Annotated in this window: 60 protein-coding genes and 3 pseudogenes (1 of these 63 cut by a window edge); 35 read left to right on the forward strand and 28 right to left on the reverse strand. The window is 43.0% G+C overall.

Features of this window, described 5'->3' with window-relative positions:
- Positions 1–138: 138 nt before the first annotated feature.
- Positions 139–486 (forward strand): annotated as a pseudogene (locus tag F6K46_RS04085) (PD-(D/E)XK nuclease family transposase); the annotation flags it as partial.
- A 181-nt stretch (positions 487–667) separates the two neighbouring features.
- Here the strand turns inward: F6K46_RS04085 and F6K46_RS04090 are convergent.
- Entirely contained in the window at positions 668–901 is a 234-nt protein-coding gene (locus F6K46_RS04090) for a DUF4926 domain-containing protein (RefSeq protein WP_293057070.1), read from the reverse strand.
- Positions 901–1,236, reverse strand: coding sequence for a DUF6883 domain-containing protein (locus F6K46_RS04095; RefSeq protein ID WP_293057073.1), 336 nt, complete (start codon positions 1,234–1,236; stop codon positions 901–903). Before F6K46_RS04095 ends, F6K46_RS04090 begins: the two co-directional genes overlap by 1 nt.
- Positions 1,237–1,418: 182 nt before the next feature.
- Between F6K46_RS04095 and F6K46_RS04100 the strand changes: the two genes are divergently transcribed.
- The gene (locus F6K46_RS04100; protein ID WP_293057076.1) at positions 1,419–2,159 is read left to right on the forward strand and encodes a class I SAM-dependent methyltransferase; all 741 of its coding nucleotides are present in this window, start codon (positions 1,419–1,421) and stop codon (positions 2,157–2,159) included.
- 253 nt (positions 2,160–2,412) lie between these two features.
- Here the strand turns inward: F6K46_RS04100 and F6K46_RS04105 are convergent, their stop codons facing one another.
- Positions 2,413–3,837 carry a hypothetical protein gene (locus F6K46_RS04105; protein WP_293057079.1) on the reverse strand — a complete coding sequence of 475 codons (1,425 nt, stop codon included), beginning with the start codon at positions 3,835–3,837 and terminating at the stop codon, positions 2,413–2,415.
- A 136-nt stretch (positions 3,838–3,973) separates the two neighbouring features.
- On the opposite strand from F6K46_RS04105, the gene F6K46_RS04110 reads away from it, so the two are divergent.
- Positions 3,974–4,279, forward strand: coding sequence for a DUF4090 family protein (locus F6K46_RS04110; protein WP_075905885.1), 306 nt, complete (start codon positions 3,974–3,976; stop codon positions 4,277–4,279).
- 306 nt (positions 4,280–4,585) lie between these two features.
- On the opposite strand, the gene F6K46_RS04115 is transcribed toward F6K46_RS04110, so the two are convergent.
- The 3 genes from F6K46_RS04115 to F6K46_RS04125 form a co-directional block, all read right to left on the reverse strand.
- Complete coding sequence (locus F6K46_RS04115; RefSeq protein WP_293057083.1) at positions 4,586–5,584, reverse strand: heme o synthase; 999 nt, start codon at positions 5,582–5,584, stop codon at positions 4,586–4,588.
- 107 nt (positions 5,585–5,691) lie between these two features.
- Positions 5,692–6,969, reverse strand: coding sequence for an RNA-guided endonuclease IscB (gene iscB / locus F6K46_RS04120; RefSeq protein ID WP_293057086.1), 1,278 nt, complete (start codon positions 6,967–6,969; stop codon positions 5,692–5,694).
- A 348-nt stretch (positions 6,970–7,317) separates the two neighbouring features.
- Positions 7,318–8,280 (reverse strand): heme A synthase, encoded by a 963-nt coding sequence (locus F6K46_RS04125; RefSeq protein ID WP_293057089.1) that lies wholly within the window; start codon positions 8,278–8,280, stop codon positions 7,318–7,320.
- Between the two features lie 604 nt (positions 8,281–8,884).
- On the opposite strand from F6K46_RS04125, the gene F6K46_RS04130 reads away from it, so the two are divergent.
- The 5 genes from F6K46_RS04130 (at position 8,885) to F6K46_RS04150 (ending at position 13,444) form a co-directional block, all read left to right on the forward strand.
- Positions 8,885–9,898, forward strand: a complete 1,014-nt coding sequence (locus tag F6K46_RS04130; protein ID WP_293043158.1) for a cytochrome c oxidase subunit II — start codon at positions 8,885–8,887, stop codon at positions 9,896–9,898.
- A 239-nt stretch (positions 9,899–10,137) separates the two neighbouring features.
- Positions 10,138–11,820: a cytochrome c oxidase subunit I gene (gene ctaD, locus F6K46_RS04135; RefSeq protein WP_293043157.1), complete on the forward strand. Its 1,683-nt coding sequence runs from the start codon at positions 10,138–10,140 to the stop codon at positions 11,818–11,820.
- Positions 11,821–12,102: 282 nt separating this feature from the next.
- Positions 12,103–12,231 (forward strand): hypothetical protein, encoded by a 129-nt coding sequence (locus tag F6K46_RS04140; protein WP_293057092.1) that lies wholly within the window; start codon positions 12,103–12,105, stop codon positions 12,229–12,231.
- A gap of 132 nt (positions 12,232–12,363) precedes the next feature.
- Positions 12,364–12,990 (forward strand): heme-copper oxidase subunit III, encoded by a 627-nt coding sequence (locus F6K46_RS04145; RefSeq protein WP_293057095.1) that lies wholly within the window; start codon positions 12,364–12,366, stop codon positions 12,988–12,990.
- A gap of 256 nt (positions 12,991–13,246) precedes the next feature.
- On the forward strand, positions 13,247–13,444 hold the full coding sequence (locus F6K46_RS04150) for a hypothetical protein (protein ID WP_293057098.1): 198 nt from the start codon (positions 13,247–13,249) through the stop codon (positions 13,442–13,444).
- 47 nt (positions 13,445–13,491) lie between these two features.
- Here F6K46_RS04150 and F6K46_RS04155 read toward each other — a convergent pair whose 3' ends face one another.
- Entirely contained in the window at positions 13,492–14,538 is a 1,047-nt protein-coding gene (locus F6K46_RS04155; RefSeq protein ID WP_293057101.1) for a CPBP family intramembrane glutamic endopeptidase, read from the reverse strand.
- Between the two features lie 597 nt (positions 14,539–15,135).
- Here F6K46_RS04155 and F6K46_RS04160 point away from each other — a divergent pair.
- The 9 genes from F6K46_RS04160 (at position 15,136) to F6K46_RS04200 (ending at position 21,685) form a co-directional block, all read left to right on the forward strand.
- Positions 15,136–15,333, forward strand: coding sequence for a hypothetical protein (locus F6K46_RS04160; protein ID WP_293057104.1), 198 nt, complete (start codon positions 15,136–15,138; stop codon positions 15,331–15,333).
- Positions 15,293–17,044 carry a hypothetical protein gene (locus tag F6K46_RS04165; RefSeq protein WP_293057107.1) on the forward strand — a complete coding sequence of 584 codons (1,752 nt, stop codon included), beginning with the start codon at positions 15,293–15,295 and terminating at the stop codon, positions 17,042–17,044. The genes F6K46_RS04160 and F6K46_RS04165 overlap by 41 nt, the downstream gene beginning before the upstream one ends.
- 340 nt (positions 17,045–17,384) lie before the next feature.
- On the forward strand, positions 17,385–17,795 hold the full coding sequence (locus tag F6K46_RS04170) for a hypothetical protein (protein ID WP_293057110.1): 411 nt from the start codon (positions 17,385–17,387) through the stop codon (positions 17,793–17,795).
- A gap of 111 nt (positions 17,796–17,906) precedes the next feature.
- A complete protein-coding gene (locus F6K46_RS04175; protein ID WP_293057113.1) occupies positions 17,907–18,254 on the forward strand; it encodes a DUF433 domain-containing protein in 348 nt (115 codons plus the stop codon).
- Positions 18,244–18,606 (forward strand): DUF5615 family PIN-like protein, encoded by a 363-nt coding sequence (locus F6K46_RS04180; protein ID WP_070397009.1) that lies wholly within the window; start codon positions 18,244–18,246, stop codon positions 18,604–18,606. Before F6K46_RS04175 ends, F6K46_RS04180 begins: the two co-directional genes overlap by 11 nt.
- A 186-nt stretch (positions 18,607–18,792) precedes the next feature.
- The gene (locus tag F6K46_RS04185; protein WP_293057116.1) at positions 18,793–19,059 is read left to right on the forward strand and encodes a hypothetical protein; all 267 of its coding nucleotides are present in this window, start codon (positions 18,793–18,795) and stop codon (positions 19,057–19,059) included.
- 48 nt (positions 19,060–19,107) lie between these two features.
- Positions 19,108–20,334 carry an Eco57I restriction-modification methylase domain-containing protein gene (locus F6K46_RS04190; RefSeq protein ID WP_293057119.1) on the forward strand — a complete coding sequence of 409 codons (1,227 nt, stop codon included), beginning with the start codon at positions 19,108–19,110 and terminating at the stop codon, positions 20,332–20,334.
- A gap of 867 nt (positions 20,335–21,201) precedes the next feature.
- Entirely contained in the window at positions 21,202–21,417 is a 216-nt protein-coding gene (locus F6K46_RS04195; protein ID WP_293026548.1) for a hypothetical protein, read from the forward strand.
- Positions 21,418–21,508: 91 nt separating this feature from the next.
- A complete protein-coding gene (locus tag F6K46_RS04200) occupies positions 21,509–21,685 on the forward strand; it encodes a hypothetical protein (RefSeq protein WP_293057128.1) in 177 nt (58 codons plus the stop codon).
- 71 nt (positions 21,686–21,756) lie between these two features.
- Here the strand turns inward: F6K46_RS04200 and F6K46_RS04205 are convergent, their stop codons facing one another.
- Positions 21,757–22,236, reverse strand: a complete 480-nt coding sequence (locus F6K46_RS04205) for an aldo/keto reductase (protein ID WP_366510701.1) — start codon at positions 22,234–22,236, stop codon at positions 21,757–21,759.
- Positions 22,237–22,342: 106 nt separating this feature from the next.
- Here F6K46_RS04205 and F6K46_RS04210 point away from each other — a divergent pair, with 106 nt between their 5' ends.
- A complete protein-coding gene (locus F6K46_RS04210; RefSeq protein ID WP_293057137.1) occupies positions 22,343–23,914 on the forward strand; it encodes a zinc ribbon domain-containing protein in 1,572 nt (523 codons plus the stop codon).
- 3 nt (positions 23,915–23,917) lie between these two features.
- Here F6K46_RS04210 and F6K46_RS04215 read toward each other — a convergent pair.
- A pseudogene (locus F6K46_RS04215) lies at positions 23,918–24,424 on the reverse strand (aldo/keto reductase); the annotation flags it as partial.
- Between the two features lie 417 nt (positions 24,425–24,841).
- Here F6K46_RS04215 and cutA point away from each other — a divergent pair.
- Both cutA and F6K46_RS04225 read left to right on the forward strand, forming a co-directional pair.
- On the forward strand, positions 24,842–25,162 hold the full coding sequence (cutA, locus tag F6K46_RS04220; RefSeq protein ID WP_293026556.1) for a divalent-cation tolerance protein CutA: 321 nt from the start codon (positions 24,842–24,844) through the stop codon (positions 25,160–25,162).
- Between the two features lie 104 nt (positions 25,163–25,266).
- Positions 25,267–25,443, forward strand: a complete 177-nt coding sequence (locus tag F6K46_RS04225; RefSeq protein WP_293047998.1) for a hypothetical protein — start codon at positions 25,267–25,269, stop codon at positions 25,441–25,443.
- Here the strand turns inward: F6K46_RS04225 and F6K46_RS04230 are convergent.
- From F6K46_RS04230 to F6K46_RS40015, 4 genes and pseudogenes are all read right to left on the reverse strand, one after another.
- Positions 25,415–26,329 (reverse strand): Uma2 family endonuclease, encoded by a 915-nt coding sequence (locus tag F6K46_RS04230; RefSeq protein WP_293057140.1) that lies wholly within the window; start codon positions 26,327–26,329, stop codon positions 25,415–25,417. The genes F6K46_RS04225 and F6K46_RS04230 overlap by 29 nt on opposite strands.
- The gene (locus F6K46_RS04235) at positions 26,326–26,520 is read right to left on the reverse strand and encodes a hypothetical protein (RefSeq protein WP_293057143.1); all 195 of its coding nucleotides are present in this window, start codon (positions 26,518–26,520) and stop codon (positions 26,326–26,328) included. The genes F6K46_RS04230 and F6K46_RS04235 overlap by 4 nt, the downstream gene beginning before the upstream one ends.
- Before the next feature lie 126 nt (positions 26,521–26,646).
- Positions 26,647–27,009 (reverse strand): annotated as a pseudogene (locus F6K46_RS40010) (Uma2 family endonuclease); the annotation flags it as partial.
- A gap of 24 nt (positions 27,010–27,033) precedes the next feature.
- A complete protein-coding gene (locus tag F6K46_RS40015) occupies positions 27,034–27,294 on the reverse strand; it encodes a Uma2 family endonuclease (RefSeq protein WP_366510702.1) in 261 nt (86 codons plus the stop codon).
- Positions 27,295–27,517: 223 nt separating this feature from the next.
- On the opposite strand from F6K46_RS40015, the gene F6K46_RS04245 reads away from it, so the two are divergent.
- The 4 genes from F6K46_RS04245 (at position 27,518) to F6K46_RS04260 (ending at position 30,813) form a co-directional block, all read left to right on the forward strand.
- Positions 27,518–27,649 carry a hypothetical protein gene (locus tag F6K46_RS04245; RefSeq protein WP_293057147.1) on the forward strand — a complete coding sequence of 44 codons (132 nt, stop codon included), beginning with the start codon at positions 27,518–27,520 and terminating at the stop codon, positions 27,647–27,649.
- A 118-nt stretch (positions 27,650–27,767) separates the two neighbouring features.
- Positions 27,768–28,703, forward strand: coding sequence for a phosphorylase (locus F6K46_RS04250; RefSeq protein ID WP_293057151.1), 936 nt, complete (start codon positions 27,768–27,770; stop codon positions 28,701–28,703).
- 275 nt (positions 28,704–28,978) lie between these two features.
- Complete coding sequence (locus F6K46_RS04255; protein WP_293025493.1) at positions 28,979–29,119, forward strand: hypothetical protein; 141 nt, start codon at positions 28,979–28,981, stop codon at positions 29,117–29,119.
- 14 nt (positions 29,120–29,133) lie between these two features.
- On the forward strand, positions 29,134–30,813 hold the full coding sequence (locus F6K46_RS04260; RefSeq protein WP_293057154.1) for a glycosyltransferase family 39 protein: 1,680 nt from the start codon (positions 29,134–29,136) through the stop codon (positions 30,811–30,813).
- Between the two features lie 40 nt (positions 30,814–30,853).
- On the opposite strand, the gene F6K46_RS04265 is transcribed toward F6K46_RS04260, so the two are convergent.
- A complete protein-coding gene (locus F6K46_RS04265; protein WP_293025491.1) occupies positions 30,854–31,204 on the reverse strand; it encodes a hypothetical protein in 351 nt (116 codons plus the stop codon).
- Between F6K46_RS04265 and F6K46_RS04270 the strand changes: the two genes are divergently transcribed.
- Entirely contained in the window at positions 31,203–37,121 is a 5,919-nt protein-coding gene (locus F6K46_RS04270; protein WP_293116796.1) for a translocation/assembly module TamB domain-containing protein, read from the forward strand. The two genes, F6K46_RS04265 and F6K46_RS04270, sit on opposite strands and share 2 nt — an antisense overlap.
- A 27-nt stretch (positions 37,122–37,148) precedes the next feature.
- On the opposite strand, the gene F6K46_RS04275 is transcribed toward F6K46_RS04270, so the two are convergent.
- From F6K46_RS04275 to F6K46_RS04285, 3 genes are all read right to left on the reverse strand, one after another.
- Positions 37,149–37,286: a hypothetical protein gene (locus F6K46_RS04275; protein WP_293057164.1), complete on the reverse strand. Its 138-nt coding sequence runs from the start codon at positions 37,284–37,286 to the stop codon at positions 37,149–37,151.
- Positions 37,283–37,420 (reverse strand): hypothetical protein, encoded by a 138-nt coding sequence (locus F6K46_RS04280; protein WP_293057166.1) that lies wholly within the window; start codon positions 37,418–37,420, stop codon positions 37,283–37,285. Before F6K46_RS04280 ends, F6K46_RS04275 begins: the two co-directional genes overlap by 4 nt.
- A gap of 197 nt (positions 37,421–37,617) precedes the next feature.
- On the reverse strand, positions 37,618–37,935 hold the full coding sequence (locus tag F6K46_RS04285) for a DUF3067 family protein (RefSeq protein WP_293057168.1): 318 nt from the start codon (positions 37,933–37,935) through the stop codon (positions 37,618–37,620).
- A 239-nt stretch (positions 37,936–38,174) separates the two neighbouring features.
- Here F6K46_RS04285 and petC point away from each other — a divergent pair, with 239 nt between their 5' ends.
- A complete protein-coding gene (gene petC / locus F6K46_RS04290; RefSeq protein WP_293057170.1) occupies positions 38,175–38,717 on the forward strand; it encodes a cytochrome b6-f complex iron-sulfur subunit in 543 nt (180 codons plus the stop codon).
- A 114-nt stretch (positions 38,718–38,831) separates the two neighbouring features.
- The gene (petA, locus tag F6K46_RS04295; protein ID WP_293057310.1) at positions 38,832–39,821 is read left to right on the forward strand and encodes a cytochrome f; all 990 of its coding nucleotides are present in this window, start codon (positions 38,832–38,834) and stop codon (positions 39,819–39,821) included.
- A 78-nt stretch (positions 39,822–39,899) separates the two neighbouring features.
- Here the strand turns inward: petA and F6K46_RS04300 are convergent, their stop codons facing one another.
- Positions 39,900–40,109: a hypothetical protein gene (locus tag F6K46_RS04300; RefSeq protein WP_293116799.1), complete on the reverse strand. Its 210-nt coding sequence runs from the start codon at positions 40,107–40,109 to the stop codon at positions 39,900–39,902.
- A gap of 27 nt (positions 40,110–40,136) precedes the next feature.
- Between F6K46_RS04300 and F6K46_RS04305 the strand changes: the two genes are divergently transcribed.
- The 4 genes from F6K46_RS04305 (at position 40,137) to F6K46_RS04320 (ending at position 44,230) form a co-directional block, all read left to right on the forward strand.
- Positions 40,137–40,562, forward strand: a complete 426-nt coding sequence (locus F6K46_RS04305) for a hypothetical protein (RefSeq protein WP_293057175.1) — start codon at positions 40,137–40,139, stop codon at positions 40,560–40,562.
- A gap of 80 nt (positions 40,563–40,642) precedes the next feature.
- Positions 40,643–43,003, forward strand: coding sequence for a pentapeptide repeat-containing protein (locus tag F6K46_RS04310; RefSeq protein ID WP_293057178.1), 2,361 nt, complete (start codon positions 40,643–40,645; stop codon positions 43,001–43,003).
- Positions 43,004–43,416: 413 nt separating this feature from the next.
- Positions 43,417–43,836 carry a DUF29 domain-containing protein gene (locus F6K46_RS04315; protein ID WP_293057181.1) on the forward strand — a complete coding sequence of 140 codons (420 nt, stop codon included), beginning with the start codon at positions 43,417–43,419 and terminating at the stop codon, positions 43,834–43,836.
- A 145-nt stretch (positions 43,837–43,981) separates the two neighbouring features.
- The gene (locus tag F6K46_RS04320; RefSeq protein WP_293057185.1) at positions 43,982–44,230 is read left to right on the forward strand and encodes a hypothetical protein; all 249 of its coding nucleotides are present in this window, start codon (positions 43,982–43,984) and stop codon (positions 44,228–44,230) included.
- Positions 44,231–44,234: 4 nt separating this feature from the next.
- Here the strand turns inward: F6K46_RS04320 and F6K46_RS04325 are convergent, their stop codons facing one another.
- The 7 genes from F6K46_RS04325 to F6K46_RS04355 all read right to left on the reverse strand — a co-directional run bounded on the left by F6K46_RS04325 (position 44,235) and on the right by F6K46_RS04355 (position 52,859).
- On the reverse strand, positions 44,235–44,459 hold the full coding sequence (locus F6K46_RS04325) for a hypothetical protein (protein WP_293025473.1): 225 nt from the start codon (positions 44,457–44,459) through the stop codon (positions 44,235–44,237).
- A gap of 179 nt (positions 44,460–44,638) precedes the next feature.
- Positions 44,639–44,830, reverse strand: a complete 192-nt coding sequence (locus F6K46_RS04330; RefSeq protein ID WP_293057188.1) for a hypothetical protein — start codon at positions 44,828–44,830, stop codon at positions 44,639–44,641.
- Positions 44,830–45,408, reverse strand: coding sequence for a Uma2 family endonuclease (locus F6K46_RS04335; RefSeq protein ID WP_293057192.1), 579 nt, complete (start codon positions 45,406–45,408; stop codon positions 44,830–44,832). Before F6K46_RS04335 ends, F6K46_RS04330 begins: the two co-directional genes overlap by 1 nt.
- Before the next feature lie 329 nt (positions 45,409–45,737).
- Positions 45,738–47,387 (reverse strand): tetratricopeptide repeat protein, encoded by a 1,650-nt coding sequence (locus tag F6K46_RS04340; protein ID WP_293057195.1) that lies wholly within the window; start codon positions 47,385–47,387, stop codon positions 45,738–45,740.
- Between the two features lie 8 nt (positions 47,388–47,395).
- Positions 47,396–48,853, reverse strand: coding sequence for a tetratricopeptide repeat protein (locus F6K46_RS04345; RefSeq protein ID WP_293057198.1), 1,458 nt, complete (start codon positions 48,851–48,853; stop codon positions 47,396–47,398).
- Positions 48,854–49,265: 412 nt separating this feature from the next.
- Positions 49,266–49,790 (reverse strand): calcium-binding protein, encoded by a 525-nt coding sequence (locus F6K46_RS04350; protein ID WP_075904876.1) that lies wholly within the window; start codon positions 49,788–49,790, stop codon positions 49,266–49,268.
- Between the two features lie 132 nt (positions 49,791–49,922).
- Positions 49,923–52,859: a tetratricopeptide repeat protein gene (locus tag F6K46_RS04355; RefSeq protein WP_293057203.1), complete on the reverse strand. Its 2,937-nt coding sequence runs from the start codon at positions 52,857–52,859 to the stop codon at positions 49,923–49,925.
- A gap of 582 nt (positions 52,860–53,441) precedes the next feature.
- Between F6K46_RS04355 and F6K46_RS04360 the strand changes: the two genes are divergently transcribed.
- Complete coding sequence (locus tag F6K46_RS04360; RefSeq protein ID WP_293057206.1) at positions 53,442–53,564, forward strand: hypothetical protein; 123 nt, start codon at positions 53,442–53,444, stop codon at positions 53,562–53,564.
- Positions 53,565–53,604: 40 nt separating this feature from the next.
- Positions 53,605–54,612, forward strand: a complete 1,008-nt coding sequence (locus tag F6K46_RS04365) for a glycosyltransferase (RefSeq protein WP_293057212.1) — start codon at positions 53,605–53,607, stop codon at positions 54,610–54,612.
- 6 nt (positions 54,613–54,618) lie between these two features.
- Here F6K46_RS04365 and F6K46_RS04370 read toward each other — a convergent pair whose 3' ends face one another.
- Together F6K46_RS04370 and F6K46_RS04375 are read right to left on the reverse strand one after the other, a co-directional pair.
- Positions 54,619–54,930, reverse strand: coding sequence for an element excision factor XisI family protein (locus F6K46_RS04370; RefSeq protein ID WP_075904884.1), 312 nt, complete (start codon positions 54,928–54,930; stop codon positions 54,619–54,621).
- Entirely contained in the window at positions 54,915–55,196 is a 282-nt protein-coding gene (locus F6K46_RS04375; RefSeq protein ID WP_330359480.1) for an element excision factor XisH family protein, read from the reverse strand. Before F6K46_RS04375 ends, F6K46_RS04370 begins: the two co-directional genes overlap by 16 nt.
- 446 nt (positions 55,197–55,642) lie before the next feature.
- Between F6K46_RS04375 and F6K46_RS04380 the strand changes: the two genes are divergently transcribed.
- The gene (locus F6K46_RS04380; RefSeq protein ID WP_081431401.1) at positions 55,643–55,990 is read left to right on the forward strand and encodes a hypothetical protein; all 348 of its coding nucleotides are present in this window, start codon (positions 55,643–55,645) and stop codon (positions 55,988–55,990) included.
- 37 nt (positions 55,991–56,027) lie between these two features.
- Positions 56,028–56,300 (forward strand): hypothetical protein, encoded by a 273-nt coding sequence (locus tag F6K46_RS04385; RefSeq protein ID WP_293057218.1) that lies wholly within the window; start codon positions 56,028–56,030, stop codon positions 56,298–56,300.
- On the opposite strand, the gene F6K46_RS04390 is transcribed toward F6K46_RS04385, so the two are convergent.
- On the reverse strand, positions 56,224–57,052 hold the 3' portion of the coding sequence (locus F6K46_RS04390; protein ID WP_293057221.1) for an adenosylhomocysteinase. 239 nt of this gene lie beyond the right edge of the window; only the last 829 of its 1,068 coding nucleotides appear in the window; its start codon lies beyond the right edge, outside the window — the gene reads right to left on this strand; its stop codon occupies positions 56,224–56,226. The genes F6K46_RS04385 and F6K46_RS04390 overlap by 77 nt on opposite strands.

Genomic DNA, 57,052 nt, shown 5'->3' on the forward strand with positions numbered 1-57,052 from the left:
GGTAGAATACAGGTAACATTGTCAATAGGTAGGTCTTGTTGAACAAAAGAGACCTATCTTTTTTTTAGCACAAAATGGTGAAAGCTTTACATTTAAAGCTTTTCAGGCTATTTCGTCACCCCTTCAGTTGAACTACCCAAATTTACTAAGTCTGTTGATCAACTAGAAACCCATTTTGACAAGTGGTTATTTGTACTCAAACACCTAGCCCAGTTGAATGAACCCCCATTACCGTTGCAAGAGGATGTATTTGCCCAGCTATTTGAGGTTGCCGAGATTGCCAATTTTTCATCTGCGGAGCAATTCCGTTACCAAGATAGCCTGAAGGTCTATCGGGATATGAATAGTGTTGCCGAAACCTTGATTCAGGAAGGTAGACAACAAGAAAAACAGCAGATTGCTAAACAGATGAAGGCCGCAGGGTTACCCCTGAAGGATATTGCCCAATATACGGGGTTGAGTGTTGATCAGATAGATGGGTTGTAGGTTCAAACTGCTTCATCCAATATTCGGTAAGCATTCAGCTATCAGCTATCAGCTATCAGCTATCAGCATTCAGCTATCAGCTATCAGCTTATGCGCTATCGGCACGCTACTTTACGAAAAGCTTTTGAATACAATAAGCTGACCACTAACGGCTGACGGCTGACAGCTGACGGCTGAATGCTTACAATATTCGGATATGCAGAACCTCATTTTTCATTAATCGTTCAATTTGTGACTCTGAAACCACTAAAACGGCAATCGTTTCCCCGATCCCATTGAAAACTTCCAGACTATAACCATCCTCTCCGTCTTGTACTGGATGGTGATCAACAATCGTTGCAATATCCCCTTGCTGCAACTTATGCTTGGGAAAATCTTCCCGCAGAGCCACCCGTGAGAATAACTCAAATGCCATTATCTAGCCTCCTTATCTGGGTACAGGGTAATAAACTTTGTCTGTTGAGTTTCATGCTCCACCATCCAAATTGTCTTGATGTCTAGTTCAACTCCATTTGGTCCTACTAAAATGCCCCGAATGGTATAAACATCGCCAAATCGGTTGGGTTCATCGCTCAACGTCGCATTCAATGGTAAAATCTGGGAACGCAAATCTATTTCTAACTGTTGCCAGTTCTCTTGACTATAGCCTGCCTGAGCTAAAAATTTTGACTTATCATCGTTATCACGCCAAACCAACAAATATCTGGTAAGTTTGGCCGTTGCAATTATGGCATCCTTTGGAAGTTTCATAACCCTATTTTGCGATCGCACTCCTGTATGAGGATATCCCACTAGACCGGTGAACTATCTTAGACTAAAGTTTGGTGGTGCGATCGCCCAAGCAATGATGAATAGATTTGCTCTAGCATAGAATCTTACCAGAAAAGGTTCGTGTATATTAATAATCATAAATAACAATAGCAATTAAAGCCATGAGTAGCTCGAGTCAAAAACACTATAAAAGAATCGGGAGTATCTATGATGATTTGTGGAGTTACTCAGAAGACTACATTAGATTTATGGGGTTAAAAATTATTGAATATTTACGCTTAACATCAATAGATAGTCTTGTGGATTTAGGCTGCGGTACAGGACTTTTAACCCAAGCAATTCCTAAGGAAATACAGTTATATAATCCGATTATATGCGTCGATCCTTCTGAAGAGATGCTCTCACAAATACCCTTAAGCCCGCAATACCAAATTAGGGCAGTAGATGCGATTACTTTTGTCTCTGAAACCTCAGGTTATAATAAAGTATATATGAAGGAAGCAATTCATCATGTAGACAATAAAGAATTACTATTTAGTAGTTTGTTTGAAAAGCTAACTACTGGAGGAATTTTCTTGCTGATTCTTCTGCCTCCAACTATTGAGTATCCTTTATTCAAGGCAGCTTTAGAGCGATATGAAAGAAGGCAGCCCAACTATAACGATCTCACTAGTTTACTTGAAAAAGTCGGCTTCAACGTCTCAGTTGATTTTGTTGAATATCTTCAGTCAATTCCTAAAGAACAATACTTGAAAATGGTATCAAATCGCTATATGTCCTTACTGTCATTCTTTGATGACCAACAGTTAGAGGAAGGTCTAGCAGAAATCTCAGAAAAATATGCTCAACAATCTATCCTTGAATTTCCTGACCGTTTTGTTTTTATTACAGCAACTAAGTAGTTAAGCTATCAGCTATCAGTTATCAGCTATCAGCTATACCAAAGGGAACAGGGAACAGGGAACAGGGAACAGGGAGTAGGGAGTAGGGAGTAGGGAAAAGGGAACAAAAATTCTCGCAATTCCTACACGGATTGGTATATCAGTTATCAGTTATCACCTATCAGCTAAAGGCCTTTGGCCACGCTACGCGAACAGCTTATGCGCTACGCGCTGCATCCCTATTCCCTATTCCCTGTTCCCTATTCCCTGTTCCCTATTCCCTGTTCCCTGTTCCCTTTGCTGTAGTTGCGATCGCATCAGCTCTAGCATTCAATCGCTTCAGTAAGGTTGTATGGGAGAGATTGGGATCATCCTCAAGATTGACCAGACCAAAACTAATCGGGGGTGTATGACCGGGCAAATCTACCCAACGATACCAGGTATAACCGACAAGAGCGGGATGAGTCAAAGCCCTGGCTAAGGACTTAGCGCCATTACGCATCATCCGTGACCTTTCGGAAAACCCGTCTTCTGGTTCATCGGGTAAGGCTCGTTGAGTAAACCTGGTGTGTCCCCAACTAAACTCAGTGTTGAGCACTGGCAATTTTGTAGCTTGGTAGTATAGGTCTATCCGCTCATACATGTTGTAGCGATAATTGTTAGCAGATACCACATCTACCCAAGGTCTTTTGATAGCGGAAAATACTGCATCAGAAGGAGGTGCCCCAAACCGACATCCCAGGATTAAATGGTTGTGGTCATAGCGGTGAATTGCTGTTGCAGTTTCCTGAAAATAGCGTCGAGCAAATTCTGCTTGAAACCCATTCTGATCCACTAAGTAGCCTTTAGAAACAATCCCTTGTTTTGTCTTAGTCCATGCTTTAATCGTGTCTCTAGATTCAATCGGGACCTGCCAATCTTTGGCTAACTGCTCTAAACTATTACCATGGCGCTTTAACACAAAATCCCAGGCAGCACTATAGGCGGGTTTTTCTGGATTGAGGCTAAGGCAAAATTGTAGTAAAGATGCCTTAGCGTTATTGGTGAGCAACAACTCTGAGTTAACCTTTCGGTCTGGTGTTTCGGCGTGTGCCCAATTGAGTTCATTGTCAGTAAAATATCCCACTAGCAGCTTACTACTTGCCACCGGTGCTACGATTTCCTTAGCTTTAGCATCAATCCCTTCAATCCATTTCGGATCAAACACATCGGGTAACTTTAGCTTCCTGTCATCAAGCCTAAGTTCGCTGTCTGGAGTAGCTTTGACGAAATTTAGGATAACCGTGTAGGGCATACCCTGATCCCACAATTGAGGTGGTGTCCATGCTCCTAGGGCATTAAAATTCCAGCTCCGCAGCCGCTCAAAGGTAGCTTCCCGAAATGCAGCGGGGTCTTGACCATATTTATCCTCGACAACCGGAACATAGGGAGCAGGATAGCCAAAGTTGACGGAGGTGACACCCCGGTAAAGGAAGGGTTTGCCATCGGGGTCAATCAACCACCAACGACCTTTGTGGGATTTGCCAACTCGGAAAAAATCCTGCTGACCTACTACGGTTTCGGTCTTGATGCGTACTTGGGCAAGAGGACTAGCAGCTTGAGAGGCAAGAAGACTATTGGGTAGGGCAGAGCTCAGCAGTACGATTACTGCTGAGAGGATGAACAGAATAAATCGGGATAATACTTTCCAATGTCGCATTTCAGTTTTGTTAATGCCTGATTGAGATCCCCCTAAATCCCCCTTAATAAGGGGGACTTTTGAATCTAATTCCACCCTTTGTTAAGGAAACCGACACCTTGTAAAATACTCACGTATCTATTACTATCAGCTTACCATGTCTACCGAAACTAATTCCCAGACTAAGAACACTACAGGTGCTGATGCGGTTGATGACGCGATCGCAAAGGGAATTGATTTAGATGGCTCCCCAATCCCCAAAGCTAAGTTAGACCTTTACACTCAAGTGATGGGGTTGGAAGCTCAACGGCAACGGAGCGGTGTCAGCAATACCATGAGATCCAGAATTGTGCGGATTGGAGCGAAGCACATTTCTCAAGCAGAACTCAATCAAATGCTGCTCGATGCTGATTTTACGCCTCTTAAAGACAAAGAGATTGCTTTTTACTACGGACCTAAGTAGGGAGTAGGGAGTAGGGAGTAGGGAGTAGGGAGTAGGGAGTAGGGAGTAGGGAGTAGGGAGTAGGGAAATTCGGATCAAAAATTATCACACTTGATTTAGGATCCCTAGAGTATAAATATCAATAGGGTTGGCGAATTGTTACAGCTCTGAGCTAATTCACCAACCCTATTGTAAGTAACATTAAACGTAAGTATTAAGCTATCAGCCCTTCCCTTAGCGGTGGAACAGGCTTCTAGCCTGTAAGGTAGCCATTAGCTGATCGCTGATAGCTGATAGCTGATCGCTGATAGCTTACCAGCCAAAACCCTAAACTAAGTTAATACTTACCTGCTCCAATACTGTGGAAATTGCTTGAATCAAAACTAGGGAATTTTCTGCCACAGTTGCAGTAATTTCCCTGGTCATCGGTAAGCTATCTACTACGATACCGGTACACAATAACATCATATAGAGAATTGAGTACTTAAACATAGACCGGGCAAGTTGATTGTCTGTAGGTTCCTTAAGCAGCAACCATGCTTTTTTGATAAAAATACTGCCCAAAAGAATAGCAATTATTCCATAAACCACCCCCGATTCTCCTAAAGGATAGATCAACAATAGGGAAGTGGGGACGACTAATAAGGTGTAATACCAGATTTGACGAACAGTAACCTCTTCACCGGCTACTACCGGTAACATCGGTATCCCAACTTTGGCGTAATCCTCGTGAATCATTAAGGCTAACGCCCAGAAGTGAGGGGGTGTCCACAAGAAGACGATGATAAATAGTAACCAAGCAGCCCAACTCAATTCTCCTGTCACCGCAGCCCAACCCACTAGCGCTGGAATTGCTCCTGCTGCACCACCAATGACGATGTTTTGGGCAGTGTGGCGCTTCAGGATATGAGTGTATATGAGCATATAGAAGATAATGCCAGATAGCGCTAGTAAGGCACTAAGGAGGTTAGCGAAGACTGTTAGCAGGGTGAACGACAAGATTGCTAATGCGATCGCAAACAGCAAAGCATCACGAGGCTGCACTTTCCCAGAGGGAATGGGACGGTGGCGAGTGCGCAACATTTCATAGTCGATATCACGGTCATAGATGCAGTTAAGCACTTGGGCAGATGCTGCGGCCAAAGTACCACCGACCAAGGTAACTAGCAATAATATAGGATCGACTTGTCCATCGGATGCCAACCACATCCCTGCTGCTGTGGTAATTAATAGTAGTGGAATGATTCGAGGCTTTGTTAGTTGATAGTAACTTTGAATAACCTCTCTTATGTTTTCATGTTGACGAGTTAAACTAGTCCCAAGCATTCAATTCACCGAAAATTGTTAGCAAGGGGAGAGCTGGAAGCCCCTGTCGATTCACGCATGGGGAGGAAAGCTCTCCCCTTACATGACAGCAGCGCGACAGCGCATCCTTAGAATACGTAGGCATAGCCATCCCTCCCGTGTATAGTGCTGCAATACTTGTGATTGATTCCAGTGACTCGGCCAGATTTAGTCTGGATGTCGAAGCTACCGGACTTCCGACACAGAACCCGACCTACATGGGTTCCCGCTTTCTTGCCTTTGGGTACAACCGCCCTGACGATATCGCCACTTCTGAAACCGAAATGAACTTGCTGACGAGTACGGTGGCGGTATGGGAAGCCATACTTATCAACACCAGCCATCTGTCGGTTTCCATGTCCTGATGCTGTGATGGTTAAACATTGCTTAGTCTCAAGGGTGAGATGGACAACAACTCCTACACAGGCAGCATCAAGCCAGTGAGTTTTAGGAAGATCTAATCGGCAACGGTTATACTTAGTTTGTCCACCTGTGCCAAACTCAATAGGTAAACCTGTAGCAATCAACTCCTCAGCAATCTTGTTCCGAGTTGAGTTGACCGCTGCCGCATCTAATAACGGTTGCTTAACTTGGCTGAGAATTCGATTGAGTAGGTCAGACTTACCACAGAGGAAGTCTCTGATATCTTGGTTTCCTTTAGCCTGGTTACAGTCATGGCAAGCAAGGGTCAGGTTAGATACTCGGTCAGATCCCCCTTTGGATTTGGGGTGAATATGATCGACTTCCAAACGGGTGTCTGTGGCTTGGCAGTATGCACATTGCCGATTCCATTTCTCTAACAGGTACTCTCTGACTTCATACCCCTGTAGTTCACCCTGGTGGTAGTCAACACCTGAAACTTCAGGGTTGATCATTTTCTGCGTGTCAAATCTAACTCGCTCTAATGAGATTCCTGTAACGGGAACAAACTTGGTTAATCGTCTAACCCAGGTCATCGTAGTCAGAACCCGATGGAGTATCGATGGAGCAAGCCAACCTTCTGGACGAGTACGGTTTAAGAATCTAGGTTGACGATACCGGGTTTTACGGTTTCGCCTTCCTCTCCTCAATTTTCGTCTGTCCTCAAGATCAGCCTTAATTTGCTGCCCTCGGTGATAGAGTTCTGTTCCCCATATAACCTTGTCATCTTGCACCAGGGCAAGCCCAGTTACTTTGGAGCCTGGGTCGATTTTGAGTTGGACTGGTTTGGGGGCATCATCAACTGCTTTGTTGAGGATAATGGTGAATGGATACCGCTTAAATACCGCTGCCTTGCCTGCTTTAAGTAGGCTACGAGCCATCCCAGGTTTGCAAGGGTTGAGCGGTTTTCGGTTGGTATCTAAAACTAGAACGTAGTTTGTAGACATGGTTTCGTCTCTTCTACTTGCGTGTTACTTTTGCCTCGACAAGGTTAGATAGGTTTGTCCTGTTTCAGACACTTCCTTAATCCCTCTACAGATGTTTAATCTGAAACCTCAGAGCCTAGAGCTGGCAAGCACCCTAGGGTGAGATAGCCTATCTAACGTAGCCAGTCTAACTGGCTTAGTCTGGTCAACTACAGGATCTCTTGCCCGTCGATTGATCGGTGGGGTGGAATCCCAGTCGGGATTGTTGACCAATTCCTTCGCTAAAAAGTCTCAAGTATGAAGGATATTTGCCCTTAGGTTTCCCGTAGGATAGACCAATAAAACACTTAATCCTTCATACTTAATCCTTCATACTTCATGTCCTGATACGTCATACTGTCGTTGACACTCCACACTTTTTCGGTCACGTAAGGCGAATACTGTAAACCCTACCAGTACTCCTAATAATGCTGCTCCCACTGCTTGATGGCAGATAGTTAGTAGTTCCACTTGTAGCCTTAACCGGAAGGTAGCAACACCGAGGAGTATCTGTAAAACTACCAAGCTAGCAGCGAGATTAGCTAACTTTCGCAGTAATGGATGTAGGGCTGGTGTCCGGGATGCTATCACCACGACGGCGACAGTTGCTACGGTCGCTGGCACCACACCAGCAATATGGCTATTCATCACGGTACACAGCTGTGTACCGCCAAAACACTGATGCACTGCCCAGCGGGAAGCGACTAGTCCACCTAATAGACTTTGTAGATAAACAAAAATCACTGCGGTTAAGCTCAGCCAAGGTAACTTCCCAACTGAACCTGTCCCTTGATAGGGGGTCAGCAGTGTACCAATCACGATTAGAGTTGAGAAAAATAGCAGTGCTGTTCCTAGATGAGCAGTGACGATATCAAACCGGAGCAGTTCTGTAACCGTCAGTCCCCCCAGGACTCCTTGAAAAATAATTAGCCCTAGAGCAAATGTGGATATCCAGGGCAGCCAGTTGGGTAAATCCCGCCGATGCCACCAAGATAAGCTAGCGATAGCGATCGCACTAATACCAATCAAGGCAGCATCAAGGCGGTGAAACCACTCTAAAAATACTTGCAAATTCATCTGCTGGCTTGGCACCAGCTGACCATAGCATAAAGGCCAGTCTGGGCAAGCCAGACCAGCATTCATCACCCTGGTAGCACTGCCTACTGCCATCAACAGCAAGGTAGCGATCGCAATTTTCCACACCAAGCTCCGAATCCTGGCCTGAGGCTGGGTCAGGTTGTTGGAGGTTACATCATTCTGATTCTGATCAAGAGCCGATTGAGCTATAGCCATCTGCAATAGGAAAATGCAAACTAAGTTAATCAAATCCCGAGTAGTGGCTCATTTTCGTTGGTAGAAGATTGCCAATCTCAAAGATCATCTCTATTCCTATACCACTGTAACCAGCCTTTTCCTTAATTTCTGAAGCTTTAGAGATTTTTCAGATTGCTATTCCCCTGCCCTAAAGGGTCACAGTTACTTGGACTCAATGATTTACTATTGATTTACTTTTTTATATTTTTTTTAGCTATGTTAAGTTTTATTGAATAAAATCTTAAGTTTTGTTGAAATTTTTCTGGTGCTGTGCCAGTGATCCTAAAAAAAAGTCTAAAAATCTCTAGGTGTGACCCAATCAATTGTTTAGCTGCTTTACCGTAGTTAATAGAGCAAGCCAAGCTTGCTCTAATATCCTCTACTCACGCCCGTCACTGCTAGCAGGCCATCAGAATTGTTGTCTGTAATGTGGACACTATGGGCGGAGTAGCTCACCAGAAGGCTGATTTTCCTTAAAAATATAGCCATGCCCTGACATTCTAGGACACTAAATCGGTTCGTGCCTCGCCTGCCTTGATAATCCCTGTTACTTTTGTTGATATAAGTATTCAACCCTAATCTCGTGAACATTCCAAGCCAAATTTCAACCCTTATTGCTGGCATTTTCATAACCCTGATTAGTCTCTGGTACGGTCAGAATCATGGACTTATGCCAGTAGCCGCCTCCTCAGAAGCCGGTGATGTAGATGGTCTGTTCAACTTGATGATGACCATTGCCACTGGTCTATTTATCCTCATCCAAGGGGCACTTATCCTAATAGTCATCAAATTTCGTAGACAAAAAAATGACCAAACCGATGGGCCATCGACCCATGGCAATATCCCCCTAGAGATCCTTTGGACCGCAATCCCGACGGTGATTGTCTTTGTCCTAGCTGTCTATAGCTTTGAGGTCTACAACGCTATGGGAGGTCTGGATCCCATGGCTTCTCATGACCACCATCAGCAGGAAATTGCCCACAATCATCAGATGTCACCATCTGGGCAAGAGGGGAATGAAAGTCTGATTGCCATGGTTCCAGGTCAAGGCACAGTTGCCCTAGGTATTGGAGCGCCTCCAGGACAAGAAGGTCAAGGTGAACCCCTAGAGGTTAATGTCGCTGGTATGCAGTATGCCTGGATTTTCACCTACCCTCAAACCGGTGTTATGTCTGGGGAAATGCATGTCCCAGTTGGACAACCGGTTAAGCTGAATATCGAAGCTAACGATGTGATCCACGCCTTCTGGTTGCCAGAGTTTCGGATTAAGCAAGATGCTATCCCAGGTCGGATTAGTCAACTAGGGTTTACAGCAACTAAAGTGGGTGATTACCCGATCATCTGTGCTGAACTCTGCGGGTCCTACCATGGAGGAATGAAAACTCGATTAATCGTTGACACACCGGAAGACTATCAAGCCTGGGTTAAGGAAAATCAATTTGCTAGTGCAGACACCATGGAAAAAGCGGTGGCTATCAACCCTGCTGCCATGTCAGAGGGTGAGTTCTTGGCTCCCTATGCCTCTGAAATGGGTATTGATTCCCAAACTCTCCAACACCTAGACCACTCTCACCATCATCCTGGAATTATCCAATAAGTTCATATTAGAATTAAGAATTTAGAATTAAGAATTTAGAATTAAGAATTTAGAATTAAGAATTTAGAATTAAGAATTTAGAATTAGTTCATTCTCCATTCTCCATTCTTCATTCTTCATTCTCCATTCTCCATTTTCCATTCTTCATTCTTCATTCTTCATTCTTCATTCTTCATTCTTCATTCTCTTGCCTATTGCCTCTTGCCTATCCTTTTAGTCCATCACACCTCCACTATCCCATGACGACGCAATTAGAAAAACCGGAATCTGTCAAAGATGCTGGTCATGTTGAAGAACATGAGCGGCGTTGGCAAGATTACTTCACCTTCAATACCGACCATAAAGTGATTGGGATTCAATACCTGGTCACTTCATTTGTGTTCTATTTCATCGGTGGCGCATTAGCTGGATTAATTCGCACTGAGTTGGCAACACCAGACCCGGATTTATTGAGCCCTTTAACCTACAACCGAGTGTTCACCATGCACGGAACAATTATGTTGTTCCTATGGATTATTCCGGCTGGTGCTGCTTTTGCTAACTATCTGATTCCCTTGATGATTGGGGCAAAGGATATGGCATTCCCCAAGCTAAATGCGGTGGCATTCTGGATGAATGCTGTGGGGGGTTTGCTGTTAATGAGTAGTTTTTTCGTAGGTGCTCCCGAAGCCGGTTGGACCTCTTACCCCCCTTTGAGCTTGATTAGTTCTCAGGTGGGTGAAGAAATTTGGATTCTGAGCATCCTGGTGATCGGGACTTCCTCAGTGCTAGGGGCGCTTAACTTCTTCACCACTATTGTGAAGATGCGCACACCTACCATGACTATTCATGATATGCCTCTGTTTTGCTGGGCAATGTTAGGAACCTCAATCCTAGCTTTGATTGGTACTCCAGTCCTAGCAGCAGCGTTAATTTTCCTGTCCTTTGATTTAATTGCTGGCACCAATTTCTTTAACCCGACTGGGGGAGGAGACCCAATTGTTTACCAGCACATGTTCTGGTTTTACTCCCACCCGGCGGTGTACATCATGGTGCTACCGTTCTTTGGGGTAATTTCCGAAATCCTACCGGTGCATGCCCGTAAGCCGGTTTTTGGCTATCGTGCGATCGCATACTCCAGTATGTTGATTTGTTTCCTAGGATTAATTGTCTGGGCGCACCATATGTTCACTAGTGGCACTCCTGGTTGGTTGCGGATGTTCTTTATGGCTGCCACCATGCTAATTGCTGTGCCCACAGGGATTAAGGTGTTTAGCTGGGTGGCAACGATTTGGGGCGGAAAAATTAGCTTAAATAGTGCCATGCTATTTGGTATGGGCTTTATCTCGGCATTTTTGATTGGGGGTCTCAGCGGTGTCATGCTCGCTTCCGTTCCCTTTGATGTCCATGTTCATGACACTTATTTCATTGTCGCTCACTTCCACTACGTTCTATTTGGTGGTAGTGTGCTCGGATTATTTGGCGCAGTTTATCACTGGTTCCCCAAAATGACCGGGCGAATGGTCAACGAAACCTTAGGACGCATTCACTTTGTGTTGACCTTCATTGGTCTAAATATGACCTTTTTGCCGATGCATGAGCTAGGTCTATTGGGTATGAACCGTCGGGTTGCTATGTATGACCCCCAGTTTCAAAGCCTCAACATGATCTGCACTATTGGCTCCTATCTTCTAGCGGTTTCTACCATACCCTTTGTGATTAACATCCTCTGGAGTGTGAACCGTGGTAAAATCGCTGGTCGCAATCCTTGGAGAGCTCTGACATTAGAGTGGCAAACTACCTCTCCTCCTGCTATTGAGAACTTTGACGAGGAACCAATTTTGTGGTCCGGTCCTTACGAATACGGTATCGACAGTTATAGTGTTGACACCGATAAACAGGTCGAGGAGTTGCTGGTTGAAGTTAAAGGAGATGTTGGGTAAGTGTGGGTTAATAGGTTGAAGGTTTGAAGGTTGAAAGTTTGAAGGTTGAAAGTTTGAAGGTTGAAGGTTGTTTGGTTGAAGGTTGAAGGTTGTTTGGTTGAAGGTTGAAGGTTGTTTGGTTGAAGGTTGAAGGTTGTTTGGTTGTTCGCCTTTGGCGTTGCCTTCGGGTAGGTTATTTGGTTGCTGGTTGCTGGTTAATGGTGCCTGCTTATGATCCCAACCTGCTAACCTTAAACCGATTAACCTGCTAACCTTAAACCTACTAACTTTAAATCTAATAACTTGAAACCTTCAACCAAAACAACTTTCAACCAAAACAACTTTCAACCTGTTAACCTTGGCCAAAGGCCACGCTACGCGAACAACCTGTTAACCTTGGCCAAAGGCCACGCTACGCGAACAACCTGTTAACCTTGGCCAAAGGCCACGCTACGCGAACAACCTGCTAACCTTGGCCAAAGGCCACGCTACGCGAACAACCTGCTAACCTTGGCCAAAGGCCACGCTACGCGAACAACCTGCTAACTTACTCTAAAGGAATTTATGCAAGGCTCAACGATAGATCCGTCTAAAACTAGCCTCAACTATCATCATGAGGTTGAGGCGGCAGAGGTACATCACGAGGAGCATCCGGATTTTCGGATGTTTGGTTTGGTGGTGTTTCTAGCTGCTGATAGTATGACCTTCTTGGGAATGTTTGCCGCTTTTTTAATTTATAAAGCGACCATGCCAGCTTGGCCTCCAGAGGGTACAGAATTAGAATTATTGGTGCCAACAATTAACACCATTATCCTGATTACTAGTAGTTTCGTCATGCACCGGGGCCAGAGTGCTATTAAGAAGAATGATGTCTCTGGTTTGCGACTCTGGTTTGGAATCACTGCTCTGATGGGTGCGATGTTCTTAGGAGGACAAGTCTATGAGTACACCCATGTAGACTTTGGTCTGACTACTAACTTATTTACCAGTTCTTTCTTTGCCTTAACTGGTTTCCATGGTCTTCATGTTACTTGCGGACTCGGGTTGATTTTGTTAGTATTAATGCGATCGCTAAATTCAAAGCACTACTCCAGTGAAGAGCATTTTGGTGTAGAAGCCGCAGAACTCTACTGGCACTTCGTTGATGTGGTGTGGATTATTCTGTTTGTAATCGTGTATTTGATTAATTAGTTTTCGCCACAGTTTGGTTAACAAAGTTTTGATGCACTCACCCCCCAATTGGGGGGATTTTTTTTTGAAGGTTTGGAGCAGGGAGCAGGGAGCAGGGAGTAGGGAGCAGGGAACAGCGGATCTGGGAACAGTTGAAGTAGGGTGTGTTAGGGGCGGACTTGCCCTTATTTTTCGCCTTCCAGGGTTGGGATAGTCCGCCCCGTAACGCACCACCAAAAGGCTTGCTAATCCAAACAGGACAGGTGAATTTAACCCGTTGGATTCCTTACATACGATTTTTAGCGTTTCTCATAGCTATGAGGTACACATTATTTTTTGCCTTTTGCCTCTTGCCTCTTGCCTCTTGCCTCTTGCCTTCCCCTCCTGGGAGGGGTTAGGGGTGGGTTCCTCTTGCCTCTTGCCTCTTGCCTCTTGCCTCTTGCCTGCTCCCTGCTCCCTGCTCCCTGCTCCCTAAAACCCAGAAATTTGTACCTCATGAGTATAATAATTGCTATTAATCAATCACTTAGGATTTCTATAGTAGGGAAGGATGTCATCTTGTTTAGGAAAATTTCGATATAAAAATACCATGATAACGGCAAACGATATAGCTGCTACAATTGCTTTTTGGCCTAATAATGGTTCCATTGAAGCTTGATAATCGTTTACCGAAATGAATTCACCGTTTGAGCTACTATAGTACCGTCCAATCATAAAAATTGTCACAATAGTATTGTAAAGACTATGACAAAGGATTGGGACTATTAATTTGCCAGTCTTAAAGTATAGAACAGACAATATAGTTCCGGCAATGAACAAGCCTACAATATCGAATCGCAAATGGAAAATCGCAAATAATAAAGATGAGGTAAATATTCCGGCTTTGATCCCCCATTTCATTGCCCACTTCTGCAAGATTATTCCACGACAAATAAGCTCTTCCAACAATGGATCACAAACAATTGCGGAAAAGCTAAAAAATATTAGCCCTATAACATTTGTGAAGTATGATTCATTAATGAAGTTTTCAACATAATCTGGAAAAATAAATGAAATATAATATAAATTCAGCGAATAAAAGCCCCAAGCAAAAGCATATTCTATAATAACTATAAAAATAATTAACTTTAGATTTTTTTTGTGCTTTAAAATACCCAAATTAAAAATACCAAATTTTCTTAAATCGAATCCAACTCTTCGGAGCTCTAAAAATAAAAATAATCCGATAAATAACGATACAATTACACCGATTACTGCGTTAAAATCGGCATTTTCGATAAGCTCGCTAAAATCCCTGTTATTCACCAAGCAAAATAATCCGACTATTGTCAAGATGTAAATTGGTAAACCTAGAAACCAAAATAATAAAAACTCAGGGATATTAAGCTTATTAAAGGGGTGATTTATTGAGTCTTTAGCCAAGGACTCTTCTGAATAAAATTTATTTCTCTTTGTCGGAAAAAGTAATAGGAATGATAACCCCCACAAACTTAATAATCCGAGCCATCCCCAATTACTTGGATATCCCTTGTCGTGAATATATAGACGGCACCCTTTGACAAGAGGCACATATCCATATAATAGTAATCCTAAAATCAGTAAAATAATGATTAGAGATAAAGGTGGATACAATGAGGCTAAAAAACTTTCATTTTTTTGTAAAATTAATCCAAGAGTTAATAACGGAATAAACTGTCAAGCTAATCCCCAAATAATTAGGTTGATAGAGTTATTTTTGGAATTGGTATTCTTGATGTTCATTGGCTCGGTAGGTAATATACTATAATCGTTTAATACCAATGGCATAGAGAGGATTGACAAAAACAGAGGGAGTGGGCAAGCTTGAAAACAGAAACCACTCATCAGTTATCAACATGGCAATAATTAACTTCCCTATCCAGAAAGCCCTGTGGGATAGCTGATGTCAAGTGGTTAATTGGAGCCACTTTGGACATCTAACCACCTGTATTGGCATAATGATAGCCCTGATAGAAACAAGGAGCTTGAAGAAACAGCATGACAAACGTCTTGATCCCCTTGAATTCCAACTGCAAACACCACTGCTATTCTTCCTAAATTTTTTTACTCAATCAGGATTATTTGGTTAAAGGTTGTTCGCCTTTGGCGTTGCCGTAGGGTAGGTTAACCGGTTTAAGGTGATCTTAATTGACTAGAATAAGGATTCTCATAGTAATTAGATACACCAGATTTTTTCCCGATTCCCGATTCCCGACTCCCGATTCTCGATTCTCGACTCCCTACTCCCTATTGCCTATTCCCTATTGCCTACTCCCTATTCCCTATTCCCTATTCCCTTTACTCAATGATTGCCCCTATTCAAAGATTCCTCACAACTCCTTGTAACAAACGATGGACTCCTCAAGTTATCTTTTGGTTTAGCCTCAGCCTAACCTTTACGGTAGTGTATAGCTTGCTCGCACTACGGGAAGCATTCAGTGGTGAGTATATTGTCCAAGATGATGCTCGACAACATATATTTTGGATGATGCGATTTCTTGATCCAGAGCTGTTTCCTCAAGACTTAATTGCTGATTACTTTCAAACGGTTGCTCCAGCTGGCTACACTACGGTTTATCGAGTGATAGCAGCATTGGGTGTTAATCCATTGCTATTTAACAAACTCTTACCGGTAGTGTTGAATTTGGTTAGCGCTAGCTATTGCTTTTGGGTATGTCTGGAATTGTTGCCAGTACCAGCAGCTGCCTTTAGTGCTACCCTGTTGCTGTCTCAAGCGTTGGGTATGACTGATACGGTGGTGTCTGGAACACCGAAGGCGTTTGTCTATCCCCTATTGTTGGGGTTTATGTATTACCTAGTGCGGGGGTCATTGTGGTTTTGTTTGGGTGCGATCGCACTCCAAGGTCTATTCTATCCCCAGTTAGTCTTTATCTCTTCCGGTACCTTAGTTTTACGACTATTTGAATGGCGCAATGGTAAGTTAGGGTTATCCCAAGAGCGACGTTGGTTGTGTCTGGCGGGATTGATAGTAGCTTTTTTGGTGATGCTACCCTATGCTCTCAAAACCAATGAGTTTGGTCCAGTGATTTCTGTCGCTGAAGCCAGACAGTTACCAGAGTTTTTTCCAGGGGGGCGATCGCGTTTTTTTTATGACGATGATCCCGCTAAGTTTTGGTTAAAAGGCAGAAGCGGAATTCGTCTGACTTCGATTCTTACTCCAGCGACTAATGGAGCGGGATTTTTACTGCTACTCTTGCCCTTATTTCCCAATAAATTTCCCTTAGTAAAGCAGATTAGTAAAGAAATTACCCTTTTGCTCCAGATGGTGATAGCGTCTCTCGGGATGTTTGTTGCTGCTCATATTTTGCTATTTAAATTGCATCTTCCTAGTCGCTATACTCAACATAGTCTCAGAGTGATCATGGTGCTAAGTGCTGGCATAGTTTTTATCATTCTGATTGATAGCGTATTTAAGTGGGCAAGCCAGCCTAGCCAAAGTGGTTTTTCTAGCTCTGGTTTTTATAGTATTTTTTCTATACCTAACGTTTTGGCGATAGCAACTACTACGATAATTGCAGCAGCCTTAGTATTATATCCTAGTTTTGTAGATAATTTTCCCATTACTGCGTATAAAGTCGGGGATACTCCATCCTTGTATAACTTTTTTCAACAACAACCGAAAGATAGCTTAATTGCTTCTCTGTCTCCAGAGATGAATAATATCCCCACCTTTGCTCAGCGTTCGGTTTTGGTAGCCAGTGAATATGCTATTCCTTACCACGTCGGATATTATCATAAATTTCGACAACGAACTCTAGATTTAATTGATGCCCAATATAGTGCTAATCTCTCCGTTGTTAAGGAGTTTATTAAAACCTATGATATTGATTTTTGGGTACTAAACCCCATTGAGTTAAAAGCTGATGCTATTAAAGATAGAAAGTGGTTGAAGCAGTATCAGCCAGCAGCTAATCATGCTATTCAACAACTTGAACAAGGGATAAAACCTGCTTTGGAAGAAGTGATGGCATCTTGTTCGCTGTTTGAAACTAAGGGATTGGTAGTTTTGGAGGCGAAATGTATTGTTAGGGAGTAGGGAGTAGGGAATCGGGAGTCGGGAATCGGGAGTCGGGAGTAGGAATGCCGCACTATTTATTATTACCTAAACACGACATTTTGTGTGCATTAATTATTTATAAAATGCTATATAAATTGATTAAATTACTTGTAAAGCTAATCGTTAAACTTGCCAAAAAATTTTTTTTTAAATTTGTTAAATATTGTTAAATTGTAACAAATTGTTATTGACAATATTGATTTTATTAGTAATAATAAAAATGTCTGGTGTTTCGATATGATTATCGGACAAAAAGCCGCGCTTGAGACCATCATTACAAGAGCGCGGCTTATTCCCCAAGTACATTGGAGATAATTCCATGATGCCAAATAAACGCTCAACTGATCATGCTATCTATTACCAGCGATACTTAGACCGCCTGGCACAACTAGCAGGGAAGAAACCCCCTCGCCCAAAATCCTATCCTCGTCCCCTAACTGACTTAGACCGAATTCTGATTCAACTGTACAGTCACTGGCAACTGGCCATGACACCAAAGGAATTCATGTCGAAATGGGAGGTTAGTCGAGAAGAAATGGCATTAATCTGCTCCCGCTCCATCAGTACAGTTAACAGCTGGTTTGCTGGAAATAAGCGCTATAAAGCTCCTGCTGCTGACGTGTTACGACATCTTGCCCTGATGGACTTTTTGTTAGAAAATTTCGATGCTATTCCCAGGGAGTTGTTGGAGCGATTATGTGGAAATAATCTTGAAGGTTATTCGCCCTAGGGGTATTGATAAACAGGTAGTGGTTTGGCTAGGATCTGGTAAAGGTTTCGGGAGCTAAAATCACTACTTGTGTACAACTGCCAAACTTACTACTTTATTGACCTAACGATCATGTCAACTCAAAGTTTAACAGACTATTTCAACTTTATTGCTCCTACTGACATTCGCCTCAAAGGAACAAGAATTGGTATTGAAACTATATTATATGACTATTTAGACTGTCATAAAACCCCAGAAGAAATTGCTCAAGCTTATACATCATTAACTCTAGAACAAGTCTACGCTACTATTCTCTATTACCTGCAAAATCAAAAAGCTGTCAGCGAATATATGAAAAACTGGCTCTTTCATGGTCATACTATGAGGGAGCAGCAACGACTCAATCCGCCTCCTATTTCTGAAAAAGTGCGCCAATTAAGAGCAATAAGAAAAGCTAGGGAACAAGGGAATGAGTATTAACTATCTAATTGATGAAAATGTTAATTCTCTCTATCCTACACAAATTAGACGAAGAGAACCCAGTATTGTGATCAAAGTGGTGGGAGAATCGGAAACACCACCTAAAGGTACTCTAGATCCAGAAATTCTTGACTGGTGCGAGGAAAATAACTTTGTGCTGGTAACCAATAACCGGACTTCCATGCCAGTTCACTTAACTGACCACCTAGCACAAGATCACCACATACCAGGTATTTTTATTCTTAACCCTAATTTGACTATTGGAGAAAATCTTGAGGAGTTAATCATAGCAGCTCTTGCATCTGAAGACAATGAGTACCAAGATCGCATTGTTTATTTGCCTCTGCCATAGGTTGATCAGTAAACCTAAGTATTCATCCATCAGCTATTAGCTATCAGCCATAAGCTTTCAGCTTTCAGCTTTTAGGACTTAGTACTCAGCACTATAGCAATTCTTTCGGGTCAATGCCTTGCTCCCGGAGAAATGCAGCCAGTTCATCAGCCCGTTGCTGATCCTGTTGTGTCCGTTGCCATAACAATGACAAAGTTTACAGCACTTGAAAGCCGACGTCAGGAGATACAAGTTGAACTTGACAGCTTAAAAACTCAAGAAGAGCGCAATATCATGGGTCAGTTTTCCACACCAATTGCCCTAGCTAAGGATATTATTACCCATGCTAAAAACCTAATGCCAAAGGGAGTAAAGATTCGTTTTATTGATCCGGCTTTTGGTACTGGTGTGTTCTTTAGTGCCTTAACTAGCACTGTTTCATCAAGTCGTATAGAAGCTGCTACAGGGTTTTAAATTGATGAGCACTATGGAAAACCAGCCCGGGAATTGTGGTCTAAAACAATGCTTGATTATCAACTAAAAGACTTCACGAAACAAAAGCCACCCGCTGAAGAATGTGATAAGTTTAATTTGATTATTTGTAACCCACCATACGTTCGGCATCATCATATCAATGGCCAAAAAAAACGTCTACAGGCTAAAGCTCTAGAATCTGCCAATATGAAATTGTCTGGCTTAGCAGGTCTTTATTGTTACTTCATGGCGCTTTCACATGGCTGGATGAATGAAAATGCTATTGCCGCTTGGTTGATTCCAAGTGAATTTATGGACGTGAATTATGGTCAGTCAGTGAAAAACTACTTGTTGAATGAAGTAACCTTGTTACAGATTCACCGATTTGACCCAAGTGATGTGCAATTTGATGATGCTCTAGTTTCCTCAGCTGTTGTATGGTTTAAAGGGAAAAAATCCGATAACAACCATAACGTTAAATTCACCTTTGGTGGAACCATCAACAAGCCAGCACAGGAAAAAGACGTTAGTTGTAAAGTATTGACTAGTGAAAAGAAATGGTCACGCTTTCCCTTGTTTGACCAACGTCAAGAAAGCGGTTATCCAAAGTTAAGTGATTTCTTTGCAGTTAAGCGCGGCATTGCTACCGGTGATAATAAGTTCTTTATTCTTTCTCCTGTACAGATTGAAAGCCTAAACTTACCTATTGAACAATTTCGTCCAATATTACCAAGCCCACGATACTTAGACACTACTGAATTAAAAGCAGATAAGGATGGCAACCCAGAAATTACAAACCCGCTATTTGTGCTTGATTGTAAATTGCCCCTTGATGAAATAAAGTGCGTCTATCCTGACTTGTATTATTACCTTAAAGCAGGGATTAACGCTGGTGTTTCCAACCGCTATTTATGCAAAAGCCGTCAAATTTGGTATTCCCAAGAAAGCCGACCTGAAATCAGATTCTATTGTACCTATATTGGACGTTCAGATAAAGATGGTAAAAAGCCGTTTAGATTTATTCTAAACCAATCAAAAGCAATTGTTACCAATTCATATCTTATTCTCTACCCCAAGCCAGATTTGGAAAAGGCCATAAACCAAAATCCAAAGTTGGACAAATTGCTGATAGAAGCCCTTAACCAGATTACTGGGAAAGCTATGGTTGCTGAAGGGAGAGTTTATGGTGGAGCGATGTATAAATTAGAACCGAAGGAACTAGCTAATGTACCAGCATTTGAGCTGCAGGGGTTGCTATCAAAAGGATATAAGTAAGGGGAGCATCTCAAAGTTTTAAATCTATAATTCAGGGAACAAGAGTTGTGTTTTCTGCTTCCATCGGAGTATCTTGGCAAAATAAAGTTAGATGCACCCTCTCACCCCTTAATGGTCAGGTAGTGGTACACAAGTAGTGATTTTAGCTCCTGTTACTTTGACCAGACTGTAGCCAAATCACTACTTGTTGATCACTACCAATGGTCAAAATTTACAACAACTTTAATTTTAATCCCGAGAATGTGAAGGAATTGTGTTGACATTACAGCAAGTCATCATTTATGATTAATGTAAGATCCAATCAGACTTGACACACAATCAGACTTGACACAATAGTATTTTTACTGGTAAGCTTTATATAGCTATACCCAAAAGCTTGGCATTTCAGATTTTTTGTAGTCTGATTGGATCTAACAATCGACTCATACTTCTGATTCGCAGCGCTTGGTAATGCTCCTAATCTGGAAATGGTCGATGTAAGAGGTATTCTTCAAAAGCCAGTGAGTCATACCAATAACTCTTCTACCCTTCTAGAAGGCTACGTCAACACACCCCTAGGTGAGAGTATCACCATTTAAGTTATATAATTATAGGAACCATTATCATAAATATCTCAAAGTTGTAAATCTATAACTTAGGGAAGTGGAGGAGTGTTTTAGCCTTCAATGCTCGTCGTCATTGCTATGTGTACCACCGTGTATCTGTGTGATTTGCTGTGTTTTGCCTGGTTGCCATATAGGTGGACTAGTTGCAGATTTTCATACTAGAAAGACTCAGCCAGAATCAGTTTCGCAGGCCGTTTCTGGCTGCTGTCCTTCTAACAACGAATACAAACTACCTCGGCTCTTCTAGGGCCGCTAACTCCCTATGATATCACATCAAAATCCCCATTTCAATGTGGAGGTTAGCCAGGTTGTTAATACATCAACAGGTGCATCAACTCCCGATACACCTCCTGGCGCTCCACTTATCCCCCTGATCCAAGGTGGCACAGCGGTGGCAGCAGTCATTGCCCTAACTGTGTACTCTAAAACAATTATCGAAGCGATAACCAAGTTAGTTAAAGAAGCAAAGGAGGATTGATCACTCGATAGCCTAAATTGATCAACTTGGGTTATCGTCGTTAATTACCTTTAATCCCCAGATAGTTGTTTAGACTATCTGGGAAATAGTTTTGGTTACTAACAGTAAGCAATCAGCTTTCAGCAATCAGCTTTCAGCAATCAGCTTTCAGCAATCAGCTTTCAGCAATCAGCTTTCAGCAATCAGCTTTCAGTTTTCAGTTTTCAGTTTTCAGCTTATGCGCTACGCGCACGCTACGCGAACAGCCATTGGCAGTAAGCCAGGCTAAGATAGCTTTTGAATAAAATAAGCTGACGGCTGACGGCTGAAAGCTGAAGGCTGACCGCTGACCGCTGACCCTTAAAGATCCCACATCACTGGATTATCATCTAAATGGTCTGTAACCAGCCGTCCAATCTGATCAATGTCTTGTAGCTCATCAGCAGACAGCTTAACCTCAACAGCTTGAGCATTGTCAATAGCTTGGGCACTATTTCGGAATCCTGCGATCGCATTAGTTTGTGGCTGAGACATCAACCATGCCAAAGACAACTGAGCCAGGGTACACTGATGACGGTCTGCAATTGGTCGTAGCTGAGCTAATGCTTGCTGTGCTCGTTGATAGTTATCACCGTTGAACAACTTATTTTTGCTGCGATGATCCCCTTCCTGAAACTTGTGCTCTGGACCAAACTTGCCAGTTAATAATCCCTGAGCTAAGGAAGAATAAGCAATAATCGAGATATTTTGCTCTACACAGAAAGGCATAGCATCTTGCTCCACCTGACGCCAAAACAGAGAGTAGGGAGGCTGCAGGCTATCAATTCGTCTCGCAATCAAGTACCCAAAAATCGGGATGAAGTAGGATCTAATATCATAATTCGGACATTGACATTTACTTAGCGCTAGAGTATAATCGAGACAATTGACACAGAGTTAAGTGACGATGCCCAGAAGTGTAGGAGTAGCAAAAAGAATATCAACTCAAGTAGTCCCTGTGGTGGGGATGACCAAGTCGGTTGAACTTGAATTGCTGTCTACCATGAAAAAGCTGGGCGTCGTTAGGGCTGAGTCTTACAACAAACTGGGGAGCATTAACCATTGGGGATTGGACTGGAAAAAAGCTATCCCGGAAGTAAAGAGTTTTAGAACTCCAGATACCCTGGGAATTCCTGCCAAGTTAATGGATTGGACTATCAATGATGTAGCGAAAGCCATTGTAGCTCAGCAAGCAGCCTGTAGGGATGTTGTAACGAAGAAAATATATAAAAGATTTCCCAGTAAAGAGAACCAAAAGACTAGAAAAGAACTTTGCAAACAGCTCAAAACCTTAGCTTTTCTGAACAATCCACTTCTCCATCGACTTGTTAGAAAGGAATTTCATAGAGGGCATTCTTGGATTAAAAACCAAATAGTTTATCAACAAGAGGGTTATCAATGCAAAAGACTTTCTCGTAAGACTTACCAGCTAGAAGTAGCTGGTTTAACAAGAAGGAAAAGAAATAAAATAATTGTTCGGTCTAATCGGAAAATCAAAGGGCAGATTAGATTAATATACAATCAATTATTGCCAAGGTTTGAGGTTCACTTTTTAGTAGACCATGGCAACATTGAAATCCCGACTGAACGTCGAAGTATAGGGCTAGACAAGGGATATACCGAGGCTTTCTATGATTCAGATGGTCAGGCTCATGGAAAAGGGTTAGGCAAAGCAGCTACCCAAAAATCTGATCGTATCTGTGAAAAGAACAGAAATAGAGGAAAGCTCTGGGCACTCCATAGAAAGCTAGAAAAAATCGACCCAGCTAAGTCGGCTCGGATATTAGAAAACAACCTAACCAGAAAAACAGAAAACAAGCGTTACAGACAGAATCAATCAGAGATTAAAGCCATAATAGGAGCAGCCTCGAAGTCGGTTTTTAATGGTAAATCACTGAAAGTATTTGCTGAAGATTTAACGCAGCCGATAAAAAATAAACGTCAGTCCAAGGCCATGTCCCGTAAGCTCAATAGTTGGATGAAAGGAGAGCTTCGGGATTCTTTACAGAAATGGGCTGATTGGACTGGGTCGGTTATTACAGAAGTTCAACCTAGTTACACGTCGCAAGTTGACTCCAGGAATGGAACCCTGATGGGGAAAAGGACTGGGGACTGCTTTACCGGATTCGATGGGGTCGTGTTACAGGCTGACCACAATGCTGCCAAAAATGTCCTTGCGAGGGGTACAGACTTCGAAATCACCCGGTATATGAGTAAAGCCGAGGTGCAGGCAGTATTGTTGCGTCGTACCGCGCGTTTCTTGGAAGGTATGGGACTGAGTCTGCTAGATGCAGTTAAGCTTGGCTGGCTTGACTCCAAACATAGCAAAACTAAGGCTTTCAAGCAACTCCTGGTCGAGATGCCAGGAACGCCGAGAAAGATGAGTGGGAGGCTTGACTCCAATTGCTGTATGACCACTCCTCCCTCAGGCAACAATAAAATGCACCTTGACCGTTTTGTACCGGATTATCCCGATTAATTACGGTTTAAGAGTATCTCCGTACTGAGAAGCTTCTGCTAACTGGCTGCGGGAAAAATTGGAGACTCCAATTGCCCGAATTTTGCCTTGCTCTTTCAAGGTATTGAGAGCGCTCATGGTTTCCTCAATTGGCACTACCTCACTTCCAAAGGTGCCAGAAGGCCAGTGAATCTGGTAGAGGTCGATATAATCTGTCTTCAGGTTTTTCAAGGAACCCTCACAAGCCTCGATCACCTGGTCATATTTAAGATGATTAGCAAACACTTTGGTAGCATAAACCACTTGGTCCCGTACCTCTGCTAAAGCCTGACCAACAATTTGTTCCGAGTGACCCTTCCCGTAAACTTCTGCAGTATCAACCGTAGTTATCCCCGCCTCAAATCCTGCTCGCAGCCCTTTAATGGTCTCAGCATCTTCAATGCCTACCCACATAGCTTTACCGGCCTGCCAAGTGCCCATGATAATCGGGGTGATTTTTACCTCCGAAGTCCCTAAGGCTCTGGTTTCCATCCTTAACTCCTTTAACTTTTTCGGCCTTACTTAATCATGGAATGATTTTAAGAGTTTTCTGGAATGGGCATCAGGCGTGGAATGGGCATCAGGCGTGGAATGGTCATTAGGCGTAAAATGTGCATTAAATGTTAAATGTGTATGAAGCGTGGAATGGGCATCAGGCGTGGAATGAACATCAAGCGTGGAATGGGCATTAAGCGTGGAATGGGCATCTTGCCCGTTACAATTTTCCGGCAGGCAGGATGCACCCCACCAAAACGAGACGATCGCCCATTCATACTCTAATTCAGCAACGTCATAATTCTAAGGGTTTTCTGTATAAAACATTAATTTTAACCGTTTTCTGTGTAAAACATTTTAAAGTTCGGAATCTGGTTTAATATATTCCCGGGTCAAAAAAAATTGAGCAAAAGCATGAACATCGTTTTAATCCTTGTCACCTGTCCTGATAATGCTGTTGCCCATGATCTGTCTAATCAGCTTCTCCAGCGTAGAGAGGCAGCATGTGTGAACATTATTCCCGGGATCTCTTCAGTTTATTGGTGGGAGGGTGAGGTTGAGTCCTCTTCTGAAGTGCTGCTAGTCATCAAAACAACTACGGAGCTGATCTCTAAAGCAGAGCAGACTGTAACTAATTATCATCCCTACGATACCCCTGAATTTGTGGTACTAAGTACACAGCATGTCAATGAGCAGTATGCAGCTTGGCTGATTAATAACGTCGCTATTGCCTAAAATCCGGTAATTTCTGGCAATAGTTGGGGCGTTGCGTCAGTCTTCGAATGAATAGGAGTAGAGTGGGCATCCTGCCCGCGCGAAAATATATTGAAACTGGCAAGATGCCAGTTCCACCAAGATGCCCATTCCACAAAACTATTAAAATCCTTCCATTATTAAGCAACGCCATAGTTATAATTATATCCTTATTCCCGATTCCCGATTCCCGATTCCCGATTCCCGATTCCCTAGCAGAAGGAAGCTATGTTTTTATAACTGATTATCTGAACATGATCTAATTTCCTCCCGATCAACTCCAGTGATATTAGCAACTTGTTCAACATCCATCCCTGATTTCAACAGATTGACTACAATTTGTTTCACTTGTTGCTGGGCTTGTTCTTTTGCTGCCCGTTCTTGTTCTGTATCACTCAGAAGCCAATTTCCGGAATCATCACACCAGCGCAACCAATTACGAGTTATCCCCGCATACTCTCCCCACCACAATCCCACACCTATGTCTAGTTCGGGAATCCAAATCTGGGGTGGCTCAGCTAAAATTCCTTGCTCTTGGTAACCAGCTCCGATTAATTTGAAAAACCGAATTTGGTTGGTATAGCGACTAAACACTATATAATAAGGTACCCGTAATCGTTGCTCATAGACTTGCCACTTGGAAGGAATAGTTTTATGGGTAGGTTCACTGCTACTATTACTCGTTTGATTACTATCTTGTCGTTGAATAGTATCACTATTTCCATCAACTATAGATACTTCAGATTCTTGCTTTAGGTTATCCCCCAAATCATCTTTAGCAGTTGTCGGTGACAGCAATTCCACAATTACAAAGGGATTAACTCCCTCTTGCCAAATTACATAGCTATATCTAATATCAGTGCCCTCGTATAAACGGGGAACTCCTACCACTAAAAACCAATCCGGGCGTTTATACCATTGAGGATGGCGCACATCATAGTAAAGATTTAAATCTGTACCAATAAATACTTCCTCAGAAGGGTAATACTGACAACGAAAGGTGCGACTTAATAATTCTGGTTGTAAATCGTGAAATTCGTCTGGCAAACCAGGTTCCTCCGGATTCTCACTTGGCAGGTCATACATGCTAGGTAGCGTTTCTTTAGGAGAGGCAGGAGCTTCACTTTGGGGAATGAAGTTTTTAGTCATTTTTTTAAGGAATCGGGAATCGGGAATCGGGAATCGGGAATCGGGAATCGGGAATCGGGAATCGGGAATCGGGAATCGGGAATAGTAAATTTTGCGTAGGGTGCGTTAGGGGTGGGATCTCCCTGATTTTGCGCCTCTTCGCCAGCTTTGAAATAGCCCACCTCGTAACGCACCACTGGGTCAAATAGCAAAAATGAGATGCACCTGTAGGGAATAGGGAATAGTAGGAAATAAATCCGAGTATTTTTTGGTGTTATTATAAATCAGTGGTTAGGTCATTATCTATTTGGATATGCTACCTTATTAGCTAGCAGTTATCACTCAAAATTATTTTGTTTTCTAACCCAAGCCCTAAACGCCCGTAACGTTGCTGTTTCGCCATCGACTAAACTTTGGTTAATAAACCTAGGAATAGCATTCAAAGGCATCCAAGGGAAGGTTGGGCTTTGATTTACTTGATTAAAAATTAAAATCGGTTGTTGTAACACAAAAACTTCTAATTTTTGTCCATTATAACGCCATAATTCAGGGACACCAAGCGCTGCATAAATGGGGCGCTTATCTAAAGAACCACTGGTGATATCGACTTCTAAGACTAAATCAGGGGGTGGGTCATGATCTAAATTAATGCTTTGCTTATGTCTTACCAATGGCTCATTTTGGAGATAGTAACAAGAGTCAGGTTCTGCCCCTTTTAACCGTGTTTATCGCTTAAGAGTCAAGGAGCCAAAGGTTTTGATAGTTAGATTTAATTCATCAGCGATCGCACCAATCAAGCGTTCAATAAAGCGGTTATTATTTTCATGGGGACCTAAGGGAGTCATAATTTCTAATGTTCCATCATCGTAAGCCAAGCGAGTGGAGCGATTTTCTCCTAATTCTGTGAGTAATTGCTCAAATATCTGCCAACTGACATTGTTGCAAATTACTCGGTGTTCAGCCAGTTCATAATTTCCTGTGATCATGGGATATGATTACCTCTTTAGGATTACTTTTATTTCTAGCAGTGCTCAATTGGTTGAGGGACTTTTGTACTGGGTTTTAGGGAGTAGGGAGTAGGGAGTAGGGAATCGGGAGTAGGGAGTAGGAAAGACATCAGAGTTTGTTTGTATTATCAAGTGAATTGATAGTTTTTAGTTTTTCAAGATTAATGTAGGTTTTTATGGATAATCTAAAGTTAGATTACTAATGCTTAATTTGTTAATTTTAATCAAAACTATTATAGCGTTTATTATTCTAAATAGGTACAGTCAACTTTCTTCCCCTTGCTCCCTGCTCCCTGCTCCCTGCTCCCTGCTCCCTATTCGAGGTTTAGTTTAAACATTTAGCTGACAGCTGACAGCTGACGGCACCTCAAGCAGCGTGCGCGTAGCGCATAGGCTTACTTTTTGACAAATGATTTAAGATTGCCATAGAAGCTGAAGGAAATGCGATCGCTATGACTGAAGAACAACCAATTACCGAAGGAACACTAGTACTAGAACCAGGTACATTGTGGCCGAAACTGAAAGCACAAACTGAACACGCTATTGAATGTAAAGCACTCCACTCCATAGCGACAGAATACGAATTCGTAGAACAAGACGGTATTCGCTTCTTGGTGCGGATTTTGTCTAATCTGGTACGGAAAGACAAAGCCAAAAAGAAGCAAGAGGAAAAAACAGCTACTTCATCCAAGGATTTCAACCCTTTTCTTCCCTACGAACAAGATTTATTTGTAGCAGACCTTTCCGACACCCACCTGTGTCTGTTGAACAAATACAACGTAGTTGACCATCACCTGCTGATCATAACCCGTGCTTTCGAGGAGCAAGATACTTGGCTGACCTTGCAGGATTTTGCTGCTATGTGGGCATGTCTTGCCGAAATTGATGGCTTGGCATTCTATAATGCTGGAAAGATTGGTGGTGCCAGTCAACGACACAAGCACTTGCAACTAGTTCCTCTGCCCCTAGCCCCTGAAGGAGTTAACATCCCGATCGAAAATGCGATCGCATCAGCTAGCTTTCAGGACTCTGTTGGCACCATCCCAACCTTGCCCTTCATCCATGCTATTGCTCAGCTTGACCCTAATTGGGTAAACTCTCCGTGGGATGCTGCTCAAGCCACCCTCAAGTTGTACCATAGATTACTGAGTGCAGTCGGGTTGCCATGGAATAATGTCAATGGTAACAAGCAATCCGGTGCCTACAATCTCCTCGCCACAAGGCAATGGATGTTGCTTTTACCCCGTTCTCAAGCAGATTTCCAGTCAATTGGTGTCAACTCCCTCGGATTTGCCGGAGCTCTCCTAGTCCGAAACCAAGAGCAAATGAAACGTCTGAAAGACCATGGTCCCATGACAATTTTGAGAAACGTTGCCGTTAATTGGTAATTAAGGAAAGGGAATAGGGAATAGGGAGTAGGGAGTAGGGAGTAGGGAGTAGGGAGTAGGGAGTAGGGAGTAGGGAGTAGGGGGAAGAAACTTGAATGTATCTCATCATGATGAAAAACGCTATAATACCCAATTGTTAAGTATTAATTTTAAATTAGTATTTTTATAGTTATACAGTGCGTTGATCGCAGTTATGAGGTACAGTCATCTTTGATGCTAATTCCCTTAAAACCATCTTTACTATAGCTATTATAAATATATCATGAACAATCTTGATGATTGCTCATAACATCAAAAACTATTTGGATCTCTTTCCTATTTCTGCCTGCTCCCTGCTCCCTACTCCCTACTCCCTACTCCCTGTTCCCTGTTCCCTATTCCCTGTTCCCTTTGCTATAGTTTCAATTATCCCCTAATTATCGTAGTTAGCATGATCAAGAAAATTACTCTTGATTCTATCTGGTTCAGAAATTTACTGATCATCGTAATCGTACTGGGAGTAGTCTTTAGATTTTACAACCTAGACCGTAAAGTTTACTGGTACGACGAGACAATGACCTCCATTAGAATTTCTGGTCACACTCGAACCGAACTAGTAGAAACAATTTTCGATGGTCAGATTATCAGCGTAGAAAAATTGTTGAAACAGTACCAATTTCCTAATACTGAAAGAGATATCAATGACACCATTAATTCCCTAGCCGGTAATCCCGAACATTCTCCCCTTTACTACCTAATGGCTAGGTTATGGTTACAAACCTTTGGCAATTCCGTAGTAACTATTAGACTGCTATCTGTAATAATTAGCTTATTAGCATTGCCCTGTGCTTACTGGCTGTGCTTAGAACTATTTGGTTCAAAATTAATCGGATGGGTAGCTGTTGCCATAATTGCTATTTCTCCCTTTCATGTTTTGTATGCCCAAGAAGCCCGAGAATATAGTTTATGGACCGTTACCATTTTGCTTTCTAGTGCAGTCCTATTATGGGCAATGAATTATTATAGGAGAAAGCAATTCATCAAAAAAACTTATCGATGGATTATCTATAGCTTTACTGTTGCCTTAGCACTTTATACTCACCCTTTCTCAGCCTTTGTTTTAATTGGACAGGGATTGTATGTATTAATTACCGAAGGTGGTCGGTGGAGTAAGCGAGTAACTAGCTATTTACTAGCCTCCTTAGGAGGAATATTGCTATTCTCCCCTTGGCTAATCATTGTTATCACTAATTTCTCCAAATTTATCGCTAATACTGACTCAGTTAATCATAGTCGTTCAGGCTTCTTACCCCTATTTTGGACCTTAAACCTCAGTCGGATTTTCTTTGATGTTAACCAAGGCATCCATCCTTTGAGTCCCCTCCACTATCTAAGTTTATTTTTAGCAGGCTACGCCCTCTACTATCTTTGTCGTAAGGCTCCTCAGCATGCTTGGGTATTTATTATTACCTTAATTGGAGTGACAGGAATTGCTCTAATCGGTCCAGATGTGCTATTAGGTGGTCGCCGTTCTAGCATTACTCGCTATGCTATTCCCTGTTATCTAGGCATTCAGTTAGCTATTGCTTATTTCCTGACAACCGAAGCCAAAAACTCAGGAAAATATACCAAGGGAATGATTGATGGAAATTTAGCAAATCCCGAAGATAGGCAAAATCAGCAAGTAAGGGTTGACCATGACATAGTGCCCATGGTAAAAACCCGACAAAATCCTAAAACTTGGAAGTCTATAGCAATTGCTCTGGCATTTAGCGGCATACTCTCCTGTATAGTCAGCTCTCAACTGCCAGTTTGGTGGCACAAGAGCTATGCGAAGAGTCGCAATAATCCCCCGGTAGCAGCTTGGATTAATCAAATCCCACAACCACTCTTGATCAGTAATGAAATTCCCGGTAGGGTTCTATCTCTGTGTCATCTACTTCGCCCGGATGTACAGCTGATGTTATTGGATAAATCCAATAGCTCTACCAACATCCCGGAGATTCCGGAGGGTTTCGAAAATGTTTTACTTTATCGACCGTCAGAGGAATTGCGCCAGGGAATTGAAACCACCTATAAGTATAGCGTTAAACCTACCGATCAATCTTGGCTCTGGAAACTATCAAGATAGGGATCTTCGTCAGATCAAAAAAGTAGTAGTATTATCTGCCTTATCCCGAGTTGCATTCACACCATTGGGACACAGCACCTTCTTCCATCTCCTCCCCCTCTTCCCCTTCTTCCCAATCATGATTGGGAATGGTGAGATCCTCTTGAAAAGCACTTGGTATTCGGCACCTATAACTGATACCCCTACTCCCTGTATTTCCCTGATAAATTAAGATGACGATGCCCCCATATTCCCTCGGAACTCCAGTTGTAAGGTGCAAACCAATCAAGATGAGTAACTCTCCCAATCCTGGTAATCTACCAGAGCCTACTCCGGAAAATACTCCAGAACCTACGGTAAGTACAGGTTTTTGGCAGAGGCTGCTACGTCCGGTCTTCATGCTTATGGTCATGATTCTAGTTTCTGGGATAGGGGGCGGAAGCCTTTTTGCTTGGTATTTCATCCAGAAGCAATTAGCACCAACGGTAGAGAAAAATTTATCTAGCTTTCTTAACCGGAAAGTCAATGTCGGACCAGTGGAGGGCTTTTCCCTAAATGGTGTAAGGTTTGGTTCTTCGGAAATACCAGCTACCCCTACGGATCCCGATCATCTTGTTACCGAGGCAGTGAAGGTAAGCTATAACCCCGTTAAACTGCTGTTTACCAGAACCCTAGAACTAGATGTAACCCTAGTTGAACCTAATATATATGTTGAACAGGACAAAGATTTAAACTGGGTGTCTACAGCATTTACACAAACTGCCCAAGATTCTGCGTTTAAGGTAGACCCAAAGGTGGTGCGGTGGCGGGATGCGGATGTGGTGGTGGTGCCAAGATCTCAAGTGGGCATCAAAGAACCACCGATGAGATTTACTGAGGTTCGGGGGAAAAGTAAATTTCTCGACGGAGGTCAGCTGATTCGCTTTGATGTAAATAGTCAGCCGTTAACTGGGGGAAATTTAAAGGTTAAGGGAGATTACCGCCTCTCTCAAGAAAAAACTGACTTGCACCTTGATGTCGATAACGTGAGTGCGGCAGAGGTTAGTAAAGTACTTCTGATTCCCCTGAAGCTTCAAGGGGGTAAACTGGGTGGCAACCTGAGAATACAACGGAATAATGCTGAACAGCCTTGGCAGTATTGGGGTACGATTAACTTTTCCGACACCACCGCCCGCTTAGAACCCTTGCCCCAACTGTTCACTGAAAGCAAAGGTAAGCTGAGCTTTCGAGGGAGTCAGATTTGGCTCAATAACATAACTTCCCGATTCGGTCAAGTACCTGCCCAAATTGGGGGAATGCTGGATATTGAGTCAGGGTACAAGCTCAGAGCAACAAGCGAACCGGTTCAGATACAGCAGTATGCACAGACCTTTGGCATCAAAGAGCTACCAGTAACTACTTTAGGTAAAGCACAGGCTACGTTTAAGGTCACTGGAGCTATCGACAACCCGATTGTGATTGGAGAGGCGTTTACCACCACTGCCGCCACCCTTGACCAGGTGAACTTCAGCTATATTACTGCTGACTTTACCGTTATTAATACTGAGCTGGCCATTAGAAACTTGCAGGCAAAACCAACAGTGGGTGGCTTAGTCACAGGCAAGGGGGATATCAAATTTATGGATCAGGGGGGGGCAGTATTTGATCTCAAAGCTGTGAATGTGCCAGCGAATGCGATCGCAAAACAGTATGGATTTAATCTACCCATTCCTCTGGGTCGAATTTATGGCAGAACCCAGATCTTTTCTCCCCTTGACAAGCCCGAGAATTTTCGTGCCACTGGTTATGCTAATCTGCCCATCGGTGATGGTGTTCTCAGAGCTACTAATTTTCAAGTGGGGGCTGGGCGCTGGCAGGGGTTAGTAGAAGCTAAGAATATTTCCGTGGCACCAATCCTAAAAACCTTGCCTGCACAATCTCTACCGCCACAATTCTCCGGACCGTTCAATGGTCAATTTAATCTGTCCGGTCGCCTTGATTCTTTCCAACCAGAAACCCTCCGTGCCAGCGGTTACGGCAGCGTGACGGTTGATGGTGGTACCTTGCGTGCTACTAATGTAAAACTGATCAATGGTGGTTTTTCTACCCTAGTCCAAGCCTCTGATCTTCCTCTAGAAGCCTTAGCACCAGTACCCTCTGAATTTAAAGGTCCCATCTCAGGGGAGTTGACTATCTCAGGGAATGTAAAGTCTTTTAGTCCTAGTACGATTACCGCTAGTGGCTCGGGTAGTTTAGACCTAGCAGCAGGGACTATTAAAGCTGATGCGATCGCGATCGCTAAAGGCCAGTTCCAAGCTCAAGTAGTCGCATCCAATCTCAAGTTAGGTCGTCTCGCACCAATACCACCGCAATTCAACGGTCCAGCGTCCGGGGAGTTTACCATCTCAGGGAATGTGGATTCGGTCAGTCCTAGTACCATTACCGCTAGTGGGTCTGGTAGTTTAGATGTAGCAGGAGGAACCATTAAAGCTGATGCTGTCGATATCGCTAAAGGCAACTTCAAAGCTCAAGTAGTTGCATCCAAGGTCAAGTTAGGTCGTCTCGGACCAATACCTCCGCAATTCGACGGTCCAGCTTCCGGGGAGTTTACCATCTCAGGGAATGTGGATTCGGTCAGTCCTAGCACCATTACTGCTAGTGGGTCTGGCAGTTTAGACCTAGCAGGAGGAACCATTAAAGCTGATGCTGTCGATATCGCTAAAGGCAACTTCAAAGCTCAAGTCGTAGCATCCAATCTCCAGTTAGGTCGTCTCGGACCAATACCATCGCAATTCGACGGTCCAGCGTCCGGAGAGTTTACCATCTCAGGGAATCTAGATTCGGTAAGTCCTAGCAGTATTACTGCTAGTGGGTCTGGTACTTTAGATGTGGAAGGGGGTAGAATTCAGGCTTCTCAAATCGATATTGCCAATGGTAACTTCCAGGCCAAGGTACAAACCTCTAAGCTCGACTTGGGTGCTCTTGCTCCGGTCCCGCCCCAATTCAATGGCCCTCTTTCCGGGAATGTCACTGTCTCTGGTAATCTAACTAATTTAACCATTGACGCCATTAAGGGCAAAGGGTCTGGACAACTCAAGGTTGCTGGTGGTCAATTACTAGGAACAGCTGAGTTTAGCAATGGTAAATTTCAGGGAGTTTTCCAGCCTACTAATCTCAAGTTGTGGGAGATTAATCCTGATTTACGAGGACGTCTCAATGGCAGTGTCAATATTTCTGCTCCGTTGCTATTGACACCAGATACAGCTCTATCAGCAATCCAAGCTCAGGGTAAGCTGAATTTTAGTGAAGGCATTTCTATACTTGAGCGTTCCCTAGCCACATCCTTTGACTGGAATGGTCAAAGGCTAGAGATTAAAGAAGCGATAGCCGAGGGATTCAATGCTAATGGTTTTGTCAATCTAAACCCAGGCAGTCAGGGCTTACAAGCAATTAAGACCTTTGATTTCCAGGTACAAGCACAGGATTTGAATTTGCAACGATTACCGGCTGACCTGCCTGATGCGTTCAATTTAGGAGGCTTAGTCGGTTTTAACGGTCGCATTGCTGGTACTCCTCAAGCTCCGACAATTAACGGTGACTTAAGACTGCGGTACTTTTTTGCTGGTCCCCTGGAGTTTGAATCCTTACTGACAGGTCGAGTGAGTATAGCACCAAAGTCAGGGGTAAATCTCCAGCTAGCAGGTAATCAAGACAAACTGGAGGTGGTGCTAAACCCCAATTACCAACCCGTATCCTTTTTGCTGCAGTATCAGAACAAAACTGCTACTGGGATTCGGTCAGGGGATGAGCTACAAATGACCGTAAAGAATTTCCCCATCAATACCATTAAGAGTCTGGCTTTGAGTAGTGGTATGGTAGACGGTCAAAACCTCGAACCATGGTTAAGCAAACCCTTGGCGGGAGACATATCTGGGCAGATTGGTCTCAACCTCAAGACCTTTGGGTCATCCGGTAAAATTGCGATCGAAAATCCTATCTTTGACAACCTTAGAGGTGATTGCTTAAAAGGCTTTTTCCAATACCAGCAAGGGACGATGACTCTGACCGATGGCTTGTTTGAAAAAGGTGATAGTCAATACTTATTTGCTGCCAACGTCACCCAAACCCCCAACGGACCAGAATTTAAAGGGGAACTCCAGGCTAAGCTCGGAGAAATCCAGGATGTTCTGACTACCCTACAACTATTTGATATCACTGACCTAGGTCGAGGCTTGCAAGCGCCCGTCTACGGCACAGCCGCTGATCTTGCCGTTACTGGAGTAGGTAACCCACAAAATAAGCTCAAACAACCTCTGCGGCGGATGTCAGAAATAGTCACCCTCCTAGAGAAGCAACGCCAGCAGCGTCAAGAGAGCTTTCTGTTACCAGAGCTTACCGAGATCAATGGTGGTTTTACTGGCAGTATCAGTATGGAAGGTTCAGTCAAAGATGGCATCCGTGCCAAATTTAATTTCCAAGGGGAAAACTGGCAGTGGGGTTCCTATAAAGCTGAGACAATTATTGCCCAAGGGAATTTTGAAGAAGGGGTACTGAATCTTTTACCTGTGCGGATTCAATCGGGTCAGAGCCTAGCCACCTTGTCCGGTAGTATCGGTGAACAAGGTCCATCGGGTCAGCTCAAGCTAAAGAACGTCCCGGTTTCCCTGATTAGAGAAGTGTTCAAATTTCCAGCTTCTGTTGGTTACGGAGGATTTGTTGATGCCACAGCGGACTTTTATGGAAGTCTAAGCAATCCCCAAGCTAGGGGAGCAATATCTGTAGTGGATGCCAGCCTAAACCGAACACCCCTCGAATCCATCAAAGGCAGCTTTAGTTACAACAATGCGCGGTTGAACGTCTTTGCCCAAAGTTTTCTGACCAAAGAGTCTGAACCCCTAACTGTAAATGCCAAAATCCCCTACAAGTTACCCTTTGCCGAAGTAGAGCCAGAAAATCGGCAAGTTAGTGTACAACTGACGGTTCAAAACGAAGGACTTGCCCGATTGAACATGCTTACCAATCAACAAATCACTTGGGTTGATGGTAAAGGACAAGTAGATTTAGATATTTCCGGTACCTTTGACCAAGACCAAGATTGGCGAGAGCAACTGGAGCAACTTACCGTTATTGGTAACATTAATGTACAAGACGCTACCATTGCTGCCCAAGCCTTACCGGAACCCCTGACAGAAGTTAATGGCAAAATCCGGTTTAACTTCAACCGGATGGAAATTGTAGACACCTTACAAGGGAATTTTGGTGGTGGTAAATTAGTAGCGGTAGGGAATTTGCCATTGCGAGACCTAGCTAGACCATTAGAGAATCCCCTCACCGTTGACCTGAATCAACTAGCCATCAATCTCAAAGGGATTTACAGTGGTGGTGTTCAAGGTCAGACCATCATTACTGGGACTCTGTTTAATCCTAGAATTGGTGGTTACATCGAATTGTTTGATGGTCGAGTACCGATTTCTGAATCTCAAACTGCCCCGATCGGGAGTAGCGGATCGGCTGGTGACGAACTAATCGAGTTCAATAACTTACAGTTAACCTTAGGTAAAAATATCCTAGTTCGACAGCTACCAGTATTAGATTTTATCGCCAGCGGTACCCTTCTAATTAATGGGGACATGAGCGATATTAGACCAGAAGGAACCATTCAGCTGCTGCGCGGTCAGGTCAATCTCTTTACCACCCAGTTTCGTCTTGATAAAAATTACAACAACAACGCTCGATTTGTAGCCACTCTTGGCAGAGACCCAGAGTTAGATGTGCAGATGGTGGCATCAGTAATTGAGTCTAGGAAACAACCCATTACCAGTGAAACCTTTGCTAATGAAATTAGCGATAGCCCAACTAATTTTGGCACTACAGAAACTATTCGGGTTCAAGCAAAAGTAAAAGGGCGAGCAAGTCAGCTCTTTGACCGAGTGGAACTTAATAGTATGCCAAAACGTAGTGAAGGGGAAATTGTTGCTCTATTAGGGGGTGGCTTTGTGGATACCTTGGGTCGAGGCAATACTACCTTGGGTTTGGCAAACCTGGCTGGCTCAGCACTACTGAGTAATGTCAGCAACCTGATTGGTGATGCCGCAGGATTAGATGAGTTTCGCATTTTCCCTACTACAGTTACAGATGATAATAGACGCACTGATAGCTTAGAGCTAGGTGCTGAAGCAGGAATTAATATTACTAATAATTTATCATTTTCGTTGTTAAAAGTGTTAACTACTGATCAGCCAATTCAGTACAACTTGCGCTATCGAGTTAATGAAGAAGTTTTGCTACGCGGCGCTACAAATTTTTCAGATGATACTAAGATAATTGTCGAGTATGAAAATCGATTTTAATTAGAATTAAGAATTAAGAATTTAGAATTAAGAATTTAGAATTAAGAATTTAGAATTGGGAATCGGGAATCGGGAATCGGGAATCGGGAATCGGGGTAAGAGGCGTTGAGACAGCCCGCCGGAAAATTGCAACAGGCAAGATGCCTGTTCCACCCACCGGGTCAAACAGCTTTAATCAGATGCACCCGTTGATCACAGGTGTTCCTCTGACCAACAGTGGGGGGAACTCTAAGACTGAGACTAATCGGCCAGACAATTCTATGAAATGCGATCGCATCCCCCAAGCCCAAAAAGCTCATCCCTGATCTAGCTCCCAATACAGCACCAATCCCCTCAGACCAAGCCGTCAGCTTAACATAAACTTCTTTGGCCTATGGCCACGCTACGCGAACGGTAGAATTTAATAGTTCGAGATTTTTGGCCGTTGTCTAAACTACCCACACCTCCCTACTACCCACACCCCACACCCCACACCCTACTCCCTACTCCCTACTCCCTAAAAATCCTCTAGCATCCATTCTGAGGACCGCTCACCTAGTTCTATGGGAATACTGACCACTTTGCCTAGTCGTGGACGCTCACGGGTGTTGTTAATGAACTGTTGCACCTGGCTGGCTCCTCCCCAACCTCGGATATAGTTGGCTACTGTATCTAAATGCTCTAGGTACTCAGCTTCAGAAAGGGGGAAGGATTGCTGCTCCAGATACTTCCACATCACCTGAACAAAGATTTTCCCTTGAGTCCTCCGAATCTGGATGTCATAGGAGCGTCCCCACTTATTGAGCAGGAGTTGGTGCAAGTCCTGTCCTGTCATAGCCTGTTGCCCTAACTTAATGTTTACATTTTGTTACAAATACAACGCTTCTTAACTTTATGATAAAGCGTAAAAGAATGTAATAATACTTATAGTTCAAGCCGTGAATCCTTATATTGCAGGGATTTGGGCAACCCTGTCCAGTGGTTAAATTACACTACAGTTATAAAAACAGGGTTCAAAAAATTCTGGTAATTTTCCCAGAATTGTAAAAAAAGTATACCTTTAGGCGTTCAGTTATGGCTCAAGCTTCTGGCTCTCCAGACGTTCCAGATATGGGGCGTCGCCAATTTATGAACCTCTTGGCGTTTGGGACAATTACCGGCACATTTGTTGGAGCTCTCTACCCAATCGTTAAGTATTTTATCCCCCCATCCAGTGGTGGGGCTGGTGGTGGTGTCACAGCTAAAGATGCTTTGGGCAATGACATCAAGGTCAGCGAGTTTTTAGCTAGTCACAATGTAGGCGATCGCACCCTGACTCAAGGTCTCAAAGGGGACCCCACCTATGTGATTGTTACTGAAGATCAAGGTCTTGAGGCTTACGGTCTCAACGCGGTTTGCACTCACTTAGGCTGTGTTGTGCCTTGGAATGCTAGCAAGAACCGGTTTATCTGTCCTTGCCATGGATCCCAGTATGACAATACTGGCAAGGTAGTACGTGGACCAGCGCCTTTGTCTCTAGCTTTGGCACACGCTACGGTAACAGAAAACGACACCCTAGTCTTCAGCACCTGGAAAGAAACTGACTTCCGCACTGGTGAACAACCTTGGTGGAGTTAATTGCTTTAGTCCTTAGTCCTTAGTTTTTAGTTAATTGACTAGTGCTAATCAACCATTAGCAATTAACAACTTGCAATTTTTAAATTACCAATTTTTGAGTTTTTTGGCTTAGTGATGAGAACACCTGATGTATCGGTGATGGTTAACCGTGGCAAACGGATGATTGCCAGAGCTATCGTTTTGGTTGTGGCAGCTGTGGCCCTTTTCTTTGCCAGTGATCTGGCAGTTCCCCAGTCAGCTGCTGCCTATCCCTTCTGGGCACAGGAAACTGCTCCAGCAACCCCTCGTGAAGCCACTGGCAAGATAGTTTGTGCTAATTGTCACCTAGCAGAGAAACCGACAGAAGTGGAAATCCCCCAATCGGTACTGCCAGATACTGTATTTGAAGCTGTGGTTAAGATCCCCTATGACCTAGAAGCACAAGAGGTCTATGGTGATGGTTCTAAAGGTGGCTTACAGGTCGGTGCCGTGGTGATGTTACCGGAAGGTTTCAAGATTGCTCCTCCTGACCGGATTCCGGAGGAAATGCAAGAAGAAACCGAAAACATGTACTACCAACCTTACAGCGAAGAGCAGGAAAATATAGTACTCGTTGGTCCTCTACCAGGTGAGGAGTATCAAGAAATTGTGTTCCCAGTTCTCTCTCCTGACCCCAGAACTGAGAAAAATATCTATTTTGGTAAATACCAGCTTCATGTTGGTGGTAACCGGGGACGGGGTCAGGTTTACCCCGCTGGTAACCTTAGCAATAATAATGCCTTCAATGCCTCTGCCACTGGTGAAATTACCAAAATTACCTTTGAAGAGTATGTTGGCTACGACGTCACTATCAAGACCCCAGACGGCGAGACTGTAGTTGATACAGTTCCCCCTGGCCCAGAGTTACTGGTTGCTGAAGGAGATCAGGTAGTATCAGGACAACCTCTGAGTACTGATCCTAATGTTGGTGGATTTGGTCAAAGGGATGTAGAAGTGGTCTTACAAGACCCTGCTCGGATTAAGTGGTTGATGCTATTCATCGGCGCAATTATGCTATCTCAAGTGTTGCTAGTTATTAAGAAGAAGCAAGTTGAGAAAGTCCAAGCTGCTGAAATGAATTTCTAGTCTTAAGTGGCTGGTTTAGAAGTCACTATTGCAATAGTTATTGGTTAAAGGTTGACTAAATCAATGGTCAACCTTTATTTATTTAGGGAGTCGGGAGTCGGGAGTCGGGAGTCGGGAGTCGGGAGTCGGGAGTCGGGAATAGAAATATAGCAATCCTATCTGATTCGTGAAAGAAATGGGCTGCGTTAATGCAAAAGCCAGGAGGCAGATGGCAGAAGGCAAGGGATAAGCAGGGAGTTTTGAATAAGTCCAGGGATTTAGAAATGATTTAGGATTGCTATAGGTCAATCTAAATTTGTGCCAGGTGATTGAACTATGAATGAAAATACTGATCAAAGTCGAAGCTTTACAGTTGGCGATGTAGGAGGGGACTTTAAACCAATCGGCTCAGCAATGATGTCAGATAACGTTCAGATTAGCGGTACAGTTGCCGAGTCCATAAACCAGTTACCTGCCTCCCCTGATCCTACAAAACCAGGTATCAAAGAATTATTGTCTCAACTAATTGAGGCAATCTCTACCTCGTCAGATCTAAATAATGAGGACAAAGCTGAAGCTTTGGAGCAGGTAAAAATTATAGCTGAAGTTGGAAATAATCCTAATGATGAAGCTATGAAAAAGAAGGCAAAGACAGCAATAAAAATATTGAAAGGAACGGTTTCTGGCTTACCTAATGTTGCTAAACTAGCAGAGTCATGTAGTAAATTGTTGCCTTTAATTACCAATTTATTGGGGCTGTAACTATTTTTTTTTTATTAGGCTGTCACCCTAATTTTAAAAATAATCCACTCTTTAGGCTTAGTTTTCTGAAGGTAAAGCAAATGGCAAACAATCTGCATATTAACTTACTGAGACGAGGTTTCAACGTCTGGAATCTATGGAGGAAGCTAAATCCTCTAAGTCTTCCTAACCTGAAGGGGGCGAATCTTACAGGATTAAACCTCTTTAAAGTAGATCTTAGTGGAGCAGATCTCAGTGAAGTAGACTTTAGCAAAACCTCACTCTACAAAGCAAACTTAAGGGGTGCCAACCTCTATAAAGCAAATCTTAGTACTGCAATTCTTCAGGAAGCAGACTTTAGTGACGCAAGTCTTATCGAAGCTAACCTGAAAGATAAGAAATTCCCTCAAACAAATCTCAGCGGAGCAAATCTTACTAGGGCAAACCTTAATGGAGTAAAATTCTATGCACATACAAACCTTAATCAGACCAACTTTAGTCTGTCGAATTTCAGTCGAGTAGATTTTAGCGGACTAAATTTAAGGGGTAGTAACTTTACTGGAGCAAATTTGTATAAGGCAAATCTTAGTGCAACAAACCTTAATGGAACAAACTTCAGTGGCGCCAATCTTAGTGGAGCTAACCTTGAATATGCAAATTTACGAGAAGCCCAGATTCAAGAAGCAACCATTGATGAGAAATGGTATTTAGTTTGGGACATCGTTAATAATGGTGTAGAAGGGCGAGAGCTTCAAGGACTTGACCTAAGTATGGCTGACCTTGAACAAACAAATCTTTGTGAAGCTGATTTGAGTAGCGTCGATTTCACAAGAACAAAGCTTAATGGAGCTAATCTTGCTAAGTCTATTCTAGTCAAAGCTAATTTCTGTGAGGCAGATCTTAGGGGAGCAGATCTTAGGGGAGCAGATCTTAGGGGAGCGAACCTCAACTATACAAAATTACACCGCACCCAAATTCAGGAAGCAATTATTGATGAAAAATGGTATTTGGTTTGGGAGATTGTGAATAATGGTGCGGAAGAACGAGATCTTAGGGAAGCCGATCTTAGCCAAGCCGACCTGAGCGAAGCAAACTTCAAAAACGGAAATCTTAGCAGAGTTGACTTTAGTAGCTCTATTTTTAACAGAGCCGATTTGAGTTGGAGCGATCTTAGTAGAGCAAATTTCAGGAAAGCAAATCTTGCAGAAGCAAATTTTAACTGGGCAGACTTGAACAATGCAGATCTTAGCGAAGTGCAAGGATTTGACTCAATAACCTGTAGCGGTGCTAATTTTAATGGCGCAAGCTTCCGTCAAACAATAATTTCCAGTCACTCGCTTAGTGTGTTTCGAAAAAAAGCAGCCAGTTTCTATGAAGCAGATCTCAGTGAAGCAAATATCGAGATGGTGGTTTGTCCGACAGGTCCAATCCGAAATAGAAAAGAGTTTTTTCAAAGTCTACTCCCTTGGAAAAATCAAGAATCGCTTAATGAATCACTCAAAAAAAAATCGTTATTATCATCTGATCAAAGTTTGATACCTGGAATATTGCTGTATACGGATGAAGATGAAAAATTATCCCTTTATGTAAGAAAACACTTTGATGCTCTAGACAAACTAACGGGAGATTGGTGTACTATCTATCTTTTGGAGAATCCCTCCCCTAAGTGGAGACAAGCAAATCACAATTGGAGGAGAATGATTGAATCTGGTTTGGATCTAAGCTGGTTTATAAGTAAACCCTACGATAAGTCTGAAGCCTATGATATTGCTAGACAGTTGAACGTGGAGTTAAGCCATCTTCCATGTCTTGTTCTTATTTCTCCTGACAACTTATCTGAAAGACTAGTATTTGAAATCCAAGAAGTATCAGCCAGGTACTTGCGGAAATTATTCTCAACTATTGAAAAATTAGTCAAAAAATCTAAAGTTAAACTATCAAATCAAAACAAAGTACGATCTCAAGTTTTCGAGCCTATAAAAATTAATTTTACTGAAATAGTAGGGTTTTTAGAAAAACATGCCACTAAGGATGAACAAAATTCTGGTGTAAAGTATTTTTTTAACAGTAATAATCTTTCGGTTTCCGTTGAACCAGTTAATATCGAAAATGTAAACTACACGGATAAAAGTCGAAGTTCGACAATAGGAAATGTCGGGGGAAATTTTAATCCAATAGCTTCATCATTGATAGGAGATGGTTTGAGTGTGAGTGGTACAGTTGCTGAATCTATCGATTTTGACCAAGACATGCATGAAGGGGTGGAGCTTCAAAACCTACAAGACGAAAAAACTCTAAGCCAAACCTCTAAATCTGATCAATCCAAATCTATAGTTAAGGTTGTAGTAATCATTGTTATTGTCTTTGCTTTCCTGGCAGGAGTAGCAGCATACATCTTCTTTCAATTAGGCTTATATAGGAATCCCGTGCCTCGCCCATCTCAAGAGCAAAGTGCGATGTAGGGATTATGGCGTTAGTGCCAGATTCAGAATGAAAAACTTTCTATTGTTACTAAAAGCTACCAATCCGGTGGCTTTTATTTTGAGAGCGCAGAAGCTCCCCATAGGATTGCCTGTGGTAATATCAAGTCAGGTTGAATACCCATAATTAGAGGGAAAGTGGTAAGTGTGGGGAGATGGGGAGATGGGGAGATGGGGAGATAGGGATATTTTTATTAAGGGTAATTATCTCGACATGATATAAGATAAAAAAGGAGAATATTTTAAGTATGAGATGCCCCTTGATTAGTTGACTCTATGCTGTTGATTTATTCTCTGAAAGCCTCAAGAGTAGCGTTATTTTTTGCAGGCAGTTTTACCTGAAAACGGGAGAGACTCTGATCGTTACCAAAAAAATAGAAAAGGATGAGCAAGCAATGAGTAATAGTGACTTGTATGATCAGGATTTCGTTCTGTGGACTGAGACAACTTGCCAGCAACTCAAAACAAAAAACTTTGATGAGTTGGATATAGACAATTTAATTGAGGAGATAGCATCCTTGGGACGATCCGATAGACGAGAGCTTCAGAGCCGACTTAAAGTTTTGATGGAACATTTGCTAAAAAGGCAGTACGTGGATTCAGAGCCTGATTATCGAGGCTGGGAAAATACTATCGATGAACAAAGAGAACAGATTAATCTTCTGTTGTCTGAATCTCCTAGCCTCAAGCCTTATCTTGAATCGGTCTTTTCCGATTGCTACAGATATCCACTGAAAAAGGTGAGCAGGAATTATCCATCTGTTAGTTTCCCCCAGAATTGTCCTTTCAATTCTGATATTTTAGATCAAGATTGACCTATGCTAAGCTGGTCTTCATGTAAATTATATTGTTATGACAGGAAGGGATAGGGTTTTACGGTGCTTCTTTGTACTGACTTTGCTGTCATTAAGCTTGGGCTATTTGAAAATAACTCCAATCGGAATCTGATGCGATTGGCCGTTGGCCACGCTACGCGAACGCAATAACACCATGATAGCAATCAATCGCCTCCTTAACTCACATTCCACACCCATCTATAGCAAAAAAAATAGCCGTAGAAATACTATCCACGGCTATTTCAGTAAACACTATGTCATGTCTCTCACTTTCCGAATCAATCCGGATCTGATCCTATTTCATTGGGCAAAGGTCACAGTACGCGAACAGACCGGAGCCTTTGCCTGGGGGAAAACCCCCCCAGAAATTTAACGTATTAACGCCAAGTCGAATACTTGGTTGCAAAACTAATTACTTGCCCTGGAATCCCCGTTGGCTGCAAAGGGCTCCAGTCGGAAACCGACCCATACCCGAGTGCAGAAAGGGAGTAAATAGTCTTGGTGACTCCTTCAGGAGAGCCTTTAATGTACTTAATACGTTGTTTCTTTTGGTTAGATTCATCAGAATTATTGTTTTGATTCGGGATAAAGTTTTGAGACATGGTTAAAAACCTGAATTATGTTTACAATGATTATTGTAATGATTATTGTTTTGGTTGTCAAGGGTTTTTATAATTTTTTTTTGGGGAGGTAATTTAAGAATGAATTTCAGGATTTAGCCGTCAGCCGTCAGCTGACAGCTGTCAGGTTATTTTATTGAAAAGCTGTTCCCGTCCCATGATTAGATATCTTTGGCTGATAACTGATAGTTACTAGCTGTTCGCGTAGCGTTCGCGTAGCGCATATGCTGATATAGCACTCCGTGTAGTAATTGAGATAATTTTGATGCCATATTCCCTATTCCCTGTTCCCTGTTCCCTGTTCCCTTTTTTATAGCTGATAGCTGACAGCTGACAGCTGACAACTTCCCCATCAATTAGCACTGATAACCTGTAAAGCCGTAAACTTCAAATCACCGAAAGTCTGGGAAACAATCTGCTCATTACCCCGAAATTCTTGTTTTTCATAACGACCATTGTTTAATATCAGCACAGTTACTAACTGCTCTTGGGGGTCAATAATCCAATATTCAGGAATAGCCCTTTCTTGGTATTGTTGTACCTTCTCTACATAATCACGTCGGTAGTTTTCATCCCTTTGGTTTTTGTAGGGGCTAACTACCTCAGCCACAAACTGTGGGGGAAGCATATCAAGGGTGATAGTTAAGCGTTTTTCGGTTTGGATAAGATGTTCTTCTCTAATTACTACTAAATCTGGATAGCGGTTTTGAGGATTTCCTGGAACTTGTAATTCACAACTGTGCGTTTTAATTAAGCGGGGTTTAATTAGTTGTGCTAATTGGAGCATTAGGCAAGTTGCTATCCAACTATTTGGTTCACTCTCAGGAGGCAATTCTACTAACTCCCCATCAAACAGCTCATAACGGTTATCTGTGCCATCATCATATTCCAGATATTCCTCAAAAGTGAGTTTGGAGGTGGTTTTAACCATGGTGATTTTAGGGAACAGGGAACAGGGAACAGGGAACAGGGAATCGGGAACAGGGAACAGTAGGAAATAGGCGTTGCTGAATTAAGAAATGAATGCGCGATCATTTGGTTTTATTAAAGCCCCCTAAATACCCCATAATTGGGGGTCTAGGGCGTGTCTTATTACCTCGGAGATCCCCCTAAATCCCCCTTAAAAAAGGGGGACTTTGAGTATGGATCCCCCCTTTTTCAAGGGGGGCTGGGGGGGATCATAATCTTGCGTAAAACGTTTAAAACACGCCCTAGGGGAGCAAAACCATACGCATAATCAGCAACACCGCTTTTTTTATTTTAATCCCAATTAAATGACATTCCTAAATAATCTTCCAACTTCTGATTATGAGGTCGAAAGAAGTCACTTAAGGTTTGTTTCAATTCCTGAATAATGGGAGTGTAAGACCTACCATTGCATTTGGGGTATTGAAAAAACTTCTGATCAGATAATCCCAAGAATTCAATGATGGTACTCATGACAGTATTAGTATTGCTATAGAAGTCTTCACTCTTCACTATTAAAAATTGTTCTCTTGGAAAAATCTCCATCCATCGTTTCAACTTATAGACGTAAAGACTTCCTAACAAATTATTTGGGTGTCGATACCCAATCTGTAATAGCTCTGATTCTGTCAAGGTTTCCAGTCGTTGTTTTTCTAGAGCTAGGGAATCTTCTAGACTGCGCTTTTCTCGGCCATGATAAAAATTGTGATAGTAACAAGAGATAGCGCGATCAACAGGATTTCTCAATAAAATAATCAGCTTAACCTTGGGAAAACACTGAAACATCCGTTGGGCAGATTCAGTGCAGTCAAAATAATTAGGGCTTGCTTCCCCAGCTAAGAAATTAGGATAGTCGGTAATAGATGGAAAATGGGCGAGATACCAATCAATCCCTTGATTATAATATTTACTGAAAAAATTTAACTCTTTTTTATGAGGGGAGATAATTTGTGGATAACGACTCAGATACATATATAATGAAGATGTACCACATCTGGCCGCTCCAATAATAACGAAGTCTGGACCATGCTCTTTTTTAGGTTTCCAGTGAACCTCGGCAAGTTTGGGATTGGATGCAACTGCTGTCTTGTAAGAGCTAGTTTGGTAACAGCTAATCGCCTCCTCAAGTTGGCCTTGCTGGGTTAGCACATCCCCTAAATTCCCCCAAGCCAGAGGAAAATCTGGTTGCCGTTCGATGCACTGTCGATAAAAGGTGATAAGTTGCTCTAACTGCTCTGATTCAATCCAGGTGTACTGTAGGTCTACATAAGCTCGCTTAAAACACGGGTCAAGTTCAATCGCTTTTTGATAAGACTCTATGGCTTCTTTGAATCGACTTTGCCCTCTGAGCAGTTGACCCAACTGATGATAATCTTTAGCGCTAGAGTTGGGATTACTATCGACCACTTGTCGATAATAGTTCATGGCTTGGTGATTTCGGGGATTATTCTCGACCGCCTGTTGATAAAGTGCGATCGCATCTTCCATCTTTCCCTGAGATTTGAGTATCTCCCCCAGACGATAGTAAACTTGGAGTAAATTGGGCTTTAACTGAAGCGCTTGTCGATAACAGGTGATGGCTTGGTCTGGTTTTCCAAGAGACCACAACCTGTTGCCCAACTTAACATGCTCCTCTGGTTTAGCCCAATTTGGCTCTAGGGTTAGGGCTTGATACCAACACTCCGTAGCCTCGTCCTGTTGACCTGTCTTAGCGAAAACCCGAGCTAAGTTACGGTAAGCTCCAGCAAATTTGGGGTCAATTGCGATCGCTTTTTCGTAACATGCGATCGCTTCGGGCCACTGTTGCTGTTGAGCATACAGACTCCCCCGATTAGCATGGTCTTTAGCCAACTTTACTTGAATTTTCACCACCTTGAGCTGGCCCTGGGTTTGATCAACAGAGTCGTGGTCATGACCCGAAGAGTGTTTGATATCCCTTGACATCGTTACCGTTAAGACGCTATTTTTTGAACAATCACTATGCGAGCCTGATGCAGAATCTCAAACTGACCCTTAACTGAATCTAGAAACCTATTAATCCCAATTTTAGGCGCTTCTTGTGGTTTAGCCGGATTGCTCCATCCATAGTTATTAACGATCATCAGCCCCCCAACCTTGAGCAGCTTCCAACAAAGTAAAGCATTTTGCTCAGCAATGGTAGCTTTTTGACGCCTGTCGCGAATGTTAGCTAAATCATAGCAATTGCTATCAAGGGAATTATGCAACTGCTCAGGTTTTCCCTCTAACCTAGTCACTTTTTCCGCTGCTCCAGTTTTAGCGATATTGGCAGCAAACTCTTCCTGAAAGTATGGCGAAACACAGGTTAATCGAGCTGAGGGGTTAGTCAGGATTTTATCAAGTAACCAGCAAGCAGAATTACCTTGAAAACTCCCAATTTCCAGACACTGAGCATCAGCCACACCAGCTAGGGGCTGCAAGTGTTTTTCCCAGACCGGAATTTTAAAGGTAAACTTATCCTCGGTGAATCGATAATCCTTCTGAGCACACTGATGCCAACCCCGCAATTGAGCAGCTTTTTGATAACAGGTGTAGGCTTCGGTCAACTCACCTTTTTTTACCAAAGCATCCCCGAGTTTAACATAAGTCCAGGGATAGTCACCCACTGTCGCAATTACCGCACGGCATGAGACAATCGCTTCATCCCACTTCTGCTGTTTAATCAACAGTTGGATTAATTCTCGATAAGCTCCGGGAAAATTTGGATCAACCTCAATCGAGCGGCGAAACGCTGCAATCGCTGTGTCCACCATTCCTTGTTTGAGCCAAATCCCAGCAATTTTATAGTGCCCCTTAGCTTGATTTGGGTCAAGGTCGAGTAACTGACGATAACATGCGATCGCATTCTCCCACTTTCCCTGGGTTATCAAACACTCTCCTAACTCATAGTAAGCTGGCCATAAGCTGGAGTCACGCTCAATCGCATTTTGGAAACAAGCAATGGCTCGATCCAGTTTACCCTGAGCCAGGAACGCTTTCCCTAGTTTATAATGTCCCTGAGCATTGGCTGATTTGGGTTTCAGGCTCAGAGTCTGATACCAACACTCAATTTCCTCGTCTTTTTTCCCCAGCTGAGAATAGATTTCTGCCAGACTCCAGTAAGCCTCAGCAAAATCTGGCTGGAGGCGTATAGCATGATAGTAGGATGCGATCGCTTGCTGCCACTGTTGTTGACTGGTGTATAAACTACCGAATTTAGCATAGACTTGCACTAAATTCGGTTTCTCATCGAACACTCTAGAGTGCCAGAAAATTGCGTCGTCGAAGCGACCCATCCCTTGCAATATATTGCCTAAAACTCGGCAAGTCGAAGTAAAATCAGCTCGATTTGGGGATGGACTTTCCAACGCTTGCTCACAAGCGGTAATTGCTTCAGTTAAGTAAGTGTACATGAGAGGGAACAGGGAACGGGGAACAGGGAAAAGGGAACAGGGAGCAGGGAGCAGGGAGCAGGGAGCAGCGCTACTTGATTAACTCTTGCCTGTTACCTTTCCTTAATTACAGTATGTTCACAACTCAAATCAAGCATTAAGCGGTCAGCGGTCAGCAGTCAGCGGTCAGCAGTCAGCCGTCAGCGCTTGGTCTTTGGCACCTCAACTATCGTGGCACAGGCTTCTAGCAGTATCGTGTCGCAGGCTTGGACGCTGGGATGTAAAGCATAACCTGATTGCTGATTGCTGATTGCTGATTGCTGATTGCTGATTACTGATTACTGATTACTGATTACTGATTACTGATTACTGATAGCTGATAGCTGATTACTGATTACTGATTACTGATTGCTGATTGCTGATTGCTGATCTACTAGAGTATCTCAAAACCATCGTCAGTTTGATTAATTTCAACATCCAAACCTGAACTCAATTGAGCAATGGTTTGCCCATCAACTTTTAGCTCACCAGTGATCGAATCGTAAGTCACGTTAGTCTGGTCACTAACCCCTGGAATCACGATCCGATCTTCTCCAGACTGAAACTCAGTAATAATATCCGGTGCATCGTCAAAGAACTCGAAGGTAAATGTATCATTTCCAGGACCTCCGATCGCCACATCACTTCCTGGTCCTATGATCAGGTTATCATTTCCTTCTCCACCCAGCACCACATCATCGCCTTGATCGCCAGTGATTTGGTCATCTCCTGCTCCACCCAGGGCCACATCATCCCCGTCACCACCACTAACGTCATCGGTTTGATCACCAGTCTGAATAACATCTAGACCATCGCTCCCATCAACATTAACTGGCTTATCGTCTGGTCCTAAAATCACGAAGCCATCTTCATTAGTTGGGATAACTTCAACATCTGGGTCAGCAACAATAGAAGACATTTACTATAACTCCTTCTTTATTTATCCTAGTTGATATGTAATATCAACTATAATTTATTAATTTTTTTTTTGCCACAATCTTAGTTTTTTTGATTCTCAAATAGTTTTATTTAAATGGCATTATTTGCCTCATTATTGGTTATAACCCCTTGATATTAGCTGATTTAGACCAGTAATTTTAATTACTGATTGAAGGGAATCTAGGTTAACTAATATATTTTCTGTTAGTGAGCTAGTATACATTAGTTTGCGAATAGGATAACATTCAAAATTTTCTCCTTTTACATAATAATGTTTCAGTCCCAATTGTTGGCTAATAAGCCAGTAATCTGTTCTCACATAATTGGGTGACACTAGTTCTATAATTTGAGTTCCAGGGCGACAAAATACCGTATTGGTCAAACCAGCGCCATGGGGAGCAACAATTACTTTGACAGAAGTAAATAAAGCAACTTGTTCCCTCACAGACAGGCTTTCTAGAGCAATCGTAATAAAACCAAATTGGGATAGCAGTTCCTTGACCTCAGTTTCGTTGAGAACTTGTCGATGTCTCGCTTGAGCTCTAGTGATGTATATACGCTCTGGGTATCTTAATTCCAGAGTTTGGGGTAGAAACGTCTGTCTGAGGAAGTTGATAGTACCCTTCGGTACCCAATCAAAATGTCCGGGAAAGGAGGGTAAGACTAACTCCCGGGCTTGAATATGGGGGTAGCGATCGCTTGAGATAATTTTGTTAGCAGCAATGCCTAAGCAATTGAGGGTTTCTTGTTGAAAGGGTTGCTGTGGCGTGTTGATCAAAAACCAATCAATCTTAGCAAAATCTATCCCACTGCGGCGCAGGATTTCAATTCTAGGCAGGACATCAAACATCCAGTGGTAGTAGCCATGTCCCGACAATCCCGATAGAACCGCTACTGTGCCATCTATGTACTCTAACGGCGGCATCTGATCCAGACTAAAGATTAGATGGTTTCTGGGGTCGTAATTCTCACATCCAGGTAAATACCATGGGTAATTTCGAGAGACGTCAGATAGCAAATAATCATCTGGGGTAATGATGGCGATGCCATGACAAATCTTCCAGTAACTGCTTTGGGGAGCAATCCAAGCCCGTCCTTCTGGGATAGTCGCCACAAAGACAGTAGGGGAATCCACAGACAGTGTTTCTGGTGGGTTACACTGATAGACCCTATTGCCCAGATGAATGGACTCAAACTGGTTACACAGTCGTCTCATACATCGATTACAGGTAACACCGCCACATTGAGGCTGGGACTGAGACTGGGACTGAGGCTGGGACTGAGACTGGGACTCGCTGGGTTCAACAGATATAGGAGCCAGGGCAGAAGCTGGCGGCGCTACCATGGACATGGTGTTGAGATGCTTTGGCAAACCATTGCCCTGTAAACCATGGTTCACAGAAACTTCAATGTCCCTCGATCCCGTATATTGCCAATCCTTCTCGATGGTTGACCAAGGTACCTCTATGTAGTAGCAGCCATGGCACTCTGTGTTGATATACCAGTCTCTAGTCGCTTTATAAATTCCCTTGATCCGGTGAGGAGGTTGGGAGCTAAGAGGCTTAGCACTATAGTTATTTTTCGGCACGTTATCTATCGGCACGTTATCTATCGGCACGTTATCTATCGGCAAGACTCCGAGACTACCAAGCTTACTGCTGACCTTGCCCTCTTCTAAGTGTTGATGCCAGAGGGCTTCGTAGTATTCAAGGGCTTGCTGGAACCGCTTTTGTTTGCTCAAGACTTGCCCTAACCGTAGATAAATCTGAGGATGAGCTGGTTGCAAGGCTAAACCCATGTGATAAGTCATTACTGCTGCATCCAGTCGCTGCTGCTCGGCTAAACAATCCCCTAAGCGTATATACAACTCAACCTGGTCTGGCTGAATCTGTAACGCTTTCTGGTAATACTTTTCCGCCTGCTTTGATGCACCATACTCAAGCAAGGTATCCCCTAAATACAAATAAGTCTGCGACAGATAGAGGCAGACTTGGAAAGTATCCTCTTTGTTCCGTAGTGCCTCAAGAAATCCAGAACAATAGATTTGCGATCGCTCGAATATGTCCTGGCCTGGTAAAGCTTTAGCACGTTGGCAATAAGCCTCCACAAACGCTGGTTGCAATGCGATCGCTTTTCGTAAATAGTCAAAGGCTAGGGCTAGTTTCCCCTGAGCCATCAAGGCGCTGGCGCATTCACTGTAAGTCAATATCTGTTCTGGATCCAGCCTAAGCAGCTGTTCAAAATACTGCACTGCTATCGGATAGTTCCCCTTCTGTTGCCATAACCGACCCAGATTTAAGTAAGCTGATTCTAGCTCTGGGTTTAACTCAATCGCACTACTGTATGCCACCAGAGCCTGACCTGCCTGACCTTGTGCTTGCAGCACCTTACCCAGGTTATTATACAGAGTCCCCCACTTAGGATTATGGTCGATACCTTGTTGGTCGATACCTTGTTGATAGACCGCCTTTGCTGCCTCGAATTGTTTTAGATCGTAGAGAACACAGCCCAAATTATTGTAAGCGCTGAGGTAATCTGGCTGATTGGTAATGGCTTGGCGATAACTGTTGCTGGCTTCCTCTAACTGACCCCGTTGACCATACAACACTCCTAGGTGATAGTGGGCTTTGGCATCCTTGGGGTTAAGAGCGATCGCTTGCTGATAGCTTTCTTTGGCACCATCCCACTTCCACAGCTTGTGCCTGGTGATTCCTAGATTGTAATGGTACTCAGCCTGACCGGGCTGTAGCCAAACAGCCTGTTGATAATGCCATTCTGCTGTTGAGAAATCCTTGAGTTGACTATATAACTCACCAAGGCAGGCATGAGTTTGAGCTCGTTCCGGTTGGAGTTGCACCGCTTTACTATAGGCATAAATTGCTTGCCTGGGCTTTCCCTGAGCAGCTAGAGCAAAGCCTAGTAAGACATTGAATTCCCCAGAATCAGGCTGCCGTTTCAGGGCTTGCCGACAAGAAGCAACGGCTTGACCCCATTGCTTCTTGGCTAAATAAGCCTTGACTTGTTGGTAACTTGATTCAACCTTGATCATTAGGCAGCTCTGGGGTTAGAACTAGCTTGGGCAGATGAATAGTTGAACTATCCCCCGCGTTCAGCCAGCATCGCCGTTTTCAACCGTTATAGTTTTGATAATTAACGTCTAGTTAACACGAGCTCAGATTACCGTAACAAAGGACACAAAATTGGTAACTGGTTATTGGGAATTTGTTAGTTGTAATTCAATGACTGTAACTTAATGACTATTACTCATTACCTAAACTTTAAGATTACCTATATTAGTATATAGCAATAAACAAAAAAAAGTTAATTTTCACAGTTTTAGGATTTTTTGTTGTTTTTTTACATAAAACGACTATTTTGCTCTAGTTTTTGTTTGAAACAAACTTCTTTTACAAAATTTTTATATTGTTATCATTGAATCTTCATATTGGTTACATAAAAAGAGCTAATAACGTAAGCTATCAGCTATCAGCGTGTCGCGTATCAGCTATTCGCCTACGGCCAACAGCTGACAGTACCTCAAGTAGCGTGAGCTTTTAGCTGACGGCACCTCAAGCAGCGTGCCCGTAGCGAATATGCTTACCTAATTACTATAGGGATTTGTGTAGGAATTGTGAGAATTTTTGTTCCGAAGTTCCCTACTCCCTGTTGCCTGTTGCCTGTTGCCTGTTGCCTGTTGCCTGTTGCCTGTTCCGAGATCCGCTGTTCCCTGTTGCCTGTTCCCTCTGCTATATAAAGCTATAGCAGTTCTCAATGGGGTGATGGGAGGATCGTAAATGATACCACAAGTCAGTGTAATTATTCCCGCCTATAATTGCGATCGCTATATTACCGAAGCAGTGGAAAGTGTGCTGAATCAAGAAGCCTGTTCCTATGAGGTAGTGGTAATTGATGATGGTTCAACAGACCAGACGCGATCACTGTTGCCACCCTATCGTGATCGCATTCGTTACATTTATCAAGAAAACCAAGGAGTCTCCCTTGCCCGCAACCATGGCATTAAACTAGCCTTGGGTGAATTTGTCGCATTCCTCGATGCCGATGACTTTTTTCTGCCAGGTAAGTTAGCTGCCCAGTTAGCATTGTTTGAAGCACAACCCCATCTGGGAATTGTCCATAGTGGTTGGTACCGTGTCGATTGCCAGGGTCAGCGACTGATGACGGTGCGTCCATGGGAGAAAGTACCAGAATTAAACTTAGAAAGTTGGCTATTGTGGAAGCCAGTCCTGCCTAGTGCGATGATGTTCCGTCGCCATTGGCTAGAGTCCGTTGGCGGGTTTGACCCCAGGTTTCCACCCGCTGAAGATACAGAAATCGTGCTACGGTTAGCCCTCAAGGGTTGTCCTGCCGCTTGGTTGCGTCAGGTAACAGTAGGCTATCGGCAACATCACCAAAGTGCCATGCACAAGGGACTGCCTCAAGCTTGCTCCCTGTCAGCAGCCATTGACAACTTCTTTAAACAGGCTGATTTACCACCAGGAATCCGTCTATTAGAAAATCAGGTGCGCTATGGAACCCTAGTCTGGATTGCTTGGTATTTATATAATACAGGACATCCCAGGGAAATGATCAAGTATTTACAACAGGCTTGGGGCTATAGTCCTTATTTACCCATGGAGACAGTGGTAAATTGGGCAGAGAATTTTGCCGAGTTTTCCAAGAATTGGGGCGGGGAGTTTGATGCTGATGGGTTGGGGAAGTCACCAGAGTGGCAGCAGTTGATGCAATGGGTGATGGCTCAGGGGAGAGAGACGATGTTGGTAGGTGGGTCTAGCTTTTACTAACTGAAACTACTGCATCAGTTGGTAATCAAGACCAGTAATAATATTTTCTGCGGGGATACCAGCGGCAATAAGAGCCGAGGCCAACCCTTCCTCAAAGTTATCCTCTTCAATAACAACTTGGCCATTAACCAAGCGAGCGTGAAACAAAATCGAGTTAATCCAGCGTTGCTTATCCCAGCCAGTAGCCAGAACTAGGAAGTGACCGGTCTCGGTATCGCAAACAGGATAAAGCCGAATCGCTTGTATACTCGGTTGGGCGCGAGTTTCCTCTTGCAGGATTTGTTTGAGAATATCTGAATAGTTTAGTGAGTGATCCATTGAACAATAGCCTCTTGCTCGGGTTCATAAACTAATAAGTTAATTTTATTCCTCTCGACGGCTAGCTGAAAAATTGTTGTTTGGAAATGCCGAAGATAACTTGTTTTACTGATAGCTAAAAACAATAGATCCCCCCTAACCCCCCTTAAAAAAGGGGGGAAACTGTCGTTCTGGATCTTGTCCCTCCAAAGCCCATTGGTAAAGCTGAAGCTGTCCCATTGTTTTTTCCAGTTCATTAATAACTGAAAAAGTAAGCATTCAGCCATCAGCAGTCAGCAGTCAGCTAATCAACGGGAGGTAGTAAACAAGCATCGGAGGTGCTGGTAGGGCTGGTTGAAAATCCCTGCTCGTTTTACTGTAAGCATTCAGGCTACCGCTATCAGCCGTCAGCTTATTTTATTCAAAAGCTGTTCCCTTAGTCTGGCCTACGGCCAATGGCACCTCAAGTAGCGCTAATCGCTGACCGCTGATAGCTGATAGCTGATAGCTGAATGCTTACATCTCATCTTCCCATCTCTCCATTTCACAATTATGCCATTTTGCCATCATCTGTAGGTGGAATCACTGAAATGCTTATGGTGATTACTTTCAAGGGTCAACCGTAAACAAAAGTTATACATACACATACAGAAGTTAAACATGAACGCAAACCTGTTGGTAAACAGATAATTGCTACGCTGATTTCAAAGAAAAAAAACCTAAACTATTATTTATGGTTTATAAATCTATTTATCAACTACCAGGTGATCGCATTTTTAAAAATAAAAATAAACCCAAACAACTCTTAGTGATTAACCTTACTTCAAGCTTAGTATTGAGTCTTTCTTTTTTTAGCATTAAATATTCCCTATTTGGATTATTACCATCATCCTTATTTATAAAAGATATAACTCAGACAACAACACCTAATTACAATAATGAATTTATTGTTAAAAATAAAATTTTTGCCGCCCACCCAACCAGTATTCCTTGGATTAATGACTCCTACAACTGTGAAGCAACGGGAAGAGCTTGGGAACAGGGAGAGTGTTGGGACTATGAACATAATCACAACTGGTGATAGCGGGATTAATCCTTAAAAGACTATAGGTAAGCATATGCGCTACGCGCACGCTGCGCGAACAGCCGTCAGCCGTGAGCTTTTAGCTCACGCTACGCGAACAGCCGTCAGCCGTCAGCTAAATGCTTACATTCCCGACTCCCGATTCCCGACTCCCGATTCCCGATTCCCGACTCCCGACTCCCGATTCCCGACTCCCGATTCCCGATTCCCTACTCCCTACTCCCTACTCCCTACTCCCTTAAAAACGCTATATCTTGATCATGATAGTTTCCCCATTTCTCTATTATTTCCTGGGCAAGATGACTAGGAAATGAATGGTAACCGGGTTCCAATTCCTTCGATAAAATTAAGTCAATGGCTATGTTATGGGCATAGAAGACTGGGTCGAGAGTCTGAACTGGAGTAGGTTCCGCTAAGGAAAAATTGATCGGAGCTTTTTTGAAAAGCACTTCTGCATCTGAGAAGTTATCACCAAATTCATCTTCTGCGCCGATGTTGGCAAGATACTTACCACTAAAATCTTCCTTGTCTAAATCATACTCCTTAGAAAGTACTCCATTAACTCCCGTACAGGTTACAACACAAAAAGCCTCCTTTAGTGCTGCCCTAATGCCATCCAGGTCCTCAGCCTGTAACCCTTTGATTCCTCTAGCCCTAAGCTGTTCCAAAATCTTAGGATTTTTCTCGACGACCACCAGCTCCTTGGTTAAGCCTAATAATTCATTAACGAGTCCTTTCCCAACTTTTCCACAACCAAAGATTATCAAGTTTTTATCCACTAATGCCTCGTTAGTTAACTGGTGAAAGGCTTTGACAAATGCCTTACTAGTGCCATAGAACGTTTCTATATTTTTTAGGGAACTGTCATCCACAGAAATCAAGGGATAGGAAATATCTAACGATTGATAGATCTCGTTATCGAGTTTAGTTAGCTCTACCACTCCTTCGCGAGGGTTGAGTAGTGTGGGTAACTCTCCATAAAGATCTAAACAAATATCATAGTTATCCTCAAAATTCCCTTCAAGATTAACCTCAACATTAGCACTGAGTAAAATTTCC

The sequence above is a fragment of the Moorena sp. SIO3E8 genome, assembly GCF_010692445.1.
GTDB lineage: Bacteria > Cyanobacteriota > Cyanobacteriia > Cyanobacteriales > Coleofasciculaceae > Moorena > Moorena bouillonii.

Bases quoted from the DNA above. Each gene is read 5' to 3' on its own strand.
- F6K46_RS04115 (WP_293057083.1), bottom strand. From the start codon at position 5,584: ATGCTTGGGACTAGTTTAACTCGTCAACATGAAAACATAAGAGAGGTT.
- F6K46_RS04265 (WP_293025491.1), bottom strand. From the start codon at position 31,204: ATGACCATAAGCATGAAGACCGGACGTAGCAGCCTCTGCCAAAAACCT.
- F6K46_RS04110 (WP_075905885.1), top strand. From the start codon at position 3,974: ATGTCTACCGAAACTAATTCCCAGACTAAGAACACTACAGGTGCTGAT.
- F6K46_RS04190 (WP_293057119.1), top strand. From the start codon at position 19,108: ATGCTTGATTATCAACTAAAAGACTTCACGAAACAAAAGCCACCCGCT.
- F6K46_RS04255 (WP_293025493.1), top strand. From the start codon at position 28,979: ATGATTGCTCATAACATCAAAAACTATTTGGATCTCTTTCCTATTTCT.
- F6K46_RS04350 (WP_075904876.1), bottom strand. From the start codon at position 49,790: ATGTCTTCTATTGTTGCTGACCCAGATGTTGAAGTTATCCCAACTAAT.
- F6K46_RS04180 (WP_070397009.1), top strand. From the start codon at position 18,244: ATGAGTATTAACTATCTAATTGATGAAAATGTTAATTCTCTCTATCCT.
- F6K46_RS04345 (WP_293057198.1), bottom strand. From the start codon at position 48,853: ATGTACACTTACTTAACTGAAGCAATTACCGCTTGTGAGCAAGCGTTG.
- F6K46_RS04250 (WP_293057151.1), top strand. From the start codon at position 27,768: ATGACTGAAGAACAACCAATTACCGAAGGAACACTAGTACTAGAACCA.
- F6K46_RS04090 (WP_293057070.1), bottom strand. From the start codon at position 901: ATGGCATTTGAGTTATTCTCACGGGTGGCTCTGCGGGAAGATTTTCCC.
- F6K46_RS04285 (WP_293057168.1), bottom strand. From the start codon at position 37,935: ATGACAGGACAGGACTTGCACCAACTCCTGCTCAATAAGTGGGGACGC.
- F6K46_RS04185 (WP_293057116.1), top strand. From the start codon at position 18,793: ATGACAAAGTTTACAGCACTTGAAAGCCGACGTCAGGAGATACAAGTT.
- F6K46_RS04365 (WP_293057212.1), top strand. From the start codon at position 53,605: ATGATACCACAAGTCAGTGTAATTATTCCCGCCTATAATTGCGATCGC.
- F6K46_RS04170 (WP_293057110.1), top strand. From the start codon at position 17,385: ATGATGCCAAATAAACGCTCAACTGATCATGCTATCTATTACCAGCGA.
- F6K46_RS04335 (WP_293057192.1), bottom strand. From the start codon at position 45,408: ATGGTTAAAACCACCTCCAAACTCACTTTTGAGGAATATCTGGAATAT.
- F6K46_RS04100 (WP_293057076.1), top strand. From the start codon at position 1,419: ATGAGTAGCTCGAGTCAAAAACACTATAAAAGAATCGGGAGTATCTAT.
- F6K46_RS04305 (WP_293057175.1), top strand. From the start codon at position 40,137: ATGAATGAAAATACTGATCAAAGTCGAAGCTTTACAGTTGGCGATGTA.
- F6K46_RS04230 (WP_293057140.1), bottom strand. From the start codon at position 26,329: ATGACTAAAAACTTCATTCCCCAAAGTGAAGCTCCTGCCTCTCCTAAA.
- F6K46_RS04175 (WP_293057113.1), top strand. From the start codon at position 17,907: ATGTCAACTCAAAGTTTAACAGACTATTTCAACTTTATTGCTCCTACT.
- petA (WP_293057310.1), top strand. From the start codon at position 38,832: ATGAGAACACCTGATGTATCGGTGATGGTTAACCGTGGCAAACGGATG.
- F6K46_RS04375 (WP_330359480.1), bottom strand. From the start codon at position 55,196: ATGGCTGAATGCTTACTTTTTCAGTTATTAATGAACTGGAAAAAACAA.
- F6K46_RS04310 (WP_293057178.1), top strand. From the start codon at position 40,643: ATGGCAAACAATCTGCATATTAACTTACTGAGACGAGGTTTCAACGTC.
- F6K46_RS04195 (WP_293026548.1), top strand. From the start codon at position 21,202: ATGATATCACATCAAAATCCCCATTTCAATGTGGAGGTTAGCCAGGTT.
- F6K46_RS04325 (WP_293025473.1), bottom strand. From the start codon at position 44,459: ATGTCTCAAAACTTTATCCCGAATCAAAACAATAATTCTGATGAATCT.
- F6K46_RS04330 (WP_293057188.1), bottom strand. From the start codon at position 44,830: ATGGGGAAGTTGTCAGCTGTCAGCTGTCAGCTATCAGCTATAAAAAAG.
- F6K46_RS04385 (WP_293057218.1), top strand. From the start codon at position 56,028: ATGCGCTACGCGCACGCTGCGCGAACAGCCGTCAGCCGTGAGCTTTTA.
- F6K46_RS04105 (WP_293057079.1), bottom strand. From the start codon at position 3,837: ATGCGACATTGGAAAGTATTATCCCGATTTATTCTGTTCATCCTCTCA.
- F6K46_RS04370 (WP_075904884.1), bottom strand. From the start codon at position 54,930: ATGGATCACTCACTAAACTATTCAGATATTCTCAAACAAATCCTGCAA.
- F6K46_RS04125 (WP_293057089.1), bottom strand. From the start codon at position 8,280: ATGGCTATAGCTCAATCGGCTCTTGATCAGAATCAGAATGATGTAACC.
- iscB (WP_293057086.1), bottom strand. From the start codon at position 6,969: ATGTCTACAAACTACGTTCTAGTTTTAGATACCAACCGAAAACCGCTC.
- F6K46_RS04340 (WP_293057195.1), bottom strand. From the start codon at position 47,387: ATGTCAAGGGATATCAAACACTCTTCGGGTCATGACCACGACTCTGTT.
- F6K46_RS04225 (WP_293047998.1), top strand. From the start codon at position 25,267: ATGCCAGTTCCACCAAGATGCCCATTCCACAAAACTATTAAAATCCTT.
- F6K46_RS04245 (WP_293057147.1), top strand. From the start codon at position 27,518: ATGCTTAATTTGTTAATTTTAATCAAAACTATTATAGCGTTTATTATT.
- cutA (WP_293026556.1), top strand. From the start codon at position 24,842: ATGAACATCGTTTTAATCCTTGTCACCTGTCCTGATAATGCTGTTGCC.
- F6K46_RS04260 (WP_293057154.1), top strand. From the start codon at position 29,134: ATGATCAAGAAAATTACTCTTGATTCTATCTGGTTCAGAAATTTACTG.
- F6K46_RS04095 (WP_293057073.1), bottom strand. From the start codon at position 1,236: ATGAAACTTCCAAAGGATGCCATAATTGCAACGGCCAAACTTACCAGA.
- F6K46_RS04210 (WP_293057137.1), top strand. From the start codon at position 22,343: ATGCCCAGAAGTGTAGGAGTAGCAAAAAGAATATCAACTCAAGTAGTC.
- F6K46_RS04380 (WP_081431401.1), top strand. From the start codon at position 55,643: ATGGTTTATAAATCTATTTATCAACTACCAGGTGATCGCATTTTTAAA.
- F6K46_RS04355 (WP_293057203.1), bottom strand. From the start codon at position 52,859: ATGATCAAGGTTGAATCAAGTTACCAACAAGTCAAGGCTTATTTAGCC.
- F6K46_RS04145 (WP_293057095.1), top strand. From the start codon at position 12,364: ATGCAAGGCTCAACGATAGATCCGTCTAAAACTAGCCTCAACTATCAT.
- ctaD (WP_293043157.1), top strand. From the start codon at position 10,138: ATGACGACGCAATTAGAAAAACCGGAATCTGTCAAAGATGCTGGTCAT.
- F6K46_RS04315 (WP_293057181.1), top strand. From the start codon at position 43,417: ATGAGTAATAGTGACTTGTATGATCAGGATTTCGTTCTGTGGACTGAG.
- F6K46_RS40015 (WP_366510702.1), bottom strand. From the start codon at position 27,294: ATGATCACAGGAAATTATGAACTGGCTGAACACCGAGTAATTTGCAAC.
- F6K46_RS04165 (WP_293057107.1), top strand. From the start codon at position 15,293: ATGATTGCCCCTATTCAAAGATTCCTCACAACTCCTTGTAACAAACGA.
- petC (WP_293057170.1), top strand. From the start codon at position 38,175: ATGGCTCAAGCTTCTGGCTCTCCAGACGTTCCAGATATGGGGCGTCGC.
- F6K46_RS04270 (WP_293116796.1), top strand. From the start codon at position 31,203: ATGATTCTAGTTTCTGGGATAGGGGGCGGAAGCCTTTTTGCTTGGTAT.
- F6K46_RS04280 (WP_293057166.1), bottom strand. From the start codon at position 37,420: ATGAGCTTTTTGGGCTTGGGGGATGCGATCGCATTTCATAGAATTGTC.